The organism is Sphingomonas carotinifaciens (assembly GCF_009789535.1).
Taxonomy (GTDB): Bacteria; Pseudomonadota; Alphaproteobacteria; order Sphingomonadales; family Sphingomonadaceae; genus Sphingomonas; species Sphingomonas carotinifaciens.
In genome coordinates this window covers 1290494-1346250 of the sequence record NZ_WSUT01000005.1, presented here as the reverse complement: position 1 = coordinate 1346250, position 55757 = coordinate 1290494, and the positions used below count along the sequence as shown (strand labels likewise).

The window sequence follows — 55757 nt, the reverse complement described above, 5'->3', positions numbered from 1 at the left end:
GTGCTGGTCGGCCTGACCGTATGGCTCGCCATGGCGATCTGGCCGGGCGTCCATGTCACGCCCCACGCCTTTTTCGCCGTTATCTGGTTCGGATTGCTCGGTTCGGCCTTTCTGGCACTGCTCGGCGTGCTGACCTCGATCTGGGCGGAAAAGTTCGACCATGCCGCCGCGGTGACCAACTTCGTCGTGCTACCTTTGTCGCTGCTGTCGGGCACCTTCTATTCGGTCGACTCGCTCGCCCCCACCTTCCGCGCGATCAGCCACGCCAACCCGTTCTTCTACATCATCTCGGGCTTCCGCTACGGCTTCCTCGGCCTGGCCGATTCGCCGGTGACGATGGGCGGCATCGTCATGCTGGCCGCCGACATCGCCATGGCGGTGCTGTGCTACACGCTCCTGCGCAAGGGCTGGAAGCTGAAGAATTGAAGCGGCGGGGCGCTTCCGCCCCGCCCCCGTTCAGGCGGTTTGAGGAGAGCCGCCCGTCAGGTCATTCGCCAGCCGCATATTGTAGCTTCGTGCCATGCCCGGCACCAAGAACAGGTCCACGAAAAGCCAAACCCAGGCGATGCCGAGCAAAACCAAACCGACACCGGCAATCAGCGTGATCCAGCCAAGGACATTCAGCGCCAGCATTCCGGCGCCCGAACCTATCCGGCCGAGATAAAAGCGGTGGGCGCCAAATCCGCCCAGAAAGATCAGCAGGATATAAGCAACGCCCGCGGACTTCCTGCTGGCGTCGTACATCAATTGCGAGCGCGCCACATGCGCCCGGTCCATATCCGACATCGAAACCCTCCCTGTTCCTCGGAAAAAGGGAGAAGAGCCGAAAACCTCTTACGATACAATTAGGATCGGCGCGATCACCGCAGAATGATGCGTTGCCGTCCCCTAGCCCCCCAACGCCTCCACCAGCGTCTTCACCTTCTGCTGCCGCCACTGCGGCAACGGCGCGACCAGCCAATAACCCTGTCGCGAGGGCAGCGCCTCTCCCACCTGCACCAGCCGCCCGGAGGCAAGATCGCGCGCGGCCAACAGATGCGGCACCACCGCCCGGCCCAGTCCGGCTGCGGCGGCATCGATCGCCAGTCCGGCGTCCGTCACCCGGATCAACGGCACGCCCTCGTCGGGGCTGCCCGGCCAGCCGATCAGCGCGGCGCCGGCGTTGCCGGGTGCCACCACCACGACCATGCCGTCCGATTCCAGCGCCTCGCCTTCATGCCCGCCGGGCCCGTCGCCCCAGCGGATCGCCAGGTCCAGGTTCGCTTCGGTGAAATCCAGCCCCTCGTCCGCCGCGATCAGGGTGAAGCGCAGGTCGCCGTCTCCGCCCGCAATCTCGGCCAGACGCGGCATCAGCCACTTTTCGGTCACGTCGCGCGGCGCTGCGATGGTCAGCGACTTGGACGATTGCCCCGCCTGCATGGCGCGCACCGCTTCCTCGAATTGCAGGAAACCGGCGCGGAGAGGGGCAAGCCCCGCCTCCGCCTCGGGCGTCAGTTCCAGCCCGCGGGTCGTGCGCCGGAACAGCACCACGCCCAGCGTATCCTCCAGCGCGCGGATCTGCTGGCCCACCGCCGCGGGCGTCACCGCCAGTTCGTCCGCGGCGCGCGTGAAGCTCAGGTGCCGTGCCGCTGCGTCCAGCACGCGCAGACCGTTCAGCGGCAGGTGCGTCCGCTTCAAGACGCCACCGCCGGTGCCAGCAGGGTGAAGCGCGGGATCGCCACGTCGAAGGTGACGCCGTCCGCGCCGATCATCCGGTACGTGCCCTGCATCGCCCCCGACGGGGTGGCGAGCGGACAACCGGATACATAGTCGAAGCTCGCGCCCGGCTCGATCAGCGGCTGCTCGCCCACCACGCCCTCGCCCTCCACCGAATGGCGCGCGCCGCGCCCGTCGGTGATGACCCAGTGGCGGGTCAGCAGCTGCACCGCCGCCGCGCCGTCATTCTCCAGGCGGATATGATAGGCCCAGAACCAGCGCCCACGCGCCGGCTCGGATTGTTCGGGCAGATAGCTGACCGACACGCGCACGGTAACGCCCGCGGTGGTGGCCGCATGCGGGAACAACGCCTTCACTGCGCCCTCGGTCAAGGCCATCAGCGTCTCCCCCGCACGCCGCCGCGCATCGTCACAGGCCCGCCTGCCGCAGCGCCTGGTCCAGGTCGTCGATCAGGTCGTCGGCATCTTCCAGCCCGACGTTCAGCCGCAGCATACCCTCGGATATGCCCATCTCCAACCGCTTGTCCTCGGCGACCCCGGCATGGGTGGTGGAGGCCGGATGCGTCATCAGCGACCGCGAATCGCCGATGTTGTTCGAGATGTCGATCAGTTGCAGCCCGTCGAGCAGCGCATGCGCCTGGCTGCGCCCGCCATCCAGTTCGATCGCGAAGATCGCGCCTGCCGCCTTCATCTGGCGCATCGCCAGTTCGTGCTGCGGGTGGCTGGGCAGGCCGGGGTGCAGCACACGCGGCACGCGGCCCTCCAGGAAACGGCCGACCTTCAGCGCGCTTTCCGACTGGCGGTGGATGCGCAGGTCCAGCGTCTCCAGCCCCTTCAGCACGACCCAGGCGTTGAACGCGGACAGGGTCGGCCCGGTGTTGCGGGTGAAGGGCAGCAGGGTGTTGGTGATGAAATCCTCGGTCCCGCACACGGCGCCCGCCAGCACGCGTCCCTGCCCGTCCATCATCTTGGTCGCCGAATAGGCGGTGACGTCCGCGCCGAAATCCATCGGGCGTTGCAGCGCGGGCGTGGCAAAGGCGTTGTCCACCACGGTCACGATCCCGCGCTCGCGCGCAATGGCGCAGATCGCCGCCAGATCGGCGATGTCCATCGTCGGATTGGCCGGCGTTTCGAAGAAGAAGACCTTGGTCTCGGGCTTCACCGCGTCCAGGAAGGCCTGCGGATCGCGTGCATCGACCACGGTCGTGCCGATGCCGAACTTGGGCAGCAGCGTGTCGGTCAGCCAGCGGCACGATCCGAACGCGGCACGGCCGCCGACCAGATGGTCGCCCGCCTGCAACTGGCTGAGCAACACCGCGGTCATCGCGGCCATGCCCGATGTCATGGTGCGGCACGCCTCGGCGCCTTCCAGCAGGGCGATGCGTTCTTCCAGCATCTGCACCGTCGGGTTCTGCAGGCGGGAATAGGTCATCCCCTCCTGCTCGCCGGCGAACCGCGCCGCCGCGTCGCCCGCACAATCATAGGCGTAGCCGGAGGTGAGGAAGATCGCCTCGGAGGTTTCGCCATATTCCGACCGCGCGGTGCCCCCGCGCACGGCCTGCGTCGCGGGACGCCAGCCGGCGGTGATCGAACGGTCCTGACCAGTCTTGCGCTTCATGATTGCAGCCTTTGCCGGGGCCGGCGGTCATCGGCAAGCCCCGTTGCGGCCTTCCCAACCGCCATGTGGCACGCCACCATGGCGCACGATGCATGTCCCCGCCCCACTTCGTCGCCCCCTGCCCGTCGCGCTGCTGCTGATGGCGGCGGCGCAGGCGCTGTTCACCTGGCGGCTGACCATTCCGCATCGCCTCGTCTTTGACGAGGTGCATTACGTGCCCGCCGCGCGCACCCTGCTGGCGCTGGCCGGGCACACCAATATCGAGCATCCCCTGCTCGGCAAGACGCTGATCGCACTCGGCATTCTGCTTTTCGGCGACGGTCCCGCCGGCTGGCGCGCGTTGTCGACGCTGGCGGGCACGGCGACGGTGGGCGGGGTGTTCTGGATCCTGTGGCTGACCACCCGGCGGCTGCGGCCCGCGATCCTCGGCACCCTGCTCGCGCTGTTCAACTTCACCCTGCTCGTCCAGGCGCGCATCGCCATGCTCGACGGCTTCATGGCCGCCTTTGTGGTGCTGGCCGTCGCCGCCATGCTGTGGGCGATGCGCGGGCCGCATGCCACCGCCCGCTGGACGCTGGGCGCCGTTCTGCTCGGGCTGGCCGCGGGGACGAAATGGACCGCGATCCCCTATGTCGGCTATGCCGCGCTCGCCATCGCGATCCTCCGGCACCGCGACCCGGCGCGCTGGCCCGGCCTGTCGGTCGTGCGCGCCTGGCTCATCCTCGGCCTTGTCGGCGGCGTCACCTATCTCGCCACCTTTGCGCCCGCCTTTTTCTACTCGGACAATCCGCTGAGCATAGCCACGCTGCTCCCCTTCCAGCTCGACATCTATCACCAGCAGACCCAGGTCCTGTCGGCGCACACCTATCAGTCGGACTGGTGGAGCTGGCCGCTGATGCTGCGCCCGATCTGGTATTTCTACGACGTCGCAGACGGCGCACAGCGCGGCATCCTGATGGTCGGCAATCCGGTGGTGATGTGGGGTGGCTTGGTGGCGGTCGCCGCCTGCCTCTGGGGGGCGGTGCGCCGCCGCAATGTCCGGCTGGGCGGCGTCGCCGCACTGTGGCTGGGCAGTTACCTGATCTGGGCAATCATTCCGAAATCCCTCGGCTTTTTCTACTATTACTATCTGCCCAGCCTGTGGTTGCCGATCGTGATCGCGGTGGCCGCCGATCACTGGCGCCGTGCTTTGCGCGAATGGGACGAGACCCTCCTGATCGCTGCCGCCACGCTGTTCCTTTGGTTCTATCCGATCCTCTCCGCCGCTCCGCTCGCACAGCCCGACTCGTTCCGTCGCTGGACCCTTTTGCCCGGTTGGAACTGAGCCGCGGCGAATCGCCTTTGTGCATACATCGGCATAGCGGTATGCAGTTTTCCGCCAGCACCTTTCAGACGCTTGTGGCAAAATCCATGATTTCGAATGATTTATGCCCGCTGCGCGAAAGTAATCTGACTGCTGGCATGTGGTCATCATGCGTGGGATAGTAGGACAAGATGTAGCGAACCGGACCGTCAGCCATGCCTTTCCGCCTGGAAGCCGAACGACTCACCTTGATCGAACTGGAGCAGCAGGACATCCTGCATGCGATCGACGCCGCTCTGGACGCCCTGCGCTATTTCGAGGGACCGGTGATGTCCGACCTGGGACGGTTCGACGATCCGTTGCGCGCCAACCGGCAACTCATCGCCGCCCGCCAGGCGCTCGCCGAAGCCTCCGAAGCCCTGCACCGAACCTATCCGGAGCTTGCCGCCGCGCCCCGGTGAGACGCCCTCAATACCGTCCCCAGACGAACCGGGACGACAGCGCGTAATTCCACACCGCGCCGATCAGCACCCCGACCAGTGCGGAGGCCGCCCATTCGCTGCTGCGCACGTCATGCAGGAAGGCGGCGACGCCGACATTGGCAACCGCCCCCACCGAACACACCACGCAGAACGACACCCATCCGTCGACCAGCGCGCGCACCCCCTTCAACCGCCGGTCGCGATAGGTCAGTGCGTTGTTCAGAAAGAAGTTGAACGTCATCGCCACCACCGTGGCGAGGATCTGCGCCAGCAGGAAGCTGGCCCCCGCCCCCAGGAATACCAGGCTGAGCGTCGCCATGTGCACGCCCACCCCCAGCACCCCGATCGCCGAGAACATCGCAAAGCGCACCGGCACGAACCGCCCGAACATGCGGTCGTACAGCGCGATCAGATATTCCATCGCGACGACGTGATCGAGCTTCGACTCGCCCTCGGTCCGCACCCGGAAGGTATAGGGCATCTCGACAAAGGCCAGCGGCCGCGGCGCCGCGGTCATGATGTCGAGCAGGATCTTGAAGCCGATCGCCGACAATTCGGGCACCACGGCCCGCGCCACCGTGCTGCGGATCATGAAGAAGCCGCTCATCGGATCGGACAGGTCGGCCTTCAGCACGCGGCGCGACAGCCGGGTCGCCAGCGCCGATTTCGCCACCCGGTCGCGGTCCCATTCGCCGGTGCCGCCACCGGCCACGAAACGCGACCCCACCACCAGGTCCAGCGCCTCGTCCCGCTGCAACCGGTCCAGCATCGCGGGCAGCAGCGTCTCGTCATGCTGGAGGTCGCCGTCGATCACCGCGACGAAGGGGGCCGCGGTCGCGCACATCCCCTCGATACAGGCGGAGGACAGGCTACGCCGGCCGATACGCTGGATCACCCGCACGCGTGCGTCCACCCGGCCCAGTTCGCGCGCCGCCTCCGCCGTGCCGTCCGGGCTGTCGTCGTCGACGAAGATCGCCTCCCACCGCCGCCCCGCCAGAGCCTGGGTCAGCCGCGCGATCAGCACGGGCACGTTCGCCCGCTCGTTGAACGTCGGGATGACGACCGCAAGCTCCAGCAGGTCGGCCATTACAGGTGGGCCAGCACCGCGTCCGTCATCGCCTCCGTCGACAGCGTCCCGCCCAGGTCGGCGGTACGCGCGCCGCCGCGGATCGCATCCGCCACCGCCGCGTCGATCCGGTCGGCCGCGGCCGCCTGCCCCAGCGAGTGGCGCAGCATCATCGCGGCGGACAGGATCGCCGCGCACGGATTGGCCTTGCCCCGCCCGGCGATATCGGGTGCCGAGCCATGGATCGGCTCGTACAGCCCCTTGCCGGTCGCGCCCAGCGCGGCGGACGGCAGCATCCCGATCGATCCTGCGCACATCGATGCCTGGTCGGACAGGATATCGCCGAACAGGTTGCCGGTCACGATCACGTCGAACTGGCCGGGATTGCGCACCAGCTGCATCGCGGCATTGTCGACATACATGTGCGACAGCGTGACATCGGGATAGTCGCGCGCCACCTCCAGCACCACGTCGCGCCACAATTGCGAGGTTTCCAGCACATTGGCCTTGTCGACCGAGGTCAGCTTGCCGCGCCGCTTGCGCGCCGTCTCGAATCCGACCCGCGCAATCCGCGCCACCTCCGCCTCGTCATAGCGCATCAGGTCATGCCCCTCGCGCAGACCCTCCGCATTCCGGCCCTGCCCCTTGGCGCCGAAATAGACGTCGCCGGTCAGTTCGCGCACGATCACCATGTCGATCGCACTCGCCACCTCGGGACGCAGCGCGGAGGCATCCTCCAGCCCGGCGAACAGCCGCGCCGGACGCAGATTGGCGAACAGCCCGAAATGCTTGCGCAGGCCCAATATCGCCTGTTCCGGCCGGAACGCCCGCTCCAGCATGTCGAAGCGCGGATCGCCCACCGCGCCGAACAACAGCGCGTCGGCGCGTTCGGCCACCGCGATCGTCTCGGGCGGCAGGGGATGGTCCGCCGCCTCGTACCCGGCGCCACCGACCGCCGCTTCCTCGAAGGAAAGCCCCAGGTTCAGCGTTTCCAGCACGCGCCGCGCGGCGGCCGTCACCTCCGGACCGATGCCATCGCCTGCGAGTACCGCGATCGTCGCCATCCTGAACCCCTTCGCTTGTCGTCTGGATGCGCGGCCTCTTGCCGGCCGCGCCGCCGTCACGCAACCGCCCTTTTCAACCGCTCCACCAGCCGCTCGCGCGCGGCCAGCACGTCGCTGCGCGGCCCCGGCAGCAGGTCGCGTGCCAGGAAATGCCCGGTGATCCGCAATCCATCAAAGATGTCGGGCCACTCCGCCGCCCCCCCTTCGCGCAGGAAATCGGGCAGGGGCAGCAGCTTGGCCTCATAGCCCCGCGCGGCACCGCGTGCCACCGCCGCGCCGCTGCGCGGGCTGACATAGCCCAGATCCTCCGTCGCCCGGCTGACGGTGCAGGCGGACAGGTCCAGCCCGAAGCCCAGTTCGGCCAGCAACAGCAGCTCATAGCGCACCAGCCCCGTCGCCCATCCCCGCGCAGAGGGGGCCACCGCGATCGCGCCCAGCACGCCGTCCAGCGCGTCATAGACTCGCGGATAGGGCTGTGCCTCCGGCAGCGCCGCCGCGGTCAGCGCAGTCAGCCATTCCAGCGCGCTCGCCGCCAGCGGCTCGCCGTGCAGCGTCGCGCGCGTATCCACCAGTTCCACGGTTAGCGCCGGCAGTTGCTCGGCGGTGCGCGCCCGCCATTCACCCGATATCGTGTTCGCCGGCTGCAGGATCGGCCGCAACGTCCGCGACCGGCCGCCCCGGACATAACCGGCCTGCACCCCGTCGCTGCGGGTGAGCGCGCGCACGATCGCGCCATGCTCGCCATGTGCGCGGATCGACAGGATAATGGCGGGCCCCGCGATGCGCATGCGGGTTCAGCGTCTAAGGGTTCGCATCCGCCCGCGCAACGGTGACGCCGCCAGGCTCCGGCGCGCCAGCGCGACGCCGCCCTCGAACCCGCCCAGCGCCGCCAGCACGACCCGGTTGGCGATGGTCGGGCGCAGCATCAGCAGGTCCAGACATTCGGTGCCACCGGTCGCGAACTGCCGCTTGTGCTGCCCCTCGCCTTCCAGAAAGTCGAACCAGGCGAAGCGGTCGCCGAACAGATCGGCCAGCGCCTCCGCCATCAGCACCGTGCCCGGCGACCGGTCAGCAAAATCGGGATCATGCCCGACATGATCGTAACGGAGCGCCCGCCCCTGCCCGGTACAGCATAAATAGGCAATCGGGCGTTCCCCGACGCACATCGCCCAGGCACGCACCCGGTCTTCGCGCGCGGCCTGCACGATTCCCCGCCGGAACGCGGCATCGTCGGACAGTGCCGCATCCAGTCCATGGCGCGCCTGATAGGTGCGCGCCGCCAGCGGGATCGCCAGGTCCAGGAACGCGCCGACCTCGGCCGCGCTGCGATATGCGCGCACCGTCCCGCCCAGCCGCTTCGTCTTGCGACGCAAGCCCGACCGCGCCTGACCCGACAGCCCGGCCATCCACGCCTCATGTCCGCGGGCAAGGTCGACATGATGGCGGGTATAACGCTGGCGCACCGCGGTCAGCGGCCACGCCCCTGTCAGCGCGTCCAGATGCGCGGCGGGCAGCGACGTGACCAGATACCCGTCCGCCGCCCCGATCGGCGGCAGTACGGGAACCGCTCCCGAAAGCACCGCCTCCAGCCCGAGTGGAAGACGTTCCAAACGGCGGGACACACCGGCCAGGGTCCGCGCGCCGACCTGGAATTTCAGCCTTACCCGCGCCGCGGTCACGCCCGCCGCTCTTCCACAAGGTTCGACCAAAGCTGTTCGGCCTGCCGCCAGCGGGTCCGCAGGCTGTCAGGGCCGAGGACCGCGTCCTCCTGCCCCAGCCGCAACGCCGGCATCTCGGCGAAATGCCGGGTCGGCAGCACCGACGCCATCTGGTGCAGCATTTCGCACAGCGCGTCGAACCGGCGGACATGCACCGCATTGGCACGGGTGGCGGACCGGTTGGCCAGTTCGAAACTGTGGCTGACGATCGTCACCGCGGCGTGGCCGGATGCGGCGGCATGTTCCAGCGCGTCGCAGCTTTCCTCGGTCGACAGCGCGCAGATCTGAAAGGTTCGCAAATGTCCCGGCCGGTCCTCGATCACCGTTACCGGCACCTCGATGATGCCCGGTGTCCCCGACGGCCATGTGACGGGCGCCACCTGCCGTGCGGGCAGGGTGATGCGGCTATGCTTCGGCTCCGCCCCGTTATGGCTGCTGTCATAGGTGAAGCCCAGCGCCGCCAGCGCCGCCAGCGTGTCGTCATTGGCGGCATAGCTGCCCGCGCGGAACGCGACCGGGCGCGGCGCGCCCGCCGCCATCAGCAACTCGGTCGCCCGGGCCAGCACCACCTGCTGCTCGTCGCGATCATATTCGTAGAGCTGGAACCGGTCATGCGCGGCACCGCGATCATCGACCCGCGCCTGCTGCCAGTGCGGGTGGCAGTGCAACTGCACCTCCTGCCCCGCTTCCAGCACCGCCTCCACCATCCGCCGGACTGGATCGATGCCGAAGATGTCCGCCGGCATCGGATCGATGAAAAAGGTCGCCTTCAAACCATGACGACGCAACACATCGAGTTGATAGCTCAATCCGACGCCCACCGGCTCGATGAAACGGTCATAGATCGCCTTCATGTTCAATCCGGCGCGGTGATGGCGCCAGGCGAACTCGGTATCCACGGTCAGGAAGACAGGCGTCACCATGCTCCTGTGCGTAACACAGGATAATGAACATTTCGCTTCCGGGTTTTTACTATCGCTCAACGTGCATGGTAGAAGTCGTAGACCTGCTGCGCAACGCCGGCCGACACGCCGGGCGCGCGCTTCAGGTCTTCCAGGCTGGCATTGCGCACCGCGCGACCGGTGCCGAAATGCATCAACAGCGCCTTCTTGCGCGCCGGGCCGATGCCGGGCACCTCGTCCAGCGGGCTCGCGCCCATCGCCTTGGCGCGCTTCTCGCGGTGCGCGCCGATGACGAAGCGGTGCACCTCGTCGCGCAATCGCTGGAGGTAGAACAGCACCGGCGCGTTCACCGGCAACTGGAACTCGCGACCATCCATCATGTGGAATACCTCGCGCCCGTCGCGGCCGTGGTGCGGCCCCTTGGCGACGCCCACCAGACAGACATCCTCGATGCCCAGATCCTCCAGCACCGCCTTGGCGGCGTTCAGCTGTCCGCGACCGCCGTCGATCAGCACCAGGTCGGGCCAGGTGCCGTCGTCGCGGTCGGGCGCTTCCTCCAGCTGCCGGGCGAAGCGGCGACGGAACACTTCGCGCATCATCGCGAAATCGTCGTTGGTGGCGGCTTCGTTGCCCTTGATGTTGAATTTGCGATACTGACCTTTACGGAACCCCTCGGGCCCCGCGACCACCATCGCGCCCAGTGCGTTGCTGCCCTGGATGTGGCTGTTGTCATAGATTTCGATGCGGTCGGGCGGCTCGGGCAGGTCGAACAACTCCGCGACTTCGCGCAACAATTTGGCCTGGGTCGTACTCTCCGCCAGACGCCGCTCCAACGCCTCCACCGCATTGCGCTTCGCCTGGTCCATCAACCGCCGCCGGTCCCCCCGCTGCGGCACCGCGATCGACACCCGGTACCCCGCACGCTCGCCCAGCGCCTCGCTCAGCAGCGGCCCCTCGGCAAGATCCCGGTCGAGGAGGATCGACTTGGCCGGCGGCACTTCCTCGTAGAATTGCGTCAGGAAGCTCGTCATCACCTCGTCTTCGGGCACATCGGTGGTGTGCGCGGGGAAGAAGCTGCGATGCCCCCAATTCTGTCCGCCGCGGATGAAGAAGGCCTGGATGCCGATCACCCCGTCCTTGCACGCCAGCGCGAAGATGTCGGCATCGCCCACCCCTTCCGCGTTGATCGCCTGCGTGCCCTGGATGAAGGTCAGCGCCTTCAACCGGTCGCGCAGCACCGCAGCCAGTTCGAAATCCATGTTCTCCGCCGCGGCCTGCATCTGCGCGCCCAGCTTGGCCTGCACCTGCGTCGATTTGCCGCCCAGGAAGCTCTTCGCGTCCGCCACCAGCTCGCCATAGCCGGCGGCGTCGATCCGCCCCACGCACGGCGCCGAGCAGCGCTTGATCTGGTAGAGCAGGCACGGTCGGTCGCGCGTCTTGAAGAAGCTGTCGGTGCAGCTGCGCAGCAGGAACAGCTTTTGCAGTGCGTTCAGCGTGTTGTTGACCGATCCTGCGCTGGCGAAGGGGCCGTAGTAATTGCCCACCGCCCGCCTGGCGCCGCGATGCTTCTGCACCCGCGGGAAATCATGGTCCGACCGCAACAGGATGAAGGGGAAGCTTTTATCGTCGCGCAGCAGCACGTTATAGGCGGGGCGGTAATGCTTGATCAGCTGCGCCTCCAGCAGCAGCGCCTCCGCCTCGTTGTTCGTCGTGACGATGGTCATCGACCGGGTGAGCGACACCATGCGCTGCAACCGCTTGGGTAGCCGGTCGACCTGGGTATAGTTCGCCACCCGGTTCTTCAGCGCCCGCGCCTTGCCGACATACAGCACGTCGCCGCGCGCATCCTGCATCCGGTACACGCCCGCACGCAGCGGCAGCGTCGCCAGCACGTTGCGGATCGCCGCCACCCCCACCGCCAGATCGGGCGTATCGGCGCCGCGGATGGAGAAGGTGGACTTTTCTTCGTTGAAGCGGTCGACGGTTTTCTCGGACATCGCCCAGGGATTTAGGAGCGCTCACCCCGCCCCGCCAGCCCGTCGCCTCAGCCGAAGCGGAAATTGACCGGCCTGGCGAGCGCGGCATTGCCGTCGAACGCATGCGCCTTGAAAGGCCCGTCGCGCCCGACCCAGTGGCAGAACAGATGCGCCGACCACGCATTGGGGTTGGGCGTGATGCGCCCATGCCGCCGATGCACCCCGCGGTAGAGCACCGCATCCCCCGGCTCCATCGCCAGGCTGGCATAAGGCCGCCCGGCAAAGTCCGCGGTCACCTCCGGCCTAGGATCGACCAGCGCCTCGGTCCCCACCTCCAGCGGCCACGCCTCGCCGTCGCTATAGTCGAGCGTCAGCGACAGGCTGTGTTCGCACGAGGGCCGATCCGAATGCACCCGGCACACATCGCCGTCGCGGTAGATGCGGAAATAATCATAGGTCGGCAGCAACGCGGCCCCCACCAGCGTCTCGATCGTCGGGGTCAGCGCCCAGAGAAAGCCGAGCAGCGGTGGATAATGATAGCCGTACAGCTCCACCGCCGGCCGCGCGAGCAGCGGCGATTCGCGGGCGATCGACTCCAGCCGCCCGCCCGCGCCCTCGATCTCGCCCTTCATCTGGTTGAGCAGCGCGTTGCACACGGTCCGCGGGATCAACCCGCGGACAAGCGCGTAACCATCACGCTGATAATCGCCGACAATCTCCATAGCGGATGGCTATCGCGCCGCGCTCTGGCCGACAAGTCAGGCAGAGGCGAAGAACTTCGTCCCCATCACCCCGATCACGGTGAGCGCCATGAAGGCCACCTGCACGCCATTGAGCTGATCGCCGAAGATCACCGCGCCGCCGATCACCACGCCGACCGCGCCCAGCCCGGTCCAGATCGCATAGGCGGTGCCCGCGGGAAGCCCGCGCATCGCCAGCGCCAGCAGACCCATGTTCACGAAGCTGAGCGTGATCGGCACCGCCGATGCCTGCCATGTCGCCACCGTCGCTGCCCATTTCAGGCTGAGCGCCCAGCAGATTTCGGAAAACACCGCGATACCCAGAATGACCCACGCCATCGGATTGCTCCTTTGCAACGGGCTCGTGTCTGACACGCCCGGCGCCGGAAACCCGAAAGAGGCGGCGGGCAAAAAAGAAAAAGAGGGGCAGCGCCAGCGGCACGCCCCTCTCATACCCCTCGCGATGGAGGGGGTGATCCGTCGATCAGTTCGGCCGACCCAGCCCCGCAATCGTGCGATCCACCATCGCACGGTCGGCGGCGGCACCGTGATGCTCGGCGATCAGCAGACCGGCGGCACGGGCGGCGGCTTCGGCGGCGCGGGCGCGCACCTCGGCCAGGGCCTGACGCTCGGCCGCGGCGATCTTGTCCTCGGCCATCTTGGCGCGGCGGTCCATCAGCTGTTCGGCATCGACCTTGGCCTTGGCCAGGATCTGGTTCGCCTCCGCCTGGGCATGGGCCCGCATCGTCTCAGCATCGGCATGCGCCGACTTCGCCTTGGCCTCATATTCGGCCTTCAGCGCCTCGGCTTCCTTGCGGAGCTTGGCCGCCTCGTCGAGTTGCGTGCGGATCGCGGCGATGCGCGTGTCGAGGGTGCGGCCGATCATGGCCGGCACCTTCTTCACGATCATGCCGATCAGCACGACCAGCGCGGCGATCCCCACCCAGCCGGTGGAATCGAACCCGAACGCGGTCGGGCTGGCGACGTGCTCGGCGCCACCCGGCTCGGTGGTGGAGCCGTGCAGCCCCTCGCCACCGCGTACCGCCTGCGGCTGCAGCCCCTCGGCCGACGCGGCGCCGGACAGGTTCTCCGCCACCAGCGCGCTGCCATTTGCATTAGCCATGCGCCGTCACCTTCCGCACCGCATCCGCCGCCGCGTCCTGGCCCACCTGGGCTCCGGACAGCTTGGCGACCAGATCGCGCGCCGCATCGGCGGCCACGCCCTGAAGATTGGCCAGCGCTTCCGCCTTGGCGTTCGCGATGGCAAGGTCATGATGCCCCAGCCGCTCGGCCAGGTCGGCATCCGCCGCCTTGACCTGCGCCTCGAAGGCCTGTGCCGCACGCTGCTTGGCGGCGGTGGTTTCGGCCTGCGCCGCGCTGCGCGCCGCGTCCATTTCGAGCCGCCACGCCTCTTCGACCGTATCGGCCTGTGCCCGCGCAGCCTCGGCCGCGGCGAGATCGCCGGCGATACGGGCTTCACGGTTGTCGACGGTCGCCTGGATCTTGGGCACCATTCCGCGGCCGACCACGAAGTACAGCAGGCCGAAGGTAATCAGGAGCCAGAAGATCTGCGACGCGTAGGTCGCTGCGATCTGAGCAATCTGTGGCATGGGGTCCTCGTGGCCATGTCCACCGGGCGACCAGCATGGCCGCCCGGCGCAACGACGATATTAGGCGACGAACACCAGGATGATCATCGTCACGAAGGCGAGCAGGCCGAGAAGCTCGGCACCGGCGAAGCCGATGAACAGACGGCCCTGCTGGCTGTCGGCCGCACCCGGGTTGCGCAGTGCGCCTTCCAGGAACTTGGCGAACACGTTGCCCACGCCCAGCGAGGCGAGGCCCATGCCGATCGCGGCCAGACCGGCACCCAGCATCTTTGCGGCTTCTGCGTCCATTTCAATCACTCCAGTTCAAACACGTTCAGGTATAAAGTCGAAAGGGTCACGCCGTCGGGCGCCTGCCGATCAGTGCAGGTTCACCGCGTCGTTCAGGTACACGCTGGTCAACAGCGCGAACACATAGGCCTGGATCGCCGCCACCAGCAGTTCCAGCAGCGTGATGCCGATCATCAGCAGGAAGCTGGGCACGGTGATGAGCGCGGCATAGGCCGGACCCAGGTTGATGCCGTTGATGACGAACGCCGCCAGCACCTTCAGCAGGATGTGCCCCGCGGTCATCGCGACGAACAGTCGCAGACCCAGCGAGAAGGGGCGCACCAGGAAGCTCATCAGCTCCACGACGAAGATCAGCGGGATCATCAGCGCGGGCGTGCCGTGCGGCACGAACAGCGCAAAGAAGTGGAAGCCGTGGCGGCCAAAGCCGACGATCAGCACGATCGCGAACGAGATCAGCGCCAGGACGCCGGTCACGGTCAGGTGGCTGGTCACGGTGAAGGGATGCACGCCCGGCACCACGCCGAACGGCATCAGGCCGATGACGTTGGCGAACAGGATGAACATGAACAGCGAGAAGACATACGGCAGGAAGCGCTTGCCCTCCGGCCCGATGTTCGACGTCAGCATGCCGTTGACGAAGCCGGTGAAGCCCTCCACCGCGGCCTGCCAGCGGCCGGGCACCAGATCGCGCTTCATGCCGCCGATCATGAACACCCACAAAGCGACCAGCGTCACCACCATCCACAATGCGGAATTGGTGAAGGACAGGTCGTATCCGCCGACGATCCACTTCTGGCCGAACACCGGTTCGATCAGGAACTGGTGCATCGGATCGATCTTGCTACCCGATTCTGCCGCCACGCCCGTTTCCCACATACGAAGAACGCCCGGTTATTCCGGGCGCTCGCCTGATATCCGAATAATCTGCCTGAACGCGACGGCTATCCCGAGGAACAGCATCACGATCAGCCCCCAGGGCGCGGTGCCGAACCAGCGGTCGATAAGCCAGCCGATCAGCGCGCTGCCGACAAGACTTCCGATCAGCGCGGAGATGATGCGGCTACCCTGGGCATAACCCTTGTCGGTATCGACCTTCACCCCCTGCCGCGACGCTTCGCGGGCCCTGGCATCCCGTAGCCGCTCGTCGAGCGCGGAAAGCCGCGGGTCCTCCGCGCCGTGGAAATCCTGTCCGGGTTCGTTCTCCGCCACGCGCCCACCTCGCCTTTTGAACCTGTCAGCCGGAAGGAAAGCGCACGAACGGCGAGCGACCCCGCCAAGGCGCCGTCCGTTTAGAAAGCGTGGCCCCCCAAGTCAACCGGCTGGCCGCACTAGTGTCACAATCGAGTGCCGGGGCTTATGCTCCCTCGCCCCACCGGGGAGAGGGAAGGGGCCCGCGGCCGTCAGGCCATGGGAAGGGTGAGGGGCAGACCAGCAGTGCTGCACTGCTTGGCGTCCCCTCACCCTCCCTCCCCCCGGTGAGGCGAGGGAAAATGCCGCCTCGCAAGTGCTATCCGACTGCCACCCCCATCAAACGCAGCGCGAATCCCGCTCCGGCGCCGCGCCGGTGCGCGTCTTCCACACCCCGTCCGGCCCCTTGTACTTCTCGCCCGCATCGGTCTGGGCGATCAGGTTGCACCCGCTGGTGAACGCCATCTGCTCGACGGTGGCGCCACTGGCTTGCGCCTTCTGGGTATAGGCGGATTTCCGCTGGATATTGATGTTGTTGACCAACGCGCGCAGTTCCGGCGTCGCGGCGCCGACGATGCCGATATAGCCGTCGGGCTGCTCGCCCACTTGGCCCGCCGAGCGCGCCGCCGCATAGGCGGGGTCGCGCTGCGCCCAGGCCGCCGCCGAAAGGCCGCCGATCGCCGCCGTGGCGACCATCATGTTCAACACGAAGCTGCGCATCTTAGAAAATCCCCGGGTTCTGCTGGATCAGCGACTTCGCCTCATTGTCCAGGCGATACACCACTTCCTGCGTCACGTTGATGTTGAGGTTGATCTCGATCGGCTTGTCGGGCGCCGAGATGTTCACGCATCCCCCCGGCGCCATGCCGACCAGCGCGATCGTTATCGCCCCAGCCATCTTCCCCAAGATCGGTGTCCTCTTGTCCATCGTCAATCCCGTCTCGTTTTTGGCACGGTTCCGCTTGCCGGCGGCTGAATGACCCCGCCCGTCGGGGCGGTGCCGGCGGGCGGCGCCGCGCGCTTGTTCTGTTCCTCGATCAGGCTCTGGAGGTTGCGCTGCACCAGTCGCTTGGGGTCCCAGAAGGACTGGGCGGAATCGAGCAGCCCGCGAAACGGCGCCTTGATCCGGATGTTGAACACGAAGGGCAGGCGCTGGAGCCGCCGGATCAGGAAGTTCGACTTGGCCCCCTTGCCCTGGCTCACCCCGGTGAAGCGCACATCGGTCACCATCTCGCCGGCCAGCGGCCCGTTCATCGTCACCCCCAGCGTGCGATAGCGCAGCGAGCGCAGCGCACCGAACGCCAGATTGCCCCACAACCCCAGATCCTTCTGGCTGAGATCGCCGACATAGGCGAGGGTGCCGCCGCCTTCGCGCACCATCAGCGATCCCTGCTCGATCCGTCCGCCCCTGTCGTCGAACACCATCGGCAACTCGCCATCGAACACGCCGGTCGCATTCAGATTCTCGAAGTCGAATTGTTGCAGGAACTGGTCGGCCGCCGCGCCGCGCACGTGAAAGGTCATCCGCCGCTCGGCCGGCTGCGAAAAGTCGAGCAGCGTCGGGTCCAGCGTCAGCGATCCGCCGGCAAAGGGCCATGCGCCGCCCTCCACCTTCACCCGCGTATCGCGCAGCGTCCGGTAACGGATCACGCCATCGGTCACCGCGATGCCGGGGTTGATCGACTTGATCGTGGCCACCTGATCCGGTGCGCTTTCCAGCGCCAGCAGGTCGGTGAAGCGGATCGTCCCGGTGATCCCCTTCACCGGTCCGAACGCCGCGGCCAGGTCGGTGCCGTCGGTGGCGAACGTTCCCGTCGAGGTGACGCCGTCCGCGCCCCACGCGATATGCCCGTCGCCGCGAACCGTGCCCCGCACATCGGCGATCACACCATAGGTCAGCATGGTGAGCAGCGTGGGCTGGAAGGTCTCGGTAAAGGTCAATCCGGGCACGCGCAGGTCCGCCGCACCCGTCCCGCTCGACAATCGGTGATCGATGGTGACATCGGCGACCTTCACCGTCTGCGACGGCTCGTACAGCGTTCCCGCGGCATGGATGCCGCCGTTCACCAGCGACAGCGTCACGTCGCGTGCCGCCATGCGCTGGAAGCGCGCCGTCTCGGCCGCATCATCCACGTCCAGCACACCGTTCAGGGTCAGCGCGCCGCCCGCCAGCCGCCATGTTCCGCGCGCGCCGTTCAGCAGCAGCGGCACATTGGCGATCTGCCCGCCGGCGCCGGCAAAGAAGCCGCTCACCGCTCCGCCCTCGATCCGGCCCTCCAGCCGCCCGATATCCAACCGCGTCACCCGCTCCGCGCTGCCCAGTCGCGCCGCGACATCGCTCAGCACGAAGCCGCGGTCGGACAGGCGCAGCGTCGCATCCTGCGCCGCCAGCGTCACCGGCGTGCCGCCCAGCCGCCCGGCCAGCCGCACCGTCGCCACCCGCGCGCCGCCGCTCACCCGCGTGCCATCGACCCGCACCACCGCCCCGTCCACCGGACACAGCCTGAGCGCCACGCCCGACAGCACCAGTCGCGACACCGCCACCCGGTCCGCCGCCACCGGCGCGCAACCGGGATTGACGATCAATTGCCGCCGCCCGTCCCAGCGCGCCTCTACCGGCACCACCAGTCGCTCGATCCGCCCGTCGCCCAGCGGCCCCGACAGGGTCGCGCGCGTCTCGATCCGGGTCGCACCGTCCAGCGCCGCCGAAAAGCGCATCCGGTCCAGCGCCAGCATCGCGCCGCCCGCCCGGTACGGGGCCAGTGTGGCGGTGCCGCGCACCGGTGCGCCGACGCGCGCCTGGGCCAGCGTCGCCGTCACCTGCGGCATCCCGCCGCCCGCCATCGCCAGCCGCGTGTCGATGCGCGCACCGTCCGCACGCCAGTGCAGCCCGCTCCCGCCCGCCAATGCCACGCGTGCCCCGCTCCGCGACGCCAACGTCAGCCGCGCCACCTCGACCGCCGTCTGCTCCCCCCCTCGCGCCCGCACGTCCGCCTCCACGGCGAACCCCGCCCCCGCCGCCTGCACCGCCCGCGCCAGCGCCGACGCCAGCGGCGCCACCGGCGTCCCCTGCCCGCCCGACACCATGCCCGCCACGTCCGCCATCACCCCCGGCGCCACCACGCCCCCACCCAGCCGCACCCGCCCCTCGAACCGCGGCACATCCCCCACACCATACCGACCGGAAACCGATAGCGCCCGTGCCGTACCCTGGCCCACCGCCAGGCGTTCGGCGGCCAGATCGACCTGGCCGGATGTTTTGGCGACACTCCCGGCAAAGCTGATCGTGCCGCGCATCGCAGCCGCGCGTGCAAGGGGATGGCGGAACGCATCCGTCATCAACCGCGCCTGCCCCCGCCAGCGATCCATCGCCGCGCCAAGATTGACCGACACGTCCGCCGCCACCTGCTTCCAGCGCGCATCACCGCACCGCGCATCACCGACACGGAAGACGCCGGAAATGGCAGGCTTGGCGTCAACGATGCGCAGATGCAGCGGCGTTGCAACTTGCGAAAACGTGCAGGCGCCGAATTGCAGCCTGGGCGCGATGGCGGCAATCCGCCCGGCAAAGCCGTCGTTCAGCCGCCCCCGACCGCGCACCGCGATGCCAACCGGCCCTGCCGGCGTTTCCAGTCGGATACGGCCATCCTGCACGTCGACGAACAGGTCCGGCAGGGAAAACGGTTTCCCCGAAGGCGGTGGCATCAGGCGGTCCAGGCTGCCCAGGGAAACACGCCCGTCCTTCAGCCTCCCCCTGATCCTCACCCCCCCCGCCAGAACACCCACCACCTCTGGTCCCGAGGGTGTGATCCGCGTCTGGGTTTCAAGCCAATCCGCCACCAGATCGGGATTTCGCGGATCACCGAAGACGACATTGGCCAGCCGTTGCCCGCCAAACCCCAACGCCTCGAAATCATAGCGTGCCCGTACGCCCCGGCGAGCCAGTTCGCGGTCGAGCATTCTGGTCGCCAGCGGCATGCGAAACAACCACAGGCCGACCATTCCCGCAACGAGTAGGACAGCCAGTCCCAGGATCAGCCGATATCGCTTCTGCATGCGGCGGGGAGGCGGCGGCGTCTGATCCTCCTCGCTCGCCCCGCTCACGCCTGCCCTTCCCTTGCCAATCGTTTTTGCTCTCTACCTTGGGGGGTGGTGGGGTGGCAATTGGGTTGGGGCGGGGATAGTCTGATGGGATGGAGGGGGGAGGCGATCATGCAGGGCATCGGGCACGGTTGCGGCAACGGTTGCTGGGAGGGGCCGGACTGCTGGATCACGAGCTGATCGAATATCTGCTCGCCACCGCCATTCCCCGCCGCGATACCAAGCCCTTAGCCAAGAATCTGCTGCGCGAGTTCGGGGGCATCGGCGGCGTGCTGACCGCCGATGCGGACGCCTTGTTGAAGCAGGACGGAATGGGCGAAACCGCGGTCGCCGCGCTGAAGATCGCTCAGGCCTGCGCGTTGCGACTGGTGCAGACTCACGCCGAATCGCGACCGATCTTGTCCAACTGGCAGGCGCTTCTCGACTATCTGCACGCCGACATGGCGCATCACGGCGTGGAGCGATTCCGGGTGCTGCACCTCAACACCAAGAACATGCTGATCCGCGACGAGGTGATGAGCAAGGGATCGATCGACCAGGCCGCGGTCCATGTCCGCGAGGTCATCCGCCGCGCGATCGACCTGAACTCCAGCGCGCTGATCCTGGTTCACAACCATCCGAGCGGCGACCCCTCGCCCAGCAGCGCCGACATCGAAGTGACGCGCAACATCGCGGAGGCCGGACGCAGGCTGGGCATAACGGTGCACGACCACCTGATCATCGGGGCACGCGGGCATGTCAGCCTGCGCTCGCAAGGCTTGATATGAAAAGGGCCGCCGCCCCGTGACAAGGGGGGCGGCGGCCCGGTCGATCAGCCCTGGCCGGCGGTGAGGAAGCCCGTCACCTCGGACTTGCTGAGCGACTTGCTCTTGTCGGTGTCCGCCTGGGCGAAGGCGGTGCCCACCCACTTCTTGGTATCCGCCGATTCGGCCTTGGCGGACGGATCGGTCTGCGCCTTCAGGGCGACCATCCATTCGGAGAATTCGGCCTTGCTCAGCGAGCCGTTGCCGTCCTTGTCATAGGTCGCCCACTGGCTGTCCACGACCTGCGCGACCTGACTGGCGGTCGCCGGCTGCGCCGCGGCCGCTTCGGCAGGAGCGGCCTGTGCCGGATCAGCGCCGGCAGGTGCCGCCGCCGGTGCCGCAGTCTGCGCCGCACTCGGCGAAGTCTGCGCCGGTGCCGCAGTCGTTTGCGCAAGCGCAGGAGCAGCAACGGTCATGGCGGTTGCGAGCATAGCGTACTTCAACATCTCGTCTCTCCATTATCATGGTCGGATCGATAAACTGGTAGGATCACGATCGTGATCTTGGGTGAAGCTTGCATCAACCAAGCGTCGATTGTCCATATAGGGGCCGATCCGGTTTATTTGAAGAGGTCGCCCTGCCCTGCTAACGGCTCGGCACACCGTGCTTCCGGAGAGCGGAGCGGGGTGAACCGTGCCGTTCCCGAGACCGAGGTGTTCCATGATTCCGCGCTATTCCCGCCCCCAAATGACTGCGATCTGGGACCCGCAGGCCCGATTCCGCATCTGGTTCGAGATCGAGGCGCACGCCACCGACGCGCTGGCCGCCCTGGGCGTCGTGCCCAAGCAAGCAGCCGAGCGCATCTGGGAAGCCGACAAGGCCGCCGGCGACTTCGACATTGCGCGCATCGATGCGATCGAGGCCGAGACCAAGCATGACGTGATCGCGTTCCTGACCCATGTGTCCGAGCGTACCGGGCCGGAAGCACGCTTCCTGCACCAGGGCATGACCTCGTCCGACGTGCTCGACACCTGCCTGGCGGTGCAGTTGAAGCGTGCCGCCGACATTCTGATCGACGATCTGGACCAGTTGCTCGTCGTGCTGAAGCGCCGCGCCGAGGAGCACAAGCTGACGCCGACGATCGGACGCAGCCACGGCATCCATGCCGAACCCGTCACCTTCGGCCTGAAGCTGGCACAGGCCTATGCCGAGTTCGCCCGCAACCGCACCCGCCTGATCGCCGCGCGCGACGATGTCGCGACCTGCGCGATTTCGGGCGCGGTGGGCACCTTCGCCAATATCGACCCTTCGGTCGAGGCCCATGTCGCAGAAAAGCTCGGCCTGTCGGTCGAGCCGGTATCGACGCAGGTGATCCCCCGCGACCGGCACGCGATGTTCTTTGCCACGCTGGGCGTGATCGCCAGTTCGATCGAGCGGCTGGCCACCGAAGTGCGGCATTTGCAGCGCACCGAAGTGCTGGAAGCGGAGGAATATTTCTCGCCCGGCCAGAAGGGCTCCTCGGCGATGCCGCACAAGCGCAATCCGGTACTGACCGAGAACCTGACCGGTCTTGCACGCATGGTGCGCGGCTATGTCACCCCGGCGCTGGAGAATGTCGCGCTGTGGCATGAACGCGACATCAGCCACTCCTCGGTGGAGCGCTATATCGGCCCGGACGCCACGATCACGCTCGATTTCGCACTGGCCCGGCTGACCGGAGTGATCGACAAGCTGGTGGTGTATCCGGCGCGCATGCAGAAGAATCTCGACCGCATGGGCGGGCTGGTCCACTCGCAACGCGTCCTGCTGGCGCTGACCCAGGCCGGTGTCAGCCGCGAGGATTCCTATCGCCTGGTCCAGCGCAACGCGATGAAGGTGTGGGAATCGGACGGCGAACTGTCGCTGCTCGATCTGCTGAAGGCGGATAGCGAGGTGACGGCGGCATTGCCCGTGGCGGAGATCGAGGCGAAGTTCGATCTCGATTATCACCTCAAGCATGTCGACACGATCTTCGCGCGCGTTTTCGGCTGAGGAACCTGCGTAAGCGACTGTAAAAGCAGGATGTTCCGGGCCGGCACGGCAGTTGCAATAATTGCAATTAAATTTGCTTAACTTGCAATTGCGGCAATCGCTTCGGCAGTGCAAAAAGACTGTGCCTTTCAGGCATCCTCTCCTAAAAACTTTTCGGCCGCTCTCTGAGCGGCCTTTTTTTTGGTCTGCGTTTCGCGTAGGCATCCGCCATCGCGTCGCCAAACAACGACAAAGACGATTTTCGGGAGAGAATGCCGCCGGAAAAACCGGCACGGTGGCGCGATATACGGGGGTCGAGCAGCGGCGGCTGCTCCCCCCGTTTCAACATCAGCATTTCCGGTGCATCGCTGCTGACAGGGTAGCGGTGTTCACGCGCCGCGACGGTCAGGTGGTCGCACGGAGGACGCAGGGCACCGTGCACCGCAGGCTCTTCCTGATCACCAACGACGCTTGTCGGCTGGTCAAGAAATGGGAGACGTCGAACAACAGGCTCTCTCCGCGTCTCCGCGTGAGCGTTCTTCCTTCGCGTCTTCGCGTCTTCGCGTGAAATTCCTTTTGCGGGACGTAAGCCGTCGGCCCAATCGGTGGAGGCCGTTTAGGGTTCTGCCCGCGCCAGGGTGCAAGGAAGGGGATTTCACGCGAAGACGCGAAGACGCGAAGATGTTTCGGACATCGGAAAGTCGCGCCCTCATCACTGGTGATGCTGGTCTTCCGATCGATCAGGAGGGAATGGCAATTGCCTGCCCGATGCCAAATAGCACCTGCGGCGAATCGGCCGGCACCGGGGGGATGGGGAAAGGCGGCTCCCGGGTGCTCCGCTCAGCTATGTTAGGGAGGTAGCCGAGCGGAGCGACACACCAGATGGGAGAATCGTGTGCCTTGGTCCCGCTGGGGGGCGGGACGCGCCTCTGATGGCGCGTCCACTTGCGCCTGAACAGTGCAAAAATGGAAACTCAGCCATCACGGACGGAAATTATCGGTCATTTCCGGTGGGATGAAGCGGGAAAGCCGACAGAAAAACCGTCAACGATCCCGCTTTCCGTAGCGTCACTCGCCCGCAAACACGTTTTTCAGCTTGGTGAAGAAACCCTGGCTTTCGGGGCATTCCTCACCGGTTTCCGTTTCCCGGAACAGCTCCAGCAACTCGCGCTGGCGCGTCGACAGCTTGGTCGGCGTCTCTACCTCGATCTGCACGACCAGATCGCCCTGCCCGCGACCTTGCAGCACGGGCATGCCGGCGCCGCGCTGGCGCAGTTGCTTGCCCGACTGGATGCCTGCCGGAATCTTGATCTCGTGCGTGCGGCCATCGAGCCCGGGAATCGACAGCGATCCGCCAAGCGCTGCGGTGGTGAAGCTTATTGGCGCGCGGGCGAACAGCGTCGTCCCCTCGCGTTCGAACAGCGCATGCCGCTTGACGTGCAGGAAGATGTAGAGATCCCCCGGCGGTGCGCCCCGCGCCCCGGCCTCGCCTTCGCCCGACAGGCGGATGCGCGTACCCTCGTCCACGCCGGGCGGTACGTTCACCGACAGCGTCTTGGTCTTCTCGATCCGGCCATCGCCGCGACAATCGGCGCAAGGGTCGGCGATGACCTGGCCCGCACCTTGGCAGACCGGGCATGCGCGCTCGACCACGAAGAAGCCCTGCTGTGCCCGTACCTTGCCGTGCCCGTTGCAGTGCTGACAGGTGCGCGCGCTGGTTCCCGGCTTCGCACCGGTGCCGTGGCAGGTGTCACACGCCGCCGACACGTCGACGGTGATCTCCGTATCCTTGCCATGGAACGCCTCTTCCAGGCTGATTTCCATGTCGTAGCGCAGGTCCGCACCGCGCCGCGCGGATTGCCGCCCGCCGCCACGTCCGCCGCCCATGAATTCGCCGAAGACGCTTTCGAAGATGTCGGAAAAGCCGCCGAAATCCTGGGCACCGCCACCACCGCCGCCGCCCTGCTGAAAGGCGGCATGGCCGTACCGGTCATAGGCCGCGCGCTTCTGCGGGTCCTTCAGACAGTCATAGGCTTCGCTGATCGCCTTGAACTTGGCCTCGGAATCCTTGCACCCGGCGTTGCGATCCGGGTGATATTGCATCGCCAGCTTGCGATACCGCGACTTGATCGTCGCGTCGTCCGCAGTCCGCTCGCATTCGAGCAGTTCGTAATAATCGATCGTCGTGCTCATGCTCGTCCCCGCCCCGTGGGCCCCGTCCCCCGGGCATGCGCACCGGCGGGACGGGACGGGGTCATGCCCTTAGGCCTTGGTGTCGTCGACTTCCGAGAATTCGGCATCGACCACGTCGTCCTGCTTGGGCGCATCGGCACCGGCAGCGGGCGAAGCGTCGGCCTGCGCCTGCTTCTCGTAGATCGCCTGGCCGAGCTTCATCGCGACCTGGGCCAGCGCCTGGGCCTTTTCGGTCATGCGGTCGGCATCGTCCGATTCGACCGCCGACTTGGTCTCGGCGATGGCTGCCTCGATTTCCGACTTCAGGGCGTCGTCCACCTTGTCGCCATTTTCGGCAAGCTCGCGCTCGGTGGTGTGGATCAGCGATTCGGCGTTGTTCTTCGCCTCCGCTGCCGCACGGCGCTTCTTGTCCTCCTCGGCAAACTGCTCGGCATCGCGCACCATCTGCTCGATGTCGTTGTCCGACAGGCCTCCGCTCGCCTGGATGCGGATCTGCTGCTCCTTGCCGGTGCCCTTGTCCTTGGCGGACACGTTGACGATGCCGTTGGCGTCGATGTCGAAGGTGACCTCGATCTGCGGCACGCCGCGCGGCGCCGGCGGGATGCCGACCAGATCGAACTGGCCCAGCAGCTTGTTGTCCTGCGCCATCTCGCGCTCGCCCTGGAACACGCGGATGGTGACCGCGCCCTGGTTGTCGTCCGCGGTGGAGTAGACCTGGCTCTTCTTGGTCGGGATCGTGGTGTTGCGGTCGATCATCTTGGTCATGATGCCGCCCAGCGTCTCGATACCCAGCGACAGCGGGGTCACGTCGAGCAGCAGCACGTCCTTCACATCGCCCTGCAGCACGCCGGCCTGGATCGCGGCACCCATCGCCACGACCTCGTCCGGGTTCACGCCGGTGTGCGGATCCTTGCCGAAGAAGTTCTTCACCGCCTCGCGGACCTTGGGCATGCGGGTCATGCCGCCGACCAGCACCACTTCGCTGATGTCGTCGGTCTTGACGCCCGCATCGGCCAGCGCCTTCTTCATCGGCTCGATCGTGCGCTTGATCAGGTCGTCGACCAGACGCTCCAGATCGGCGCGCGTGATCGTCTTGACCAGATGCTTCGGCCCGTTCTGATCGGCAGTGATGAAGGGCAGGTTGACCTCGGTCGAGGCCGCCGACGACAGCTCGATCTTCGCCTTTTCAGCCGCTTCCTTCAGGCGCTGAAGCGCGAGCTTGTCCTTGGCGAGGTCGATGCCCTCGTCCTTCTTGAAGCCCTCGGCCAGATATTCGACCAGCTTGTTGTCGAAATCCTCGCCGCCCAGGAAGGTGTCGCCATTGGTGGCCTTCACCTCGAACACGCCGTCGCCGATCTCGAGGATCGACACGTCGAAAGTGCCGCCGCCAAGGTCGTAGACCGCGATCGTCTTGCCGTCCTGCTTCTCCAGGCCATAGGCAAGCGCGGCCGCCGTCGGCTCGTTGATGATGCGCAGCACTTCAAGGCCGGCGATCTGGCCGGCGTCCTTGGTCGCCTGACGCTGTGCGTCGTTGAAATAGGCCGGCACGGTGATCACCGCCTGCGTCACCGTCTCACCCAGGTAGGATTCGGCGGTTTCCTTCATCTTCTGAAGGGTGAAGGCGCTGATCTGCGACGGGCTGTAATCTTTGCCGCCGGCCGAGACCCAGGCGTCGCCATTGGGGCCGCGCGCGATCTTATAGGGCACCAGCTCGGTGTCCTTCTTGGTGATCGGATCGTCGAAGCGGCGGCCGATCAGGCGCTTCACCGCGAAGATGGTGTTGTCGCCGTTCGTCACCGCCTGGCGCTTGGCCGGCTGGCCGACCAGTCGCTCGCCATCCTTGGCGAAGGCGACGATCGACGGCGTCGTACGCGCGCCTTCCGCATTTTCGATCACCTTGGGCTTGCCGCCTTCCATGACCGAAACGCAGCTGTTCGTGGTGCCCAGATCGATACCGATAACTTTAGCCATGAGTCCTGATAGCCCCTCACACTCTCTAAGAAATGCCCCGGCCGCGCCCCGTTACGGCGGCGCAACCGTTGCGTTGATGGGGCGGATATAGGTGGGCCAATGCTTGCCGCAAGATTGACGGCGTCATAGGGATGTGGACGATTTTCGGAACGGCACGGGAGAGACGGGCGTTGCGCACCGGTTTGGGCATTGTTTGGACGGTGCTGGCGCTCGCCGCGCTGCCCTCCTGCGACACGGCGCGCACCACGGTGGAGGCCGGCGACGCGTGGGCGCGCCTCGGTGCGGTACCGGGCCGACCGGCCGCGGCCTATTTCACCGTGCATGGCGGGCCGGAGCGCAAGACGCTGATCAACGTGACCACCGATGTCGCGATCCGCTCGGAAATGCACGAAAGCATGGCGAACGGCATGCGCCCGATCGCCTCGGTGCCGATCCCGGCGCATAGCGATGTGGTGTTCGCTCCCGGTGGGCGGCACGTCATGCTGTTCGACGTCAATCCGGGCGTGAAGCCCGGACGCTACATCACCCTGACGCTGAGCTTCTCCGATGGCCGCCGCATCGTGACCGGCGCCAAGGTGATCGCCGCAGGCGCACCCCGCCCGGCAGATAGCTAATCGCGCGTTAAGCATATCCGGAAAAAGCCCGGATAGGCCGTCGTTGCGGCCCAACCGCATGATCTCCCGTCGGAAATGGGAGGCCGGCGGGAGGATTCGGGGTCATGACGGTCATCAACACCAACGGTGCGGCCCTGCGCGCGCTGGGTGCATCGCGGTTGGCGGAGACGTGCCTCGACACCGCGATGAACCGGCTGTCGACGGGCAAGCGGATCAATTCGGCCAAGGACGACGCCGCCGGCCTCGCCATCGCCTCGACCATGACCGCGCAGATCATGGGCATGCGCCAGGGCATGCGTAACGCGATCGACGGTACCTCGCTGGTCCAGACCGCGGACGGCGCGCTGGGCGAGGTGACCAGCATGGCGCAGCGCATCCGCGAGCTGGCGGTGCAGGCGGCGTCGGGTACCTATAGCGACAACGACCGCGCGGCGTTGCAGGTCGAGGTGACGGCACTGACGAAGCAAATCGAGACGGTACTCTCCAACACGCAATTCAATGGCGTATCATTATTCAACAGTGGTGCCGGCAGCAAAGTAACGGTGCAGGCCGGTGCCAATGCCGGCGACCTGATCGACATTCAGATCGGTGGCATTCAAACGACGTTTCTGCGATCCACGCCGAACGACATGCAGCCGGTTCGCGACTGGCCTTACTGGCAAAACGGACCTGTCGACCAGCACCTCATCACCTTTGACGATTATGTGTCAGGCGCAAAGCGTAGCGGTGTCACGGTGACGCAGGATCAGATTGGAACAACTGTTTATCCCCAGCGTGGCGACCAATGGTACGATCCTGTGAATAATACTTGGGCGGGAGACACCGAATACGTGACCCTCAGCCTCACGGAAGAATTAAAGGTCACCAATCGCTACCGCGCCGAAAACACGATGAACCGCATGGACGAAATGCTGGACCGCGTCGCCAATGTCCGCGCCGGCATCGGTGCCACCGCGAACCGGCTGGAATCGGTGGTGAACAACCTGACCACCAACACCACCAACCTGTCCGACGCGCGCTCGCGGATCGAAGATGCGGATTTCTCGGTCGAGACGGTCAACCTCGCCCGCGCGCAGATCCTGAAACAGGCCTCCGCCTCGATGCTCGCCCAGGCCAATCAAAGCCAGCAGGACGTGATGAAGCTGCTCGGCAACTAGGGCTTTGCAAGTGCCCGCCGCCGTCCCACCTGTATGGGCGATGCAGCGACGTACCCTGACCCCCGCCGAAACCGCGCTGGCGCGCAGCGTCTTTGGCGACACGATCGATTATGACGCGGTCGGCCTGTCGCCGACCAAATGGGCCTTCTTCCAGCCGCGCAATACGGTGATGGCCCCGCGCGGCTGCATCCATTTCCACCCCAAGGGCGGCCTGTGGCGCGAGGATTTCGGCGCCTGTCCGCTGCACGAGCAAGGGCTGTTCATCCACGAGATGGTGCACATCTGGCAGCATCAGCAGGGCATCTGCCTGCCGCTCGCGCGTCACCCTTTCTGCCGGTACGGCTATGCGCTGAAGCCCGGCCAGCCCTTTCGCCGCTACGGGCTGGAGCAACAGGCGGAAATCGTGCGCCACGCCTTTCTGCTAGCGCACGGGGGCCGGGTGCCCGGCGCCCCCGGCCTTGCGCAATATGAGACGCTGGTCCCCTTTCCCATCGGCCGGCGCTAGCCGTCACAGCGCGTCGAAGTCGATCGGCGCGGTACGGTCAGCCAGTTCGGCGCTTCCGGCATCGGGTATTTCAGGCCGGTCGCGCAGTTGAACAGCACGACGCGCTCACCCGCATCCACCTCGCCCGTCGCTAGCGCATTTCGGTACGCCGCCAAGGTCGCGCCCCCCTCCGGACACAGCAACAGGCCATCGTCGCGTGCGCAGTCCGCCACCGCGCGCAGCGTATCGGCATCGTCCACCGCCAGCGCCTTGCCGCCCGATTCGCGCACGGCGCGCAGGATCAGGAAATCGCCCACCGCGCGCGGCACCCGGATGCCGGCGGCGACGGTATGGGCATTCTCCCAGCGTTCGGCATGCTCGACGCCGTCGTCGAACGCCTTGACGATCGGCGCGCAGCCCGATGCCTGCACCGCGTACATGCGCGGCCGCTCCGGTCCGATCCAGCCGAGCTTTTCCAGCTCGTCGAACGCCTTCCACATGCCGATCAGGCCGGTGCCGCCGCCGGTGGGGTAGAAGATCGCATCGGGCAGCCGCCAGCCGCCCTGCGCGGCCAGTTCCAGCCCCATCGTCTTCTTGCCCTCGATCCGGTACGGCTCCTTCAGCGTCGACAGGTCGAACCACCGCCCCTCCGCCGCGCCCTTCCCCACGATCGCGCCGCAATCGTCGATCAGGCCGTTCACCCGCCAGACGCGCGCACCCTGCACCGCGATTTCCCGCACGTTCACTTCCGGCGTGTCTTCGGGGCAGAAGACGATGGTCTCGATCCCGCAGCGGCTGGCATAGGCGGCAAGCGCCGCGCCGGCATTGCCGTTGGTCGGCATGGCGATGCGGGTGACGCCCAGTTCCTTGGCCATCGCCACCGCCATGACGAGGCCGCGCGCCTTGAAGCTGCCGGTGGGCAGGCGCCCCTCGTCCTTGACCAGCACGTTGGCGCCACCCGAACGGGGCACCGGGATCAGCGGCGTCTCGATCTCGCCCAGGCTGACGATGTTTTCGGTACGACGGACAGGCAGCAGTTCGCGCCAGCGCCACAGATCGGTTTCGCGAGCAGCCAGCGCGTCCTTCGCCAGCGCCGCCTTCACCGCATCCAGGTCATAGCGGACGAGCAGCGGGCGCCCCGCCTGCGACAGGCCATGAAGCCGGTCCGCCTCGTAGCGCTCGCCGGTCATCGAGCATTCGAGATGGGTAACGAAGGTCGGCCGGTCGGCGCAAAGATTGTCGTTCATGGGCAGGGGTGTAGCGCAAGGATCGCCCTTGCCAACCCTCTCCCCCGCCGAGGGAGAGGGCGCAGCGATGGATCGATCAGTCCGGCTTCTTGGCGACCGCGACCAGTGCCGGGCGGAGCAGGCGATCCTTGATCATATAGCCCGACTGCATTTCCTGCACGATCGTGCCGGGCGCCGCGTCCGAGGGCATTTCCAGCATCGCCTGGTGGCGGTTGGGGTCCAGCGTCTCGCCCATCGCGGCGATCTTGGTGATGCCGTGGCGGCCCAGCACGCTGTCCAGCTCGCGGCCCGTCGCCTCCAGCCCCGCGACAAGGCCCTTCATCTTGTCATCCTCGCGCAGGTCGGCGGGGATCGCCTGCAGCGCGCGGCCCAGATTGTCCGCCACCGACAGGATATCGCGCGCGAAATTGGTGGATGCATAGGCGCGTGCGTCCGACACGTCCTTTTCGGCGCGACGGCGGATATTCTGCACCTCGGCGCGGGCATAGAGCGTCTGCTGCTGCGCCTCGGCCAGTTGCTCGCGCAAGCTTCCCAGCGCGTCATGCTCCGCCACTTCGGGCGCGGCCTCGGCCGTTTCCTCGCGCAGATCCTGCGTTTCCGGCTGCTTGGTCTCGTTCTCGTTCATCATATTCCCTGTACGCACAAGTCGGGGTCAGCCCATCAGTCGGGCAAGCGTCGCCGCGGTGAAATCCACCATGGGCACGACGCGGGCATAGTTCAACCGCGTGGGGCCGATCACCCCCACCACGCCGACCACCTGCCCGTCCAGCCCGCGAAAGGGTCGCGCGATCACCGAGGAGCCGGACAGCGCGAACAGCTTGTTCTCCGCACCGATGAAGATCCGGGTCGAATCGCCCGCCCGCGCCGAATCGAGCAGGCTGGCGATTTCCTGCTTGCCCTCCAGATCGTCGAGCAGATCGCGCACCCGTTCCAGATCGGCGGCGGCGGCGGCATCGATCAGCCGCCCCTGCCCGCGCACGATCAGCACCGGCCGCCGCTCGCCATCCTCGCTCCACACGGCAAGACCGCGTTCGACCAGTTCGCGCGCCGCACCGTCCAGCGCCGCGCGTGTGCCCTTCAGCTCGCGCTCCAGCCGCCCCTGTGCCTCCGCCAGCGTCAGTCCGCCCAGCGTCGCGGTCATGAAATTGCCCGCCTCCACCAGCGCAGACGAGGTCATGCCGCCGGGCACCTGCAGCACGCGGTTCTCGACCGATCCGTCCTCGCTGACCAGCACCGCCAGCGCCTGTACCGGCGACAGGGGCACGAACCCGATCGAGCGCAGTTTCACCTCGCGCTTGGGCACCATCACCAGACCCGCACACGCCGACAGGCCGGACAGAATCGCGGTGGTCGCCGCCAGCGCTTCCTCGACCGGCCCGTGCGTGCCCGCCCGCGCCTCGATCGCGGCGCGTTCCTCCGCGCTCGGTTCATGGACGTGCATCATGCCGTCGACGAACAGGCGCAGGCCCTGTTCGGTCGGCATCCGCCCGGCGGAGGTGTGCGGCGCGGCGAGCAGCCCCACCTCCTCCAGTTCCTGCATCACGCCGCGGATGGAGGCCGGCGACAGGTTGATCCCCGACCGGGCGATCGTCTTCGACCCCACCGGCACGCCGCTTTCCAGATAGCTGTCGACCACCACGCGAAAGATGTCGCGGGCGCGCGCACTCAGTTCGATGATCGGCGGGGTGGCCATGGATGTGATCTAGGCTGGCGCACCCCCGAACGGAAGGCTAACCGGGCAACAAACATCCAGAATGAAGGAACGTCCATGCGCCCCTCCGGCCGCACGCCAGACCAGATGCGTCCCATCACCGTCGAGCCCCGTTTCACCCGCCATGCCGAGGGGTCGGTGCTGATCGGGTTCGGCGACACCAGGGTGCTCGTCACCGCCTCGATCGAGGAGCGGGTGCCCCCCTTCCTGCGCGGCAAGGGCGAAGGCTGGGTGACCGCCGAATATGGCATGCTGCCGCGCGCCACCCACACCCGCGGCAGCCGAGAGGCGGCCAAGGGCAAGCAGTCGGGCCGCACGCAGGAGATCCAGCGGCTGATCGGCCGTTCGCTCCGCTCGGTGGTCGACCTGAAGGCGCTGGGCGAGCGGCAGATCGTGCTCGACTGCGACGTGATCCAGGCGGACGGCGGTACGCGCACCGCCTCCATCTCGGGCGCGTGGATCGCACTGCGCATGGCGGTCGACACCCTGCTGCGCGACGGCAAGCTGACCAGCGACCCGATCCGGCAGAAGGTGGCCGCGGTGTCATGCGGCATCCATCAGGGCACGCCCGTCCTCGACCTCGACTATGTCGAGGATTCGGCCGCCGACGCGGACGCCAATTTCGTGCTGCTGGAGAACGGCCACATCGCCGAGGTGCAGGCGACCGCCGAACATGCCACCTATGACGAGGAAGCGCTGCTCCGCCTGCTCCGCCTCGCGCGCATGGGCTGCAACGAGATCTTCGCGGCACAGGCAAAGGCGGTTGCGGCATGAGCGGCGAGGGCCGCGAACCGCAGGCGATCCGCAAGCTCGGCCCCGGCAAGCTGGTGATCGCCAGCCATAACAAGGGCAAGATCGTCGAGATCCGCGAACTGCTGGCGCCCTACGGCGTCGAGCCGGTCTCGGCGGGCGATCTCGACCTGCCGGAGCCGGAAGAGACGGGCACGACCTTTGTCGCCAATGCCGAGCTGAAGGCGCTGGCCGCGGCGGACCTGTCCGGCCTGCCCGCGCTGGCCGACGACAGCGGCCTGTGCGTCGAGGCGCTGGGCGGCGATCCCGGCATCTTTTCGGCGCGCTGGGGTGGCCCGCAAAAGGATTTCGACATGGCGATGCGGCTTGTCGAGGATCGGCTGGGCGAAACCCCGGATGCCCCGCGCGACGCGCATTTCGTCTGCGCGCTGGCGCTGGCCTGGCCGGACGGGCACGTCGAATGGTTCGAGGGGCGGGTCGATGGCACGCTGGTGTGGCCGCCACGCGGCACCCAGGGCCATGGCTATGACCCGATGTTCCGGCCCAACGGCTATGACACGACCTTTGCCGAAATGGATTCGGACACGAAAAGCGGGATCAGCCACCGCGGCGACGCCTTCCGCCAGTTGGTGAAGGCGGTGTTCTGATCATGTTTTGAGGGGAGGCGTAAGCACTGCTGGCACCCCCTCACCCCGACCCTCTCCCCCACGGGGAGAGGGAGGACGCCTCAATACGCCCGCTCGCCCACCACATTGCCACTGGGCGAATACCGGCACACCAGAAAATCATCTTTCGCGTTGCTCGCCATCGCACAGCCGACTTCCCGACTGTTCCGCCAAACGATCTGCGCATAATGGCCGACATCCTCCCAGCGCCCGGTGCGGCTGGAATCGGGCGTGACGCCGTTCACGAAGTCGCGCTTCTCGGCGACCCAGTGCCCGACCATCTCGTCATAGGCATAGGCGCCCCGCGTCCCCGTCCACAGATTCTCGCCTTCGCGGCCCGGCCCCTGCGGCTGGTCGGCATGGCGGAAGCGGCCGGTGCGCGCCATCTCGTCGGCATAGGCGCGCGCGCTTCTCGCCAGCGTGTCGCTCCATGCCAGCGGCGCGATGCCGAGCGCGCCGCGCGCTGCATTCTGCCCGTCCAGCATCGCCCGCCGCAACAGCCCCTCGCCACGCGCGACCGGCGCGGTGGAGGGACGCGGCTCGACCACGCGTTCGGGTCCTTGCGCGCAAGACGCGAGCATCAACAAGGCGGCGATCAGCGGGTGGCGTAACGGGATCATCACGGCCATATCGGCGCGCATCATGCCTGCCGCAACGTCCCCCGATCTCGCGCTTTACGTCCATTGGCCCTTCTGCGTCTCCAAATGTCCCTATTGCGACTTCAACAGCCATGTCCGCGAAGCGGTGGATCAGGCGCGCTGGCGGGATGCGCTGCTCGCCGATCTCGCGCATGAGGTGGCGGCGTTGCCGGGCCGGCGGCTGGGTTCGATCTTCTTCGGCGGCGGCACCCCCTCGCTGATGCCGCCGGCCACCGTCGCGGCGATCCTGGACGCCGCCGAGCGCGCCTGGGGCTTTGCGCCGGACATCGAGATCACGCTGGAGGCGAACCCTTCCTCGGTCGAGGCGGCGCGCTTTGCCGATCTGGCCGCCGCCGGGGTCAACCGCGTGTCGCTGGGGTTGCAGGCCCTTGACGATGCGGCGCTGCGCTTCCTCGACCGGGCGCACGGCGTGGATGAAGGGTTGCGCGCGCTCGCCACCGCACAGGCGACCTTCCCGCGCGTCAGCTTCGACCTGATTTATGCCCGCCCGGATCAATCGCTGGCCGCGTGGCAGGCCGAGCTGGCCCGCGCGCTGTCGTTCGGGACCGAACACCTGTCCCTCTACCAGCTCACCATCGAACCCGGCACCCGCTTCGCCACGGAGGCCGCCGCCGGCCGCCTCACCATTCCCGACGGCGACGCCGCCGCCGACCTGTTCGAGGCGACACGCGCTCTGACCGCCGCTGCCGGCCTCCCCGCCTATGAAACGTCCAACCACGCCCGCATCGGCGCGGAGAGCCGCCACAACCTCACTTACTGGCGCTACGGCGACTATGCCGGCATCGGCCCCGGCGCGCATGGACGGCGCACGGGCCATGCGACCAGCCGCCGTCGCAAGCCGGAGAACTGGCTGTCCGCGGTCGATCGCAACGGCCATGGCATCGAGGTGGAGGATCACCTCGCCCCCGTCACCCGCGCGACCGAGGCGCTGGTGATGGGCCTGCGCCTGCGCGAAGGCGTCGACCTTGCCCGCGTCGAGGCGCTGGCGGAAGGCTCAGCGATGATCGACGATGCCGCCGTCCGCCGCCTGTCCGCCCACGGCCTGATCGTCCGGGACGGCCCCCGCCTGATCGTGACGGAGGCCGGCGCGCTGCTGCTCGACGCGATCCTGCGAGACGTCGTGCTGGCCTGACCTACCGCCCGAAGCCGGTCGGCGCGGGCGAGACCGTTACCGTGGTGCCGCCGCGAATCTCCTGCACCTCCAGCGCGCGTTCGGCCACGCCGTCGCGGCCGAAGCGGAATGCCCCGTCGATGCCGGAAAAGCCGTCCTGGTCGCGCAGCCGCGCCTCCGGGAAGGGCGATCCGACCTTCCAGTCACGCGCGATCCGCACCGTCAGCAGCACCGAGTCGTAGCCGAGGCTGGACAGTCGGTACGGCGCCGCGCCGAAGCGGGCGCGGTATTTGGTGGCATATTGGCGGTACAGATTGTTCGACACGCTGGCGAACCACGCACCGTTCAGCGGGGCGCGCGATGCGATCGTGCTTTCCGAATTCCACAATTCGGTGCCGAGCAGGCGGGTGTTCGCCCCCGGCCCGCGCTTCACGACCGGCGCCGCCGCCGCCGCCGCGGCACCGCCATCGGCGATCAGCACCGCGTCATAGGGCGCCTTGGCGGTCAGCCGCTGCGCCGCACCGGCAATGCCACCGGCCACGCGACCATAGGGCTGCAACGACACCACCTGCCCGCCGGCACCCTCGACCGCGCGCAGGAAGGCGGTCGATGCGCGTTCCCCGTACAGGCCGTTGGGCACCAGCCCGGCAAAGCTGGTCACGCCGCGCTCCCGGGCAAAGGCGACGACGCGTTCGATCGACTGGCCGGGGGCATAGCCCATCAGATAGGTGCCGTTACCTCCGACACCGGCGTCGTTCGAGAAGCTGACCACCGGCACGCGCGCGGCGCGTGCGATCGGCGCCACCGCGCGTACGTCTTCGGACAGGAGCGGCCCCAGGATCAGTTGCGCGCCCTCCGCGATCGCGCGCTGTGCCGCCGCCGCGGCGCCGGTGGCGGTGTCGTAGTTGGTGATCCGCACCTTGTCGTTCTGCGTGTCGAGCAGCGCCAGCATCGTCGCGTTCGCGATTGAACGGCCGACACCGGCATTGCTGCCCGACAGCGGCACGAGCAGGGCGACGCGGTTGCGTGCCACGTCGCGCGGGATGCCCGCCTCCACCGTCGGCGCTTCCTGGACCGGCCGGGTCGCCTCGCGCGGTGGCGGCGCTTCCACCGGCCCCCGCGGCACCAGCGTCTGACACGCCCCCAGCAGGCAGGCCGCCGCCAGCGCGATCCACCGCTTCGCCCCCCCGGCCCTCATGGCAAGCTTCGGTTGTATTGGCGCTGCTGCCTCTGCCATGACGTCCCCTGTGACCAACACTACGACCAAACTCGATCCCGGCCTGTATATCGTGGCCACCCCGATCGGCAATCTCGGTGACCTTTCTCCGCGCGCCGCCAATATTCTGGCCGCCGCCGACGTCATCGCGGTGGAGGACAGCCGGGTCACCGCCGGCCTGCTCCGCCATATCGGCGTGAAGCGGCCGATGCAGCCCTATCACGATCACAATGCCGAGCATGTCCGCCCCGCACTGGTGGCGCGCATGGGCGTGGAGGCGGTGGCGCTGGTGTCGGACGCGGGCACGCCGCTGATCTCGGACCCCGGCTACAAGCTGGTCCGCGATGCCCGTGCCGCCGGCCATGCGGTGGTGACGATCCCCGGCCCCTGCGCCGCCATCGCCGCGCTGACCCTGGCGGGCCTGCCCACCGACCGCTTCCTGTTCTGCGGCTTCCTGCCCCCCAAGGAAAAGGCGCGCGCCGACGCCATCGCCGAAATCGCGGGCATCCGGGCGACGCTGGTATTTTACGAGTCCGGGCCGCGGCTGGCAGCGACGTTGGCGGCGCTCGCGGTGGGGCTGGGGGACCGCGAGGCGGCGGTGACGCGCGAGATCACCAAGCGGTTCGAGGAAGCGGTGACGGGCACGCTGTCCACCCTGGCAGCGCGCTATGCGGAGGGCGGTCCAAAGGGCGAGATCGTCGTCGTTGTCGCCCCCCCCGGCGAGGCGCCGCCGCCCAGCGCAGAGGATGCCGATACCGCACTGGCCGAGGCGTTGACCCGCCTGCCCGCCTCCAAGGCCGCGGGCGAGGTGGCCAAGCGCTTTGGGCTGGACCGCAAGGCCCTGTATGCCCGCGCGATGGCGATGAAGGCGCCCGAATAAGGAACACCCGCCCCCCTCGCCGGTTCGCATGTCCGACAAAGGGGACGACGATGCCAGGATCGACAGCGGATCGGAATGCGCGCGGGCGCGGGGCGACCAGCCCATGGGCGGTGCCGCCGCGCGGGTGGAAGGACGTGCTGCTGCGGAGCTGGCGCGAGGCGGGCACCGACAATATCAGCCTGATCGCCTCCGGCGTCGCCTTTTGCGCGATCCTCGCCCTGGTGCCGATGCTGGGTGCGGTGGTGCTGAGCTACGGCCTGTTCGCGACGCCGCAGACGGTGGTCGACAATGTCCGCACGCTGATGGAGGTGATGCCGACCGATGCCGCGCAGCTGATCGGCGAACAACTGGCCAATCTGGTCACCAGTTCGGACGGCAAGAAGGGGTTCGGCCTCCTTATCGCGCTCGCCATCGCGCTATACGGCGCGATGAAGGGCGCGACCGCGGTCATCACCGCGCTCAACATCGCCTATGACGAGGAGGAAAGCCGCGGCTTCGTCGCGCTCAACCTGCTGGCGCTGGGGATCACCGCCGGGGCCGTGGTGCTGGCGGTGCTCGCCATCGTCTCGATCACCGCGCTGGGCGCGTTGCAGAGCCTGTTTCCCGATCTGCCGACCGTGCTGGTGGTTCTGGGCAAGATCCTGTCCTACGCGATCATGACCGGCGTCGCGGCCGCGGCGGCGGCGACGCTGTATCGCTTCGGGCCCGACCGCGATCATGCGCGCTGGATCTGGTTGACGCCCGGATCGCTGCTCGCCGCGCTCATCTGGCTGCTGGTGACGCTCGGCTTCGGCTTCTACGTCGCCAATTTCGGGAGCTACAACGCGACCTACGGGTCGCTGGGCGCGGCGGTGGTGTTGCTCACCTGGCTGTATCTGTCGGCCTATATCCTGCTGCTCGGTGCCGAGCTGAACTGCGAGCTGGAACGGCAGACGGCGGAGGACACCACCACCGGCGCAGCCCGCCCGATGGGCGACCGCAACGCCTATGCCGCCGACACGGTGGCGAGCGGCAGCGCCGCGGTGCATCCCGGCCCGAAACAGGCCGAGCCCGCCGGGCCGATGCGCGAGGCGGCACGGGGCTATGCGCTGACCCGCGTCGTTCCCGCCAGAAGCGGGCTGGTGCCGACCCTGCTCGTCACTGGCGGCCTGGCGCTGCTGCGCCGTCGCGGACGGGCCGGGGCAGGTGCGGCCCTGCTGGTGGCCGGCGGCACGATCAGCTTCCTGCGCCGCCGCTGAACCGATGCGAACGCCCTCTCCCGCCCGCCGCGCGGCCGAGTCTGCCGGGCGTCGCGGCGAACGTCTGGCCGGCTGGTGGCTGCGGCTGAAGGGCTGGCGCATCCTCGCCCGCCGCGTGCGCACGCCGGCCGGGGAAGTGGACATCGTCGCCCGAAAAGCGGCCGTCGTCGCATTCGTCGAGGTGAAGACCCGCAAATCCGCCAACGATCTCGCTTTTGCGATCGACGAGCGCCGCCTGTCCCGCGTCGCCGCGGCGGCCGAAATGCTGGCACCGACCTATGCCGGGCCGGGTGACGATATCCGCATCGACGTCATCCTGCTCGCCCCCGGCACCCGGCCGCAGCATATCGAGAATGCCTGGCAACCCTGAGCCCCTCCGGATGACAGGGCCGATGCCGCCCCCTACATGCCGCGACGACCATCTTTCCGAAAGGATCACCATGCCGCTCAACGTCGCCGTCCAGATGGACCCGCTCGACCAGATCAACATCGAGGGCGATTCCACCTTCGCGCTGATGCTGTCGGCGCAGGCGCGCGGCCACCGGCTGTTCCATTACGCCGCCGGGGACCTGAACTGGTCCGACGGCCGGCTGTGGACAAAGGCGCATCCGGTCACCGTGCAGCGGGTGGCCGGCGACCATTTCCACTTCGACGCACCGGTCAGGCTCGACCTCGGCGACGAGGCGGACGTGGTGCTGATGCGGCAGGACCCGCCCTTCGACCTCGGCTATATCACCGCCACGCACCTGCTGGAGCGGATCGTGCACAAGACGCTGGTGGTGAACGACCCCGTCCAGGTCCGCAACGCACCCGAAAAGGTCTTCGTGCTCGATTATGCGCGCTTCATGCCGCCGACGCTGGTCACCCGCTCGCTGGAGGAAGCACGCGCCTTCCTGGCCGAGCATGGCGAGATCGTGGTGAAGCCGCTGCACGGCAATGGCGGCAAGGCGATCTTCAAGGTCGGCAGCGACGGCGCCAACCTGTCGGCGCTGATCGAAGTGTTCAACCAGACATGGCGCGAGCCGCACATGATCCAGGCATTCCTGCCGGCCGTCGCCAAGGGCGACAAGCGCATCGTGCTGGTCGATGGCGAGGTGGCGGGTGCGATCAACCGCCTGCCCGGCGAGGGCGAGATCCGTTCCAACCTGGCGGTCGGCGGATCGGCGGAAAAGACCGAACTCACGGCGCGCGAACGCGAAATCTGCGAAGCGCTCGGCCCCGAACTGCGCGCCCGCGGCCTGTTGTTCGTCGGCATCGACGTGATCGGCGGCGAATGGTTGACCGAAATCAACGTCACCTCCCCCACCGGCATCGTCGCGATCGAACGGTTCGACGGCACCGATGTCGCGGGCCTGATCTGGGACGCGATCGAGCGCAAGCTGGCCTGAACCCCCTCTCCCCTACGGGGAGAGGGAGGGGCCCGCCGCGAAGCGGTGGGAGGGTGAGGGGCAGACCAACAGTGCTGTGCTGCTTGGCATCCCCTCACCCTTCCCACTGCCTTACGGCAGCGGGCCCCTTCCCTCTCCCCAAGGGGGAGAGGAAGCGCTTTCAACGGGAACCCCCGCCCCTCCCAACGGGTAATCCTACCAGCACATGACCGATTTCATCCTGAACCTGATCGCCTGGGGCGGCTATTTCGGCATCTTCCTGCTGATGGCGCTGGAAAATATCGTGCCGCCGGTGCCGTCCGAGGTCATCATGGGGCTGGGCGGCATGGCGGTGGCGCGCGGGGACATGACGATGATCCCGCTGATCCTGTGGGGAACGCTGGGCACCACGGTCGGCAACTACTTCTGGTATTATATCGGCCGCCATATCGGCTATGAACGCTTCCGCCCCTTTGTCGACCGGCACGGCCGCTGGCTGACGATGGAATGGGAAGATGTCGAGCGGCTGCACCGCTTCTTCGTCAAGCATGGGCAGTGGGTGGTGTTCGTCTTCCGCTTCATGCCCGCCTTTCGCACGATCATCTCGCTGCCCGCGGGCATGACGCGGATGCCGCTATGGCGCTTCCTGGTGTGGACCTTTGCGGGCAGCACGATCTGGAACGCGATCCTCGCCTATGCCGGGCTGTTGCTGGGATCGCGCTTCGAGGTGCTGGACCGGTATGTCGGCCCGGCCGCCGTCGCGCTGACCGTGATGATCGTCATCGGCTATGTCTGGCGCGTCGTGACCTGGAAGCCGCGCGCCGGGCGCTAGAGCGGTTTCCGACCAATCTGCGCCATCGTGACGGAGCTGATTTTGGTTCAGGGCAAGAAGCGAGGAGCGGAGCGATGCCGGGGCATCGTGACCGACGAGCGACGTGGCCCTGGGCCAAAATCGGCCCGCCCCGAAGGGGTTGTATCAGGAAGGCCGCCGGACGTCGTCGCGACGCTCGCAGGGGCAGACCAGCCCCTGCTTCGCGCCGCTCCTAGCCAGCAGCCTTCCTGATGCAATCACGATGACGCAGATCGGTCGGAAACCGCTCTAGGCCCTCGGATGCGCGTTGCGGTACACATCCAGCAGGTGTGCGGCATCGACCGCGGTATAGACCTGCGTCGAACTCAGGCTGGCATGACCCAGCAGCTCCTGCAACTGCCGCAGATCGGCGCCGCGCCCCAGCAGATGCGTAGCGAAACTGTGGCGCAGCGCGTGCGGCGTCACCCGGTCGCCCAGGTCGAGCCGTGCCCGCGCCGCGCGAACCGAGCGCCGCACGACCGCCGGCGACAGCACCCCGCCCCGCGCGCCGCGGAACAGCGGCGCCTCGCGCTCCAGCCGCCACGGCTGCTCGGCGGCATAAGCCTCGACCGCGCGGGCGACCTGCGGCAGCAGCGGCACGATGCGCGTCTTGCCGCGCTTGCCCAGCACCCGGATCGTCTCGCCCAGCGGCAATATGCCCGCCGGCAGGGCCAGCGCCTCGCCGATGCGCAGACCCGCCCCGTACAGCAGCATCAGCACCGCCCAGTCGCGCGCCGCGATCCACGGTTCGCGCGCATCCTCCGACACCTCCTCCGCCAGCGCCAGCACGTCGGCAGGCGCCACCGGACGCGGCACCCCGGCCTTTACCCGCGGCCCGCGCAGGCGCGGCGGCTCGACCCCCGCCCAATCCAGAAAGGCGCGCACCGCCGACAATTCGCGCGCGGCCGATGCGTTCGACAGCTCCTCGCCCCGCCGATGCGCCAGAAACGCGCGTAGGTCCGCAGCCGTGATCCGCGACAGGTCGCCCCGTGCCACCCGGCCACCCCAATGGCCGCCCAGAAACGCCAGCAACCGCTCCGCCGTCGCCTGATAGGCGCGCACGGTATGCGGCGAGCGGCGGCGCGCATTCGCCAGATGATCGGCGAATGCCAATGGCAGGACCGCGTCTCGCCCCATATTGTCCATGTATTCCAACGACCTGTCGTATCTGACGAGAATTGTTAACCTTGGCGATCTTAGACGGTCCCATGGCCTCCTCAACCCTGTCCCTCGATCCTGTGTTCGATGAAGAGCGGCGCATGGCGGCCCTTCAGGCGCATGCGCTGCTCGACAGCGAGCCGGAGCGGGAGTTCGACGCGCTGGTCAGCCTGGCGGCGGACATGCTGGACTGCCCGCTGGCCGCGCTCACCCTGATCGACCGCGACCGCCTGTGGGTGAAGGCGGGCATCGGCGACCTGCCGGTCGAGGTGCCGCGCAGCGTCGCCATCTGCAACCATACCATCCGCAAGCCCGACCAGTTCATCGTCGACGATCTGAGCAAGGATGCCGATTTCGCCGGCAATCCGCTGGTCGTTGAAAACGGCCTGCGCTTCTATGCCGGCATGCCGATCCATGCGCCCGACCGGCAGGGCGTGGCCCAGCCGATCGGATCGCTGTGCGTGATGGACGCCACGCCCCGCTCGCTCAACGAATCGGGCATGCGGACGCTGCGCCATCTGACGACGCTGGCCGAGGCGCTGATCGCGGCGCGCGCCATTGCCCGGCGGGCGACCGACATCGCCGAACTCAGCGAACGCCAGGCCAGCGACCTGCGCGCCAAGGACCGCACCTTCCAGCAGGCCGAGCGCATCTCGATGATCGGATCGTGGCGCCTGTCGATACCCGAGCGGATCGCATCCTGGTCCGACGGCGTGTTCCGCATCCACGAACTGCCGCTGGGCGAGGAGCCCGATATCGATACCGCGATGAACTATTATCCGGCGAGCGAGCGCCAGCAGTTGAACGATGCCGTGGCCCATGCCGTCGAGACCGGCATCCCGTTCGACCTGGAGCTTGACTTCACCACCGCCACCGGCCGCCTGCGGCGCGTGCGGGTGATGGGCGAGCGCGAGGAAAGCGACGGGCAGGTGACCGCGATCGTCGGCGTGTTCCAGGACATCACCGATCGCCACGCGCTGGAAATGACGCTGCGCCGCACCGCCAGCACCGACGCGTTGACCGGCATCTGCAACCGTGCCGCCTTCGACCGTGCGCTGGAGGGGGCGATCGACCGGGCGCGCCAATCGGGCGCGCTGATGGCGCTCGCGCTGATCGATCTGGACGGCTTCAAGCTGATCAACGACACGCTGGGCCACATGGCCGGCGACGACATCCTGCGCGAAGTCGGCCGGCGGCTGCGCGCGCCGTGGCTGCAGAACTGCTATGTCGCGCGACTGGGCGGTGACGAATTCGCGGTCATCGTCGAGGATGCGGGCCTGCTCGCCCGCATCGACCAGTTCCGCCAGCAACTGGAGGAAACGCTGTCGGTGTCGGTGACCGCCGAGGGCCTGACGATGACGTGCGCGGGCACGGTCGGCATGCGCCTGTGGACACCCGAGACGCAGACGGTGCGCTATTTCGTCCACCGCACCGATGCGATCCTGTACGCCGCCAAGCGTGCGCGCGTCGGAGAGCGTCGCAAGGGTGATCGCCGACGCGCCGCCTGACCCGTCACGCTTCGGGGTTCACGACGAGTCATCCAGTGCCCATATAGCGCGGCCATGTCTCCGCGTGCCCGCGTCCTCGTCCTGAACTCCGCGCTCGGTCCCCTCGACTACCGCGTGCCGCATGGCATGACGGTCGAGCCGGGGTCGATCGTCGTCGCACCCCTGGGTCCCCGCCAGTTGCTCGGCGTGGTGTGGGAGCCGGAGCGGATGCCATCGGATGCGGAGGTGGGCGATAACCGCCTGCGGCCATTGCTCGGGGTCGCCGACGTGCCGCCGCTGGGCGACGCGCTGCGCCGGCTGATCGAATGGACCGCCGATTATTATCTGGCGCCGCCCGCCGCGGTGGTGCGCATGGCGCTGTCCTCCAACGCCGCGCTGGAGGGCGCGCGCACCGCCACTGAATACCGCGCGACCGGCCATGTTCCCGATCGCCTGACGCCGCAGCGGGCGCAGGCGCTGGAGCGGATCGGCGACCGCCAGGGCCTGATCCGCGAACTGGCGACGATCGCCGACGTGTCGGATGCGGTGATCCGCGGACTCGTCAAGGTCGGTGCGATCGAGGGAGTGGAGGTCGATATCGACAGCCCCTTTCCCCTGCCTGATCCGCTGCATCACGTTCCCGCATTGTCGGGCGACCAGCGCGCCGCCGCCGACCGCCTCGTCGCCGATGTCGCCGCGCAGGCTTTCGCGCCGGTGCTGCTCGACGGCGTCACCGGATCGGGCAAGACCGAAGTCTATTTCGAGGCAGTGGCCGAGGCGGTGCGCGAGGGACGGCAGGTGCTGGTCCTGCTGCCCGAGATCGCGCTCACCGAACCCTTCCTCAAGCGCTTTCACGACCGTTTCGGCTGCGAGCCGGTGGCCTGGCATTCGGGCCTGCGCTCGACCCAGCGGCGACGCGCGTGGCGGGCGATCGCCAGCGGTCAGGCCCTGGTCACGGTGGGGGCCCGCTCCGCGCTGTTCCTGCCCTATCGCAACCTGGGGCTGATCGTGGTCGACGAGGCGCACGAAACCAGCTTCAAGCAGGAAGACGGCGTGCATTACCATGCCCGCGACGTGGCGGTGATGCGGGGCAAGTTCGAGCCGTGCCCGGTCATCCTCGCCTCCGCCACCCCTGCGATCGAGACCCGCCAGCAGGTCGCACAGGGTCGCTATGCCGAGGTGAAGCTGCCCGGTCGCTTCGGTGCCGCCGAGATGCCCGCCATTGCCGCGATCGACCTGATCCACGAGCCGCCAGAGCGTGGCCGCTGGATTTCGCCCCGCCTCGTCCAGGCGATGACCGAGACGCTGGAGAAGCGCGAACAGTCGCTGCTGTTCCTGAACCGCCGCGGCTATGCGCCGCTGACGCTGTGCCGTACTTGCGGCCACCGCTTCCAGTGCCCCAACTGCACCGCGTGGATGGTGGAACACCGCCTCGTCCGCCGCCTCGCCTGTCATCACTGCGGCCACGTCATGCCCACCCCGCGCGCCTGTCCCGAATGCCAGGGCGAGGACACCCTCGTCGCCTGCGGTCCCGGCGTCGAGCGCATCGCCGACGAGGTCGCCGCGCTGTTTCCGGAGGCGAAAACGGCCGTCGTCACCTCCGACACCATCTGGTCCCCGGCCAAGGCAGCCGAGTTTGTCGGCCGGATGGAGGCAGGCGACATCGACATCGTGGTCGGCACGCAACTCGTCACCAAGGGCTACCACTTCCCCAACCTGACGCTGGTCGGCGTGATCGATGCCGATCTGGGGCTGGAAGGCGGCGACCTGCGCGCGGCGGAGCGGACCTTTCAGCAGATCTGTCAGGTCTCGGGTCGGGCCGGGCGCGGCGAGAAGCCGGGCCAGGTGTTCATCCAGACGCACAGCCCGAAGGCCGGCGTCATGCAGGCGCTGGTCACCGGCGATGCCGAGTCCTTCTACGCCGCGGAAACCGAGGCACGGCGCGATGCCGGCGCACCCCCCTTCGGCCGTTATGCCGCGATCGTGGTGTCGTCGGAGGAGCAGGCCGCGGCGCAGGAGATCGCCAGCCTGATCGGGCGCCGCGCGCCGGAGGTGGAGGGCATGCACGTCTATGGCCCCGCCCCGGCGCCGCTCGCCATGCTGCGCGGGCGTCATCGCTACCGCCTGCTGGTCCATGCGCGCCGGGCGCTCGACGTGCAGGCGGTGATCCGGGAATGGCTGGGCGCGCTGGAATGGTCGCCCAAGGTCAGGGTCGCGGTGGACGTCGACCCCTATAGCTTCCTGTAGCCGCCGCGCCGGGCGGCGCGGATCAGGCCGCGTGCTCGGCCAGGATGGTCAGGCCCTTGGGCGTGACCTCGGCAAAGCCGCCGCGGATGGTCAGCGTCTCGGGCTCGCCCTTTTCGGTGCGATGGATACGCAGCGCGCCGTCGCGGATCGTCGACATGAAGGGCGCATGCCCCTCCAGCACGCCGAAGTCGCCCTCGGTGCCGGGCACGACGACCATGTGCACCTCCTCCGAGCGGAGGAGCTTTTCGGGGGTGACGAGTTCGAAATGCAGCATTCTGGTAAGCTCCCCCCTCCCGCTCGCGGGAGGGGCTGGGGGAGAAAAGTTCGGCACAGGCCCCGCGTCGCGCAGGACCATGCCAGGCCCCTCCCGCGCGCGGCAGGAGGGGACAGGCGCCTGTCAGGCTTCCTTGGCCATCTTCTCGGCCTTGGCGACGACCTCGTCGATGCCGCCGACCATGTAGAAGGCTGCCTCGGGCAGATGGTCATACTCGCCGTCGACCACCGCCTTGAACGAGCGGATCGTATCCTCGATCTGCACGAACTTGCCCGAGATACCGGTGAAGACCTCGGCGACGTGGAAGGGCTGGCTGAGGAAGCGCTGGATCTTGCGCGCGCGGGTCACGGTCAGCTTGTCCTCTTCGGACAGCTCGTCCATGCCCAGGATCGCGATGATGTCCTGCAGCGACTTGTACCGCTGGAGCAGCGACTGCACCGCGCGCGCGGTGTCGTAATGCTCCTGGCCCACCGTGCGCGGCTCCAGCACGCGGCTGGTCGAATCGAGCGGATCGACCGCCGGGTAGATGCCCAGCTCCGAGATCGCGCGGTTCAGCACGGTGGTCGCGTCCAAGTGCGCGAACGAGGTCGCCGGCGCCGGATCGGTCAAGTCGTCCGCGGGAACGTACACGGCCTGAACGGACGTGATCGAGCCCTTGTTGGTCGAGGTGATGCGCTCCTGCAGCGCGCCCATGTCGGTCGACAGCGTCGGCTGATACCCCACCGCCGAGGGGATGCGGCCGAGCAGAGCCGACACCTCTGCACCCGCCTGGGTGAAGCGGAAGATGTTGTCGACGAAGAACAGCACGTCCTGGCCTTCCTGGTCGCGGAAATATTCCGCGATGGTCAGGCCCGACAGGGCCACGCGGGCACGCGCGCCCGGCGGCTCGTTCATCTGGCCGAACACCAGTGCGACCTTCGAGCCCTCCGAGATCGGATTGCCGTCGGCGTCCTTGGCGATGACGCCCGCGTCCAGGAACTCGTGATACAGGTCGTTGCCTTCACGCGTCCGCTCGCCGACGCCTGCGAACACCGAGGTGCCGCCGTGACCCTTGGCGATGTTGTTGATCAGCTCCTGGATCAGCACGGTCTTGCCGACGCCGGCGCCGCCGAACAGGCCGATCTTGCCGCCCTTGGCGTAGGGCGCCAGCAGGTCGATGACCTTGATGCCGGTGACCAGGATCGCGCTTTCGGTCGACTGGTCGATGAACTCCGGCGCCTTGGCATGAATCGGCGCGCGCAGGTCGGTGCCGACCGGCCCACGCTCGTCGATCGGCTCACCGACGACGTTCATGATGCGGCCGAGCGTGGCGGGACCGACGGGGACCGAAATCTGCGCGCCGGTATCGGTCACGGTCTGGCCGCGGGTCAGGCCCTCGGTCGAATCCATCGCGATGGTGCGGACGGTGTTCTCGCCGAGATGCTGCGCAACTTCGAGCACCAGGCGGTTGCCGTTATTCTCGGTCACCAGCGCCGACAGGATCGCCGGCAGGGTGTTGGGGAAGTGCACGTCGACGACCGCGCCGATGACCTGCGCGATGCGTCCTACATTGTTCGTCTGGCCCGTCGACTGGATCGGGCGGATATCGTCAGCGGCGGTTGCCATGGCGGTTCTTCCTGCTTCGAAACTTAGAGCGCTTCGGCGCCCGAGATGATTTCCACCAGTTCGGTCGTGATCGCGGCCTGGCGGGTACGGTTATACTGGATGGACAGACGGTTGATCATGTCGCCCGCGTTGCGGGTCGCATTGTCCATCGCATTCATGCGGCTGCCCTGTTCCGACGCGGCGTTTTCCAGCAGCGCGCGGAAGATCTGCACCGCCACGTTGCGCGGCAGCAGGTCGTCCAGGATCGCCTCCTCGCTCGGCTCATACTCGACCACGGCCTCGGCGGACACCGCCGACTTGGCCGGCTGCGGCGGTACGGGCACCGGGATCAGTTGCTGGCCGACCGGCTCCTGGACCAGCGCCGAGACGAACTTGGCGTAGAACAGATGCGCCACGTCGAATTCGCCGCGGCCATAGCGCGCGATCAGGTCGTCGGCGATCGCGCGGGCATCGTCGAACGCGACCGACTTGATCTGGCCCATCTCGTGATCGGCCAGGATCGCGTTCGGGAAGAAGCGACGCAGCACGCGCCCCTTCTTGCCGGCGATGTAGAACTTCACCGTCTTGCCCTGCGCGATCAGCTCGTCCGCCTTGCGACGCGCGGCGCGCACGATGTTGGTGTTGAACGCACCGGCCAGACCACGCTCGGAGGTCGCGACGACGAGAAGCTGCACCTGGTCCTTGCCGGTGCCCGCCAGCAGCGGCGACGCGCCGGTGCCGCCGACACGGCTCGCCAGGCTGGCCATCACCGTCTCCAGCCGCTCGGCATAGGGACGGCCGTTCTGCGCCGCTTCCTGCGCACGGCGCAGCTTGGCGGCGGCGACCATCTTCATCGCCTTGGTGATCTTCTGGGTCGACTTGACCGAGTTGATCCGAACTTTGAGGGCCTTGAGGCTTGCCATCTTGGTCCTTGTTTCTCCTCCGCCCCGGGAGCGGAGGTTGCCATCAACGGAAGCGCTTGGGGCGGCCCCTCACCCAACCCCCTCCCCGGCGGGGAGAGGGCTATGGTTCACTTATGCGAAGGTCTTCGCGAACTGGTCGAGCGCAGCCTTGAGCTTGCTCTTGGCCTCATCGCCCAGATCCTTGGTGTCGCGGATCAGGCCCAGCACGCCGGCATGGTTGGCGCGCAGGTCGGCCAGCATCGCCGCCTCGTAGCGCGTCACCTGCGCCACGGGGACGGTGTCCAGATAGCCTTGCGTGCCCGCGAAGATCGACGCCGTCTGCTCCTCGAAGGGCAGCGGGTTGAACTGCGGCTGCTTCAGCAGCTCGGTCAGGCGCGCGCCGCGGTTGAGCAGCTTCTGCGTCGAGGCGTCGAGGTCCGAGCCGAACTGCGCGAACGCCGCCATCTCGCGATACTGTGCCAGCTCCAGCTTGATCGAACCCGACACCTTCTTCATCGCCTTGGTCTGCGCGGCCGAGCCGACGCGGCTGACCGACAGGCCGACGTTGATCGCCGGGCGGATGCCGGCGAAGAACAGGTCGGTTTCAAGGAAGATCTGGCCATCGGTGATCGAGATCACGTTGGTCGGGATGTAGGCCGACACGTCGCCCGCCTGCGTCTCGATGATCGGCAGCGCGGTCAGCGAGCCGTTTCCGTTGTCGTCGTTCATCTTCGCCGCGCGCTCCAGCAGGCGCGAGTGGAGATAGAACACGTCGCCCGGATAGGCTTCGCGGCCCGGCGGGCGGCGCAGCAGCAGCGACATCTGACGATAGGCGACCGCCTGCTTGGACAGGTCGTCATACACGATCACGGCATGCATGCCGTTGTCGCGGAAATACTCGCCCATTGCGCAGCCGGTATAGGGCGCGAGGAACTGCAGCGGCGCCGGGTCGGACGCGGTGGCGGCGACGACGATGGAATATTCCATCGCGCCATTCTCTTCCAGGGTGCGGACGAGCTGCGCCACCGTGGAGCGCTTCTGGCCGACCGCGACATAGACGCAGTACAGCTTCTTCGACTCGTCGGTGCCGGCGTTCGCCGTCTTCTGGTTGATGAAGGTATCGAGCGCGATCGCCGACTTGCCGGTCTGACGGTCGCCGATGATCAGCTCGCGCTGGCCACGGCCGACGGGCACCAACGCGTCGATCGCCTTCAAACCGGTCTGCACCGGCTCGTGCACCGACTTGCGCGGGATGATGCCCGGCGCCTTCACCTCGACCCGGCTGCGCTTCTCGGCGACGATCGGGCCCTTGCCGTCGATCGGGTTGCCAAGGCCGTCGACCACGCGGCCGAGCAGCCCCTTGCCGACCGGCACGTCCACGATGGTGCCGGTGCGCTTGACGGTGTCGCCCTCGCGGATTTCGGCGTCCGAGCCGAAGATCACGACGCCGACATTGTCGGCTTCCAGGTTCAGCGCCATGCCCTGCACGCCATTGGCGAACTCGACCATCTCGCCCGCCTGGACGTTGTCCAGGCCGTAGATGCGCGCGATGCCGTCACCGACGGACAGCACCTGACCGGTTTCGGAGACCTGGGCCTGATCGCCGAAATTGGCGATCTGGTCCTTGATGACCTTGGAGATTTCTGCGGCGCGGATATCCATGGAACGTCAGCCTTTCATCGCGCTGGCGAGCGCATTCAAACGGGTGCGGATCGAGGAATCGATCATCTGGGAGCCGATGCGGACGACCAGCCCGCCGAGCAGCGCGGGATCGACCGACAGGTCGACCGAGACGTCGCGGCCGACACGCTGGCGCAACTGCTGCTTCAGCGCGGCGACCTGATCGTCGGTCAGCGGGTGGGCGCTCGTGACTTCCGCCGTCGTCTCGCCGCGGTGGCGGCTGGCAAGCTGGCGAAAGGCGCGGATGATCTGCGACAACTGGCCCAGGCGACGGTTTTCCGCCAGCACGCCCAGGAAATTGCGGGTGGTGGCATCGACGCCCAACTGGTCGGCGACGGCGAGCACCGCCTTGACCGCCGCGCCGCGCGCCACGACCGGGCTGGTCGTCAGGTCGCGAAACTCGGCCGACTGGGCCAGCGCGTCGCGCACGGCCAGCAGGCTTGCCTCGACCGTGTCGATGCTGCGGCCCTGCTCGGCCAGTTCGAACAGGGCGAGCGCATAGCGTCCGCCCAGGCTCGCCTGGATGCCGCCTGTGCCACCTAGATTTCCGCCGGACATCTCCACGGACGCGAATTCCTCGTAATTACAAACGGGTTGCCCCCATGGGGAACGGGGCGCGAAATCGCGCCTCGGATGGGTTGGCGCGCGAGTAGCATCGGGAACCCGGCGATGCAAGCTGCGCCACCCCTTCCCATGACGGGATGGTAACAAGATCGTCATACCGGCGCCATGTCGTTTTGAGCGCAATCCGCGGGATGCGGTTTTGCCGCGATCACCCTAGATCATGCACATGGACGAGGACCGGGCCTGGATCGCCTTTGCAAGCCGCGACCGCGACGCCGACGGCCGCTTCGTCGTCGCGGTGCGCTCCACCGGCATCTATTGCCGGCCGAGCTGCCCCGCGCGCCGCCCCGCACGCGACAAGGTCGCCTTCTACAAGGATGCCGCGGATGCAAAAGCGGCAGGCTACCGGTCCTGCCGCCGCTGCCATCCGGACGCGGTGGCGCGCGATGCGACGGCGGTCGCACGGGCCGCAGCCATGCTGGCGCGGGACGGTGCGGTGCCGCTCGACCGGCTGGCACAGGCGGTCGGCTATGCCCCGCATCATTTCCACCGGTTGTTCAAACGCGCCACCGGGGTGACGCCCGCCGCCTATGCCCGCGCGCTGCGCTCGGGCCGGGCGATCGCGGCGCTTGCTGCGGAAAACAGCGTGACCGAGGCGATCTACGCCGCCGGGCATGACGCACCCAGCCGCTTCTATGCCGCCGATGCGCCCCGGCTGGGCATGTCGCCCAGCGCGTGGCGGCACGGCGGCAGGGGGGAGACGATCCGCTGGACGATGATCGCGACCGGCATGGGGCCGCTGCTCTTTGCCACCACCGCCCGGGGGCCGTGCCGGATTGCACTGGGCGAGGATGGCGCCGCACTCGCCGCCCGCTTCCCGGCGGCGACGATCCGGCCGGGCGACGCCGTCCTGCATGACCTGGCCGAGCGGGTCGTGACCCTGGCCGAATGCCCGGCGCGCAGCGACCTGCCGCCCGACATACGGGCCACCGCCTTTCAGGAAGCGATCTGGCAGGCGCTGCGCACGATCCCGCCGGGCACACCATGCCGTCACGCCGAACGCGCGGCATCGGCCGGCGGCGCGGACTAGTGCGCCTCGCCCCCCGGCGCGGCCTGCTCGGCATTGCCGCGGATGCGGGCCAGCGCTTCCTGCACCTTGTCGCTGTCCAGCAGCGCCAGCAACTGTGCCGCCGGATTGTCCGCCGGCGCGTGCGGATCGAAGGCCAATGGACGCAGGGTCGCGCGCGCACCCTTGATGTCGCCCAGCTCGATCGCCTGTGCCGCCACCATGAAGCGCAGCCCCTGATCCTGCGGCACCAGCTCGAACGCGCGGTACAGCCCCTGCACGGCCGCATCGGTCGGCTTCGCGCCGGCCATGCGATAGCTGCGATAATAAAGCGACAGCGGCTCGGCGGCGTCGGGGTCCAGCCGGTTCGCCTTCACGATCCAGCGCCGCGCCTCCGCCCACTGCGCCGCATCGCGGGAATTGCCCGCACGACGCATCAGCACCATCGCCTTGTAGGTCAGCGCCTGCACGGACTTCGGATCCTTGGCCAGCGCCCGGTCCGCCGCCGCCTCGGCCGCCGCGTCCTCCCCCGCATCATACGCCATCTCGGCCAGCCAGCCCTGCACCACCGGATCGTCCCCATAAGGCCCCACCGTGCGCAATGCGCGGTCATAGACGTCGCGGCCCGTTTCGCGATTGACGCCGCGTTCGGATCGCATGCGCAAACCGATCATCGCCTGCTCGCCCTCGCTCAGCGTGCGGACCGCGATGGGCGGTACGGGCAGCATCGTGTACGGCAGGATCACGTTGGTGATGCGCGACGAGTTGAGATAGCGATCGAGATCCTTGTCCAGCGCCTTCAAACCACCGAACGCCGCTTCCCCTGCCTTCAGGCTGGGCACGCCTTCGTTCAACTGGCGCAGATAGGTCCCCAACTGGTTCTCGCGCTCTTTGCTGAACATCAGGTAATGGGTCAGCAGCCAGCCGCGCGCATAGACCGCCGCCCGTTGTTCGACACTGAGCTTGCGACGCGCGGAATCGAACAGCGTCTCGATGTTCATGTCGGTACGCAGCAAGCTGTAGGCGCGGTGCATCGCCGCCACGCCGACGCGCAGCGCCTCCTTGTCGAAGGTGGCGGTGCTGACGAACTCGGCATAGCCTTCCGAATACCAGGCCGGATAGGCGGTGGATGCGTTGCCCAGCAGGAAGTGATGGGCATATTCGTGAAACAGCACGATCTGTGGATCGATGCTGCCCTCACTGCTGCCGCGGCGCGGCGTGAACGCGATCGACCCGCTGGCCCGCGGCTGGTAGAAGCCGGCGATGTTGGGGCATTTGCCGCACAACGACTGCACCTCGTTGGCGCTGGCCACCGTATAGACGGTGATCGGGTTGCTGGTCTGGCCCGGCTGCTCCGCCACCGCGTGCATGCGCCGCATCGCCCCGTCCAGCTGTTCCAGCCGCGTCGCCATGCGGCGGATATCATCCTCGCCGGTATTGGCGTAGATCACGAAGTGCTTCGCACGTGCCTCGCGCCATTCCGCCGCCGCCGGCGTGGCCATGCCCAGCGCCAGCGCGACACCGGCGACCCATCCCCCGAAACGCATCATCCCCTCGGCCCTCCCAAGCCCGTATTTCGCCCTATAGCGAAACAAAGGCGATGTGCGAGGGGAAGATCACCCCGCCTTGCGACAGGAATAGACCAGCTTTTCGTTGGGTAGCGGCGGCAGCGTCGCCCGGATTGCCGCCTGCTGGCGGGCCAGCGCGTCCTGCACCGCGTCCGCCGCCGAACAGCCACTGACCGGCTTGTCGCCCCGCGCCGCGCGCGCCGCCGCCATGCCGGCTGCCGACAGGAAATAGCGTGTATCGGCATAGGTGCGGGTCAGCGGGTCGAAGCGCTGCACGGACACCGTCTGCTCCTCGTCGGGCACCGCGATCCGTTCCCAACGCGCATCGCCCTCGGCAAATTGCTGCGTGCCGTTCATGCACCCCGCCCGGCCCCATTCCAGCGTCACCTCCGCCGTGGACGACATCGTCACCCGGCTGCGTTCGGGCTGCAGCGTGCAGACCAGCCGGCCGATCGCCGCGTCGCGGATCGGCATGGTCGTCGGCGCGACCGTGTCGGCGGGCAGTTCGGGCTCCCCCGATGGCCGCGCGACGAACACCACCACCGCCGCCAGCACGCCCAGCCCGCCACCGGACACCGCCCAGATCGCCGCGCGCCGCTGCCCGCGCGATTCGAACAGCCCCGCCGCGCCGATGCCGAGCGCCCCTGCGACCAGCAGCAGCCCGGCCAGCGCCATCACATTCTCGCGCGTCCGCTCCGCCTCGTCACGGGCGTGGTCAAGCGCCGCCTGCCGCTTCAGCGCGGCGGCCCCTGCCGCCTCGCGGCGGGCGGCGGCGGCATCCTCGGTGGCGCGGGCATCGGCGGCGCTGTCCTCGCGCAGCCGTTCCTCGATCGAGGTGCAGGGTCCGCCGGCCGAGACATAAGGCTGCTGCGCGTCGCGCAGGAACCCCATCAACTCGGTATCCGCGATCGCGAAGCCAAAGGTCGAATCACCCTCGTCGGCGCGGGTCAGCGCGGAGTTGACGCCGATCACCCGCCCGCACGGATCGAGCAGCGGTCCGCCGGAATTGCCGCGCGCGATGCTGGCGGTGTGGAGCAGCACCTCGATCCCCGTCAGGCTGCGCCGCCCGGACGCCACGCCCTGCGAGCGGACCGGCGACAGCGGCCGGATATAATCCGCCGCCGACTGCGCGGTCGCCAGATCGACATTGCCGGGATAGCCCAGCGCGATCACCGCATTCCCCTCCGCCACCGGCCCCGTATAGAGCGCAACCGGCGGCAGCCGCGCCTCGGTGATCTCGATCAGCGCCAGGTCGCGCCGCGCGTCATAGGCGACGACCCGGCCCTGGTAGGATTTGCTGCCCTCCGACGGCACGATGCCGACCACGACATTGTCCGGGTACCGCTCGGCCAGCTCCACGACATGCGCGTTGGTGACGATGCGGTTCGGCGCGACCGCGAAGCCCGATCCATGGCCGAAGCCCGCGACCTGGTCGTCGACCACCGCGATGGTCACCACCCGCACCACCCCGCGGGCCGCCGCCGCGATGTCGTCGGCCCGCGCGGGTACGGCCAGGCCGACAAGGAAAACGAATGCGAGGGCCAGCCGGACGATCATCGCGCCCTCCTATCGCCCGGACGCGCCGCGCGGCAACCGCTTCTGCGCGGGCATGCGGGATCGGTGCGCGGGATCGTTGGTTAGGTATATGGTAAAGCTTGCCGTTTAGGCACCGATACCACTTGCAAGGGATTCGGGTCGGATGAGCGCGTTCGGGCGTCGCAGTGGAATGGGATCGGGTCAGCCCGCACGGCCGGCCTTTGGCGTCGCACGGCCGATGCACACCGGGCAGGCAGGGGCGCGCGTGGTGCCGGCCGCCGAACAGGATCTGCCCCCTTCCGCCTTTGCCGCCCCCGAACCCGCCCCGCTGCCCGGCGGCGACCTCGACGCCATCGGCCCCGGCACCATGCCCGGGATGCAGATGGACGCGATGCAGCGCCTGGCCGATCGCCAGGCCTCCAGCGGCGACGCCGGCAGCAGCCGGGCCGAGGGGTTCGAGGCGTCGGTCCACAAGATCAAGGAACAGGTGCTGCCGCGCCTGCTGGAACGCGTCGATCCGGAGGCCGCGGCGACGCTCGGCAAGGACGAGCTGGCCGAGGAATTCCGCCCGATCATCGGCGAGGTGCTTGCCGAGCTGAAGCTGACGCTCAACCGGCGCGAGCAGTTCGCGCTGGAAAAGGTGCTGGTCGACGAGCTGCTCGGCCTCGGCCCGCTCGAGGAACTGCTCGCCGATCCCAACGTGTCCGACATCATGGTCAACGGACCCGAGCAGACCTATGTCGAGCGGAAGGGCAAGCTGGAGATTGCCAACATCCAGTTCCGCGACGAGGAACATCTGTTCCAGATCGCGCAGCGCATCTGCAACTCGGTCGGCCGCCGCGTCGACCAGACCACGCCGCTTGCCGACGCCCGCCTGAAGGACGGCAGCCGCGTCAACGTCATCGTGCCGCCGCTCAGCCTGCGCGGCACCGCGATCTCGATCCGCAAATTCTCCGCCAAGCCGATCACGCTCGACATGATGGCGGGCTTCGGCAGCATGTCGCCGAAGATGGCGACCGCGCTGAAGATCGCGGGCGCCAGCCGGTTCAACGTC

At 67.8% G+C, this 55757-nt stretch carries 56 protein-coding genes and 1 pseudogene (2 of these 57 running past the window's edge); 20 read left to right on the top strand and 37 right to left on the bottom strand.

Annotation, left to right across the window (positions count from 1 at the left end; all coding sequences use genetic code 11):
* On the top strand, nucleotides 1-426 hold the final stretch of the coding sequence (locus GQR91_RS08335) for an ABC transporter permease (RefSeq protein ID WP_149682116.1). It extends 426 nt beyond the left edge of the window; 426 of the gene's 852 nt are visible here — the last part of the coding sequence; its start codon lies beyond the left edge, outside the window; its stop codon occupies nucleotides 424-426.
* Between the two features lie 30 nt (nucleotides 427-456).
* Here the strand turns inward: GQR91_RS08335 and GQR91_RS08330 are convergent, their stop codons facing one another.
* The 4 genes from GQR91_RS08330 to GQR91_RS08315 all read right to left on the bottom strand — a co-directional run bounded on the left by GQR91_RS08330 (nucleotide 457) and on the right by GQR91_RS08315 (nucleotide 3333).
* A complete protein-coding gene (locus GQR91_RS08330; RefSeq protein ID WP_235903988.1) occupies nucleotides 457-786 on the bottom strand; it encodes a TM2 domain-containing protein in 330 nt (109 codons plus the stop codon).
* Between the two features lie 102 nt (nucleotides 787-888).
* The gene (locus GQR91_RS08325; protein ID WP_149682117.1) at nucleotides 889-1677 is read right to left on the bottom strand and encodes a LysR family transcriptional regulator; all 789 of its coding nucleotides are present in this window, start codon (nucleotides 1675-1677) and stop codon (nucleotides 889-891) included.
* A complete protein-coding gene (apaG, locus tag GQR91_RS08320) occupies nucleotides 1674-2072 on the bottom strand; it encodes a Co2+/Mg2+ efflux protein ApaG (protein WP_112382285.1) in 399 nt (132 codons plus the stop codon). The genes GQR91_RS08325 and apaG overlap by 4 nt, the downstream gene beginning before the upstream one ends.
* Nucleotides 2073-2124: 52 nt before the next feature.
* A complete protein-coding gene (locus GQR91_RS08315; protein WP_149682118.1) occupies nucleotides 2125-3333 on the bottom strand; it encodes a trans-sulfuration enzyme family protein in 1209 nt (402 codons plus the stop codon).
* Between the two features lie 88 nt (nucleotides 3334-3421).
* Between GQR91_RS08315 and GQR91_RS08310 the strand changes: the two genes are divergently transcribed.
* Both GQR91_RS08310 and GQR91_RS08305 read left to right on the top strand, forming a co-directional pair.
* Nucleotides 3422-4657: a phospholipid carrier-dependent glycosyltransferase gene (locus GQR91_RS08310; protein ID WP_149682119.1), complete on the top strand. Its 1236-nt coding sequence runs from the start codon at nucleotides 3422-3424 to the stop codon at nucleotides 4655-4657.
* 194 nt (nucleotides 4658-4851) lie between these two features.
* Nucleotides 4852-5097, top strand: a complete 246-nt coding sequence (locus tag GQR91_RS08305) for a hypothetical protein (protein ID WP_149682120.1) — start codon at nucleotides 4852-4854, stop codon at nucleotides 5095-5097.
* A 7-nt stretch (nucleotides 5098-5104) separates the two neighbouring features.
* Here the strand turns inward: GQR91_RS08305 and GQR91_RS08300 are convergent, their stop codons facing one another.
* The 16 genes from GQR91_RS08300 to GQR91_RS19760 all read right to left on the bottom strand — a co-directional run bounded on the left by GQR91_RS08300 (nucleotide 5105) and on the right by GQR91_RS19760 (nucleotide 19774).
* Nucleotides 5105-6205 carry a glycosyltransferase family 2 protein gene (locus GQR91_RS08300; RefSeq protein WP_149682121.1) on the bottom strand — a complete coding sequence of 367 codons (1101 nt, stop codon included), beginning with the start codon at nucleotides 6203-6205 and terminating at the stop codon, nucleotides 5105-5107.
* Nucleotides 6205-7248: a 3-isopropylmalate dehydrogenase gene (gene leuB / locus GQR91_RS08295; protein WP_149682122.1), complete on the bottom strand. Its 1044-nt coding sequence runs from the start codon at nucleotides 7246-7248 to the stop codon at nucleotides 6205-6207. The genes GQR91_RS08300 and leuB overlap by 1 nt, the downstream gene beginning before the upstream one ends.
* 56 nt (nucleotides 7249-7304) lie before the next feature.
* Nucleotides 7305-8036 (bottom strand): DNA repair protein RecO, encoded by a 732-nt coding sequence (gene recO / locus GQR91_RS08290; protein ID WP_149682123.1) that lies wholly within the window; start codon nucleotides 8034-8036, stop codon nucleotides 7305-7307.
* A 6-nt stretch (nucleotides 8037-8042) separates the two neighbouring features.
* On the bottom strand, nucleotides 8043-8927 hold the full coding sequence (locus GQR91_RS08285) for a GNAT family N-acetyltransferase (protein WP_235903989.1): 885 nt from the start codon (nucleotides 8925-8927) through the stop codon (nucleotides 8043-8045).
* Complete coding sequence (locus GQR91_RS08280; protein ID WP_149682125.1) at nucleotides 8924-9889, bottom strand: polysaccharide deacetylase family protein; 966 nt, start codon at nucleotides 9887-9889, stop codon at nucleotides 8924-8926. The genes GQR91_RS08285 and GQR91_RS08280 overlap by 4 nt, the downstream gene beginning before the upstream one ends.
* Before the next feature lie 56 nt (nucleotides 9890-9945).
* Nucleotides 9946-11865: an excinuclease ABC subunit UvrC gene (uvrC, locus tag GQR91_RS08275; RefSeq protein WP_149682126.1), complete on the bottom strand. Its 1920-nt coding sequence runs from the start codon at nucleotides 11863-11865 to the stop codon at nucleotides 9946-9948.
* Nucleotides 11866-11912: 47 nt separating this feature from the next.
* Nucleotides 11913-12566: a hypothetical protein gene (locus GQR91_RS08270; protein WP_149682127.1), complete on the bottom strand. Its 654-nt coding sequence runs from the start codon at nucleotides 12564-12566 to the stop codon at nucleotides 11913-11915.
* A gap of 36 nt (nucleotides 12567-12602) precedes the next feature.
* Nucleotides 12603-12923: a DMT family transporter gene (locus tag GQR91_RS08265; RefSeq protein ID WP_149682128.1), complete on the bottom strand. Its 321-nt coding sequence runs from the start codon at nucleotides 12921-12923 to the stop codon at nucleotides 12603-12605.
* Between the two features lie 145 nt (nucleotides 12924-13068).
* Complete coding sequence (locus tag GQR91_RS08260; RefSeq protein WP_149682129.1) at nucleotides 13069-13707, bottom strand: F0F1 ATP synthase subunit B family protein; 639 nt, start codon at nucleotides 13705-13707, stop codon at nucleotides 13069-13071.
* Nucleotides 13700-14194 carry a F0F1 ATP synthase subunit B family protein gene (locus GQR91_RS08255; protein WP_112382103.1) on the bottom strand — a complete coding sequence of 165 codons (495 nt, stop codon included), beginning with the start codon at nucleotides 14192-14194 and terminating at the stop codon, nucleotides 13700-13702. The genes GQR91_RS08260 and GQR91_RS08255 overlap by 8 nt, the downstream gene beginning before the upstream one ends.
* Nucleotides 14195-14254: 60 nt before the next feature.
* On the bottom strand, nucleotides 14255-14482 hold the full coding sequence (locus GQR91_RS08250; protein WP_112382102.1) for a F0F1 ATP synthase subunit C: 228 nt from the start codon (nucleotides 14480-14482) through the stop codon (nucleotides 14255-14257).
* A 69-nt stretch (nucleotides 14483-14551) separates the two neighbouring features.
* Nucleotides 14552-15343 (bottom strand): F0F1 ATP synthase subunit A, encoded by a 792-nt coding sequence (locus tag GQR91_RS08245; RefSeq protein ID WP_112382283.1) that lies wholly within the window; start codon nucleotides 15341-15343, stop codon nucleotides 14552-14554.
* 30 nt (nucleotides 15344-15373) lie between these two features.
* Nucleotides 15374-15691 carry an AtpZ/AtpI family protein gene (locus GQR91_RS08240; protein ID WP_112382101.1) on the bottom strand — a complete coding sequence of 106 codons (318 nt, stop codon included), beginning with the start codon at nucleotides 15689-15691 and terminating at the stop codon, nucleotides 15374-15376.
* A 318-nt stretch (nucleotides 15692-16009) separates the two neighbouring features.
* A complete protein-coding gene (locus GQR91_RS08235) occupies nucleotides 16010-16390 on the bottom strand; it encodes a YdbL family probable chaperone protein (protein WP_149682130.1) in 381 nt (126 codons plus the stop codon).
* Between the two features lies 1 nt (nucleotide 16391).
* Nucleotides 16392-16568, bottom strand: coding sequence for a YnbE family lipoprotein (locus tag GQR91_RS08230; RefSeq protein ID WP_112382282.1), 177 nt, complete (start codon nucleotides 16566-16568; stop codon nucleotides 16392-16394).
* A 32-nt stretch (nucleotides 16569-16600) separates the two neighbouring features.
* Nucleotides 16601-19774, bottom strand: coding sequence for an intermembrane phospholipid transport YdbH family protein (locus GQR91_RS19760; protein WP_268878317.1), 3174 nt, complete (start codon nucleotides 19772-19774; stop codon nucleotides 16601-16603).
* 89 nt (nucleotides 19775-19863) lie between these two features.
* Here GQR91_RS19760 and radC point away from each other — a divergent pair, with 89 nt between their 5' ends.
* Nucleotides 19864-20538 (top strand): RadC family protein, encoded by a 675-nt coding sequence (gene radC / locus GQR91_RS08220; RefSeq protein WP_149682131.1) that lies wholly within the window; start codon nucleotides 19864-19866, stop codon nucleotides 20536-20538.
* Between the two features lie 44 nt (nucleotides 20539-20582).
* Here radC and GQR91_RS08215 read toward each other — a convergent pair whose 3' ends face one another.
* Entirely contained in the window at nucleotides 20583-21020 is a 438-nt protein-coding gene (locus GQR91_RS08215; RefSeq protein ID WP_149682132.1) for an EF-hand domain-containing protein, read from the bottom strand.
* A 214-nt stretch (nucleotides 21021-21234) separates the two neighbouring features.
* Here GQR91_RS08215 and purB point away from each other — a divergent pair, with 214 nt between their 5' ends.
* Nucleotides 21235-22545, top strand: a complete 1311-nt coding sequence (purB, locus tag GQR91_RS08210; RefSeq protein ID WP_149682133.1) for an adenylosuccinate lyase — start codon at nucleotides 21235-21237, stop codon at nucleotides 22543-22545.
* A 142-nt stretch (nucleotides 22546-22687) separates the two neighbouring features.
* On the opposite strand, the gene GQR91_RS08205 is transcribed toward purB, so the two are convergent.
* The 3 genes from GQR91_RS08205 to dnaK all read right to left on the bottom strand — a co-directional run bounded on the left by GQR91_RS08205 (nucleotide 22688) and on the right by dnaK (nucleotide 26688).
* A complete protein-coding gene (locus GQR91_RS08205; RefSeq protein ID WP_149682134.1) occupies nucleotides 22688-22966 on the bottom strand; it encodes a hypothetical protein in 279 nt (92 codons plus the stop codon).
* A 626-nt stretch (nucleotides 22967-23592) separates the two neighbouring features.
* The gene (dnaJ, locus tag GQR91_RS08200) at nucleotides 23593-24717 is read right to left on the bottom strand and encodes a molecular chaperone DnaJ (RefSeq protein ID WP_112382096.1); all 1125 of its coding nucleotides are present in this window, start codon (nucleotides 24715-24717) and stop codon (nucleotides 23593-23595) included.
* A 69-nt stretch (nucleotides 24718-24786) separates the two neighbouring features.
* Complete coding sequence (gene dnaK / locus GQR91_RS08195; RefSeq protein WP_149682135.1) at nucleotides 24787-26688, bottom strand: molecular chaperone DnaK; 1902 nt, start codon at nucleotides 26686-26688, stop codon at nucleotides 24787-24789.
* Between the two features lie 170 nt (nucleotides 26689-26858).
* Between dnaK and GQR91_RS08190 the strand changes: the two genes are divergently transcribed.
* The 3 genes from GQR91_RS08190 to GQR91_RS08180 all read left to right on the top strand — a co-directional run bounded on the left by GQR91_RS08190 (nucleotide 26859) and on the right by GQR91_RS08180 (nucleotide 28964).
* Nucleotides 26859-27302, top strand: coding sequence for a copper chaperone PCu(A)C (locus GQR91_RS08190; protein ID WP_235903990.1), 444 nt, complete (start codon nucleotides 26859-26861; stop codon nucleotides 27300-27302).
* 104 nt (nucleotides 27303-27406) lie between these two features.
* A complete protein-coding gene (locus GQR91_RS08185) occupies nucleotides 27407-28459 on the top strand; it encodes a flagellin N-terminal helical domain-containing protein (RefSeq protein WP_149682137.1) in 1053 nt (350 codons plus the stop codon).
* 40 nt (nucleotides 28460-28499) lie between these two features.
* Complete coding sequence (locus GQR91_RS08180; RefSeq protein ID WP_149682138.1) at nucleotides 28500-28964, top strand: vgr related protein; 465 nt, start codon at nucleotides 28500-28502, stop codon at nucleotides 28962-28964.
* A gap of 3 nt (nucleotides 28965-28967) precedes the next feature.
* Here GQR91_RS08180 and GQR91_RS08175 read toward each other — a convergent pair.
* From GQR91_RS08175 to hrcA, 3 genes and pseudogenes are all read right to left on the bottom strand, one after another.
* A pseudogene (locus GQR91_RS08175) lies at nucleotides 28968-30190 on the bottom strand (threonine synthase).
* A gap of 76 nt (nucleotides 30191-30266) precedes the next feature.
* Nucleotides 30267-30815: a nucleotide exchange factor GrpE gene (grpE, locus tag GQR91_RS08170; protein ID WP_112382281.1), complete on the bottom strand. Its 549-nt coding sequence runs from the start codon at nucleotides 30813-30815 to the stop codon at nucleotides 30267-30269.
* Between the two features lie 27 nt (nucleotides 30816-30842).
* A complete protein-coding gene (gene hrcA, locus GQR91_RS08165; protein ID WP_149682140.1) occupies nucleotides 30843-31883 on the bottom strand; it encodes a heat-inducible transcriptional repressor HrcA in 1041 nt (346 codons plus the stop codon).
* 75 nt (nucleotides 31884-31958) lie between these two features.
* Here hrcA and rph point away from each other — a divergent pair, with 75 nt between their 5' ends.
* On the top strand, nucleotides 31959-32675 hold the full coding sequence (rph, locus tag GQR91_RS08160) for a ribonuclease PH (RefSeq protein ID WP_149682141.1): 717 nt from the start codon (nucleotides 31959-31961) through the stop codon (nucleotides 32673-32675).
* Complete coding sequence (gene rdgB, locus GQR91_RS08155) at nucleotides 32672-33298, top strand: RdgB/HAM1 family non-canonical purine NTP pyrophosphatase (RefSeq protein ID WP_149682142.1); 627 nt, start codon at nucleotides 32672-32674, stop codon at nucleotides 33296-33298. The genes rph and rdgB overlap by 4 nt, the downstream gene beginning before the upstream one ends.
* A gap of 80 nt (nucleotides 33299-33378) precedes the next feature.
* Here rdgB and GQR91_RS08150 read toward each other — a convergent pair whose 3' ends face one another.
* Nucleotides 33379-33960 (bottom strand): CAP domain-containing protein, encoded by a 582-nt coding sequence (locus GQR91_RS08150; protein ID WP_235903991.1) that lies wholly within the window; start codon nucleotides 33958-33960, stop codon nucleotides 33379-33381.
* On the opposite strand from GQR91_RS08150, the gene hemW reads away from it, so the two are divergent.
* On the top strand, nucleotides 33959-35107 hold the full coding sequence (gene hemW / locus GQR91_RS08145) for a radical SAM family heme chaperone HemW (protein WP_149682144.1): 1149 nt from the start codon (nucleotides 33959-33961) through the stop codon (nucleotides 35105-35107). The two genes, GQR91_RS08150 and hemW, sit on opposite strands and share 2 nt — an antisense overlap.
* 1 nt (nucleotide 35108) lies before the next feature.
* Here the strand turns inward: hemW and GQR91_RS08140 are convergent, their stop codons facing one another.
* On the bottom strand, nucleotides 35109-36284 hold the full coding sequence (locus tag GQR91_RS08140) for a penicillin-binding protein activator (RefSeq protein WP_235903992.1): 1176 nt from the start codon (nucleotides 36282-36284) through the stop codon (nucleotides 35109-35111).
* A gap of 37 nt (nucleotides 36285-36321) precedes the next feature.
* On the opposite strand from GQR91_RS08140, the gene rsmI reads away from it, so the two are divergent.
* The 5 genes from rsmI (at nucleotide 36322) to GQR91_RS08115 (ending at nucleotide 40619) form a co-directional block, all read left to right on the top strand.
* Entirely contained in the window at nucleotides 36322-37182 is an 861-nt protein-coding gene (rsmI, locus tag GQR91_RS08135; RefSeq protein ID WP_149682146.1) for a 16S rRNA (cytidine(1402)-2'-O)-methyltransferase, read from the top strand.
* A 50-nt stretch (nucleotides 37183-37232) separates the two neighbouring features.
* On the top strand, nucleotides 37233-38420 hold the full coding sequence (locus GQR91_RS08130; RefSeq protein WP_149682147.1) for a YihY/virulence factor BrkB family protein: 1188 nt from the start codon (nucleotides 37233-37235) through the stop codon (nucleotides 38418-38420).
* Between the two features lie 4 nt (nucleotides 38421-38424).
* The gene (locus GQR91_RS08125; protein ID WP_149682148.1) at nucleotides 38425-38790 is read left to right on the top strand and encodes a YraN family protein; all 366 of its coding nucleotides are present in this window, start codon (nucleotides 38425-38427) and stop codon (nucleotides 38788-38790) included.
* A 70-nt stretch (nucleotides 38791-38860) separates the two neighbouring features.
* Nucleotides 38861-39808 (top strand): glutathione synthase, encoded by a 948-nt coding sequence (gshB, locus tag GQR91_RS08120; protein ID WP_149682149.1) that lies wholly within the window; start codon nucleotides 38861-38863, stop codon nucleotides 39806-39808.
* A gap of 205 nt (nucleotides 39809-40013) precedes the next feature.
* Complete coding sequence (locus GQR91_RS08115) at nucleotides 40014-40619, top strand: DedA family protein (protein ID WP_149682150.1); 606 nt, start codon at nucleotides 40014-40016, stop codon at nucleotides 40617-40619.
* A 267-nt stretch (nucleotides 40620-40886) separates the two neighbouring features.
* Here GQR91_RS08115 and GQR91_RS08110 read toward each other — a convergent pair whose 3' ends face one another.
* Complete coding sequence (locus GQR91_RS08110; RefSeq protein WP_375781569.1) at nucleotides 40887-41783, bottom strand: tyrosine recombinase XerC; 897 nt, start codon at nucleotides 41781-41783, stop codon at nucleotides 40887-40889.
* Nucleotides 41784-41896: 113 nt separating this feature from the next.
* On the opposite strand from GQR91_RS08110, the gene GQR91_RS08105 reads away from it, so the two are divergent.
* Both GQR91_RS08105 and GQR91_RS08100 read left to right on the top strand, forming a co-directional pair.
* On the top strand, nucleotides 41897-43303 hold the full coding sequence (locus GQR91_RS08105; RefSeq protein WP_249042527.1) for a sensor domain-containing diguanylate cyclase: 1407 nt from the start codon (nucleotides 41897-41899) through the stop codon (nucleotides 43301-43303).
* 54 nt (nucleotides 43304-43357) lie between these two features.
* Entirely contained in the window at nucleotides 43358-45529 is a 2172-nt protein-coding gene (locus GQR91_RS08100; protein ID WP_149682152.1) for a primosomal protein N', read from the top strand.
* Nucleotides 45530-45551: 22 nt separating this feature from the next.
* On the opposite strand, the gene GQR91_RS08095 is transcribed toward GQR91_RS08100, so the two are convergent.
* The 5 genes from GQR91_RS08095 to GQR91_RS08075 all read right to left on the bottom strand — a co-directional run bounded on the left by GQR91_RS08095 (nucleotide 45552) and on the right by GQR91_RS08075 (nucleotide 50527).
* A complete protein-coding gene (locus GQR91_RS08095) occupies nucleotides 45552-45803 on the bottom strand; it encodes an ATP synthase F1 subunit epsilon (protein WP_112382078.1) in 252 nt (83 codons plus the stop codon).
* A gap of 123 nt (nucleotides 45804-45926) precedes the next feature.
* A complete protein-coding gene (gene atpD / locus GQR91_RS08090) occupies nucleotides 45927-47408 on the bottom strand; it encodes a F0F1 ATP synthase subunit beta (RefSeq protein ID WP_112382077.1) in 1482 nt (493 codons plus the stop codon).
* A gap of 23 nt (nucleotides 47409-47431) precedes the next feature.
* On the bottom strand, nucleotides 47432-48310 hold the full coding sequence (locus GQR91_RS08085) for a F0F1 ATP synthase subunit gamma (protein WP_149682153.1): 879 nt from the start codon (nucleotides 48308-48310) through the stop codon (nucleotides 47432-47434).
* Between the two features lie 111 nt (nucleotides 48311-48421).
* The gene (atpA, locus tag GQR91_RS08080) at nucleotides 48422-49951 is read right to left on the bottom strand and encodes a F0F1 ATP synthase subunit alpha (protein WP_149682154.1); all 1530 of its coding nucleotides are present in this window, start codon (nucleotides 49949-49951) and stop codon (nucleotides 48422-48424) included.
* A 6-nt stretch (nucleotides 49952-49957) separates the two neighbouring features.
* Nucleotides 49958-50527, bottom strand: coding sequence for a F0F1 ATP synthase subunit delta (locus GQR91_RS08075; RefSeq protein WP_112382074.1), 570 nt, complete (start codon nucleotides 50525-50527; stop codon nucleotides 49958-49960).
* Nucleotides 50528-50759: 232 nt separating this feature from the next.
* Between GQR91_RS08075 and GQR91_RS08070 the strand changes: the two genes are divergently transcribed.
* Complete coding sequence (locus GQR91_RS08070) at nucleotides 50760-51623, top strand: bifunctional transcriptional activator/DNA repair enzyme AdaA (protein WP_249042526.1); 864 nt, start codon at nucleotides 50760-50762, stop codon at nucleotides 51621-51623.
* On the opposite strand, the gene GQR91_RS08065 is transcribed toward GQR91_RS08070, so the two are convergent.
* A complete protein-coding gene (locus GQR91_RS08065) occupies nucleotides 51620-53149 on the bottom strand; it encodes a hypothetical protein (RefSeq protein ID WP_235903993.1) in 1530 nt (509 codons plus the stop codon). The genes GQR91_RS08070 and GQR91_RS08065 overlap by 4 nt on opposite strands.
* Nucleotides 53150-53215: 66 nt before the next feature.
* Complete coding sequence (locus tag GQR91_RS08060; protein ID WP_174236630.1) at nucleotides 53216-54724, bottom strand: S1C family serine protease; 1509 nt, start codon at nucleotides 54722-54724, stop codon at nucleotides 53216-53218.
* 142 nt (nucleotides 54725-54866) lie between these two features.
* Here GQR91_RS08060 and GQR91_RS08055 point away from each other — a divergent pair, with 142 nt between their 5' ends.
* Nucleotides 54867-55757 carry the 5' portion of a TadA family conjugal transfer-associated ATPase gene (locus GQR91_RS08055; protein ID WP_174236631.1) on the top strand. It continues 663 nt past the right edge of the window, so the window shows 891 of its 1554 coding nt (coding positions 1-891); the start codon lies at nucleotides 54867-54869; its stop codon lies off the right edge, out of view.

Coding starts and splice junctions, on each gene's coding strand:
- GQR91_RS08330 (WP_235903988.1), bottom strand. CDS start 786: ATGTCGGATATGGACCGGGCGCATGTGGCGCGCTCGCAATTGATGTAC.
- GQR91_RS08315 (WP_149682118.1), bottom strand. CDS start 3,333: ATGAAGCGCAAGACTGGTCAGGACCGTTCGATCACCGCCGGCTGGCGT.
- GQR91_RS08310 (WP_149682119.1), top strand. CDS start 3,422: ATGCATGTCCCCGCCCCACTTCGTCGCCCCCTGCCCGTCGCGCTGCTG.
- GQR91_RS08305 (WP_149682120.1), top strand. CDS start 4,852: ATGCCTTTCCGCCTGGAAGCCGAACGACTCACCTTGATCGAACTGGAG.
- GQR91_RS08300 (WP_149682121.1), bottom strand. CDS start 6,205: ATGGCCGACCTGCTGGAGCTTGCGGTCGTCATCCCGACGTTCAACGAG.
- leuB (WP_149682122.1), bottom strand. CDS start 7,248: ATGGCGACGATCGCGGTACTCGCAGGCGATGGCATCGGTCCGGAGGTG.
- recO (WP_149682123.1), bottom strand. CDS start 8,036: ATGCGCATCGCGGGGCCCGCCATTATCCTGTCGATCCGCGCACATGGC.
- GQR91_RS08280 (WP_149682125.1), bottom strand. CDS start 9,889: ATGGTGACGCCTGTCTTCCTGACCGTGGATACCGAGTTCGCCTGGCGC.
- uvrC (WP_149682126.1), bottom strand. CDS start 11,865: ATGTCCGAGAAAACCGTCGACCGCTTCAACGAAGAAAAGTCCACCTTC.
- GQR91_RS08270 (WP_149682127.1), bottom strand. CDS start 12,566: ATGGAGATTGTCGGCGATTATCAGCGTGATGGTTACGCGCTTGTCCGC.
- GQR91_RS08265 (WP_149682128.1), bottom strand. CDS start 12,923: ATGGCGTGGGTCATTCTGGGTATCGCGGTGTTTTCCGAAATCTGCTGG.
- GQR91_RS08260 (WP_149682129.1), bottom strand. CDS start 13,707: ATGGCTAATGCAAATGGCAGCGCGCTGGTGGCGGAGAACCTGTCCGGC.
- GQR91_RS08255 (WP_112382103.1), bottom strand. CDS start 14,194: ATGCCACAGATTGCTCAGATCGCAGCGACCTACGCGTCGCAGATCTTC.
- GQR91_RS08250 (WP_112382102.1), bottom strand. CDS start 14,482: ATGGACGCAGAAGCCGCAAAGATGCTGGGTGCCGGTCTGGCCGCGATC.
- GQR91_RS08235 (WP_149682130.1), bottom strand. CDS start 16,390: ATGCGCAGCTTCGTGTTGAACATGATGGTCGCCACGGCGGCGATCGGC.
- GQR91_RS08230 (WP_112382282.1), bottom strand. CDS start 16,568: ATGGCTGGGGCGATAACGATCGCGCTGGTCGGCATGGCGCCGGGGGGA.
- radC (WP_149682131.1), top strand. CDS start 19,864: ATGGAGGGGGGAGGCGATCATGCAGGGCATCGGGCACGGTTGCGGCAA.
- GQR91_RS08215 (WP_149682132.1), bottom strand. CDS start 21,020: ATGTTGAAGTACGCTATGCTCGCAACCGCCATGACCGTTGCTGCTCCT.
- purB (WP_149682133.1), top strand. CDS start 21,235: ATGATTCCGCGCTATTCCCGCCCCCAAATGACTGCGATCTGGGACCCG.
- dnaJ (WP_112382096.1), bottom strand. CDS start 24,717: ATGAGCACGACGATCGATTATTACGAACTGCTCGAATGCGAGCGGACT.
- dnaK (WP_149682135.1), bottom strand. CDS start 26,688: ATGGCTAAAGTTATCGGTATCGATCTGGGCACCACGAACAGCTGCGTT.
- GQR91_RS08185 (WP_149682137.1), top strand. CDS start 27,407: ATGACGGTCATCAACACCAACGGTGCGGCCCTGCGCGCGCTGGGTGCA.
- GQR91_RS08180 (WP_149682138.1), top strand. CDS start 28,500: ATGCAGCGACGTACCCTGACCCCCGCCGAAACCGCGCTGGCGCGCAGC.
- grpE (WP_112382281.1), bottom strand. CDS start 30,815: ATGAACGAGAACGAGACCAAGCAGCCGGAAACGCAGGATCTGCGCGAG.
- hrcA (WP_149682140.1), bottom strand. CDS start 31,883: ATGGCCACCCCGCCGATCATCGAACTGAGTGCGCGCGCCCGCGACATC.
- rph (WP_149682141.1), top strand. CDS start 31,959: ATGCGCCCCTCCGGCCGCACGCCAGACCAGATGCGTCCCATCACCGTC.
- rdgB (WP_149682142.1), top strand. CDS start 32,672: ATGAGCGGCGAGGGCCGCGAACCGCAGGCGATCCGCAAGCTCGGCCCC.
- hemW (WP_149682144.1), top strand. CDS start 33,959: ATGCCTGCCGCAACGTCCCCCGATCTCGCGCTTTACGTCCATTGGCCC.
- GQR91_RS08150 (WP_235903991.1), bottom strand. CDS start 33,960: ATGATGCGCGCCGATATGGCCGTGATGATCCCGTTACGCCACCCGCTG.
- GQR91_RS08140 (WP_235903992.1), bottom strand. CDS start 36,284: ATGAGGGCCGGGGGGGCGAAGCGGTGGATCGCGCTGGCGGCGGCCTGC.
- rsmI (WP_149682146.1), top strand. CDS start 36,322: ATGACGTCCCCTGTGACCAACACTACGACCAAACTCGATCCCGGCCTG.
- GQR91_RS08130 (WP_149682147.1), top strand. CDS start 37,233: ATGCCAGGATCGACAGCGGATCGGAATGCGCGCGGGCGCGGGGCGACC.
- GQR91_RS08125 (WP_149682148.1), top strand. CDS start 38,425: ATGCGAACGCCCTCTCCCGCCCGCCGCGCGGCCGAGTCTGCCGGGCGT.
- gshB (WP_149682149.1), top strand. CDS start 38,861: ATGCCGCTCAACGTCGCCGTCCAGATGGACCCGCTCGACCAGATCAAC.
- GQR91_RS08115 (WP_149682150.1), top strand. CDS start 40,014: ATGACCGATTTCATCCTGAACCTGATCGCCTGGGGCGGCTATTTCGGC.
- GQR91_RS08110 (WP_375781569.1), bottom strand. CDS start 41,783: ATGGACAATATGGGGCGAGACGCGGTCCTGCCATTGGCATTCGCCGAT.
- GQR91_RS08105 (WP_249042527.1), top strand. CDS start 41,897: ATGGCGGCCCTTCAGGCGCATGCGCTGCTCGACAGCGAGCCGGAGCGG.
- GQR91_RS08100 (WP_149682152.1), top strand. CDS start 43,358: ATGTCTCCGCGTGCCCGCGTCCTCGTCCTGAACTCCGCGCTCGGTCCC.
- GQR91_RS08095 (WP_112382078.1), bottom strand. CDS start 45,803: ATGCTGCATTTCGAACTCGTCACCCCCGAAAAGCTCCTCCGCTCGGAG.
- atpD (WP_112382077.1), bottom strand. CDS start 47,408: ATGGCAACCGCCGCTGACGATATCCGCCCGATCCAGTCGACGGGCCAG.
- GQR91_RS08085 (WP_149682153.1), bottom strand. CDS start 48,310: ATGGCAAGCCTCAAGGCCCTCAAAGTTCGGATCAACTCGGTCAAGTCG.
- atpA (WP_149682154.1), bottom strand. CDS start 49,951: ATGGATATCCGCGCCGCAGAAATCTCCAAGGTCATCAAGGACCAGATC.
- GQR91_RS08075 (WP_112382074.1), bottom strand. CDS start 50,527: ATGTCCGGCGGAAATCTAGGTGGCACAGGCGGCATCCAGGCGAGCCTG.
- GQR91_RS08070 (WP_249042526.1), top strand. CDS start 50,760: ATGGACGAGGACCGGGCCTGGATCGCCTTTGCAAGCCGCGACCGCGAC.
- GQR91_RS08065 (WP_235903993.1), bottom strand. CDS start 53,149: ATGATGCGTTTCGGGGGATGGGTCGCCGGTGTCGCGCTGGCGCTGGGC.
- GQR91_RS08060 (WP_174236630.1), bottom strand. CDS start 54,724: ATGATCGTCCGGCTGGCCCTCGCATTCGTTTTCCTTGTCGGCCTGGCC.